General features: G+C 64.3%; 49 protein-coding genes (2 of these 49 cut by a window edge). 23 read left to right on the forward strand and 26 right to left on the reverse strand.

Going from position 1 to position 57,533, the window contains the following annotated elements:
- The 4 genes from FHX60_RS07895 to FHX60_RS07910 form a co-directional block, all read left to right on the forward strand.
- Positions 1 to 2,866, forward strand: partial view of a toxin VasX gene (locus tag FHX60_RS07895; protein ID WP_311728176.1) — the 3' portion only. It extends 374 nt beyond the left edge of the window; 2,866 of the gene's 3,240 nt are visible here — the last part of the coding sequence; its start codon lies beyond the left edge, outside the window; the stop codon is at positions 2,864 to 2,866.
- Positions 2,867 to 2,876: 10 nt separating this feature from the next.
- Positions 2,877 to 3,971: a DUF6708 domain-containing protein gene (locus FHX60_RS07900; protein WP_183283001.1), complete on the forward strand. Its 1,095-nt coding sequence runs from the start codon at positions 2,877 to 2,879 to the stop codon at positions 3,969 to 3,971.
- A gap of 868 nt (positions 3,972 to 4,839) precedes the next feature.
- Positions 4,840 to 5,913 carry a DUF6708 domain-containing protein gene (locus FHX60_RS07905; RefSeq protein WP_260163730.1) on the forward strand — a complete coding sequence of 358 codons (1,074 nt, stop codon included), beginning with the start codon at positions 4,840 to 4,842 and terminating at the stop codon, positions 5,911 to 5,913.
- 64 nt (positions 5,914 to 5,977) lie between these two features.
- Entirely contained in the window at positions 5,978 to 6,142 is a 165-nt protein-coding gene (locus FHX60_RS07910) for a hypothetical protein (RefSeq protein WP_183283003.1), read from the forward strand.
- A 33-nt stretch (positions 6,143 to 6,175) separates the two neighbouring features.
- On the opposite strand, the gene FHX60_RS07915 is transcribed toward FHX60_RS07910, so the two are convergent.
- Positions 6,176 to 6,532: a hypothetical protein gene (locus tag FHX60_RS07915; RefSeq protein ID WP_183283004.1), complete on the reverse strand. Its 357-nt coding sequence runs from the start codon at positions 6,530 to 6,532 to the stop codon at positions 6,176 to 6,178.
- A gap of 300 nt (positions 6,533 to 6,832) precedes the next feature.
- On the opposite strand from FHX60_RS07915, the gene tssA reads away from it, so the two are divergent.
- Positions 6,833 to 7,924, forward strand: a complete 1,092-nt coding sequence (gene tssA, locus FHX60_RS07920; protein WP_183283005.1) for a type VI secretion system protein TssA — start codon at positions 6,833 to 6,835, stop codon at positions 7,922 to 7,924.
- Positions 7,925 to 7,979: 55 nt separating this feature from the next.
- On the opposite strand, the gene FHX60_RS07925 is transcribed toward tssA, so the two are convergent.
- The 6 genes from FHX60_RS07925 to FHX60_RS07950 all read right to left on the reverse strand — a co-directional run bounded on the left by FHX60_RS07925 (position 7,980) and on the right by FHX60_RS07950 (position 16,644).
- Entirely contained in the window at positions 7,980 to 8,858 is an 879-nt protein-coding gene (locus FHX60_RS07925) for an OmpA family protein (protein ID WP_183283006.1), read from the reverse strand.
- Positions 8,859 to 8,860: 2 nt separating this feature from the next.
- Positions 8,861 to 9,850 carry a type VI secretion system-associated protein TagF gene (gene tagF, locus FHX60_RS07930; protein WP_112775178.1) on the reverse strand — a complete coding sequence of 330 codons (990 nt, stop codon included), beginning with the start codon at positions 9,848 to 9,850 and terminating at the stop codon, positions 8,861 to 8,863.
- Positions 9,847 to 13,797, reverse strand: a complete 3,951-nt coding sequence (tssM, locus tag FHX60_RS07935) for a type VI secretion system membrane subunit TssM (protein ID WP_183283007.1) — start codon at positions 13,795 to 13,797, stop codon at positions 9,847 to 9,849. The genes tagF and tssM overlap by 4 nt, the downstream gene beginning before the upstream one ends.
- An 81-nt stretch (positions 13,798 to 13,878) precedes the next feature.
- Complete coding sequence (locus FHX60_RS07940) at positions 13,879 to 15,372, reverse strand: hypothetical protein (RefSeq protein WP_183283008.1); 1,494 nt, start codon at positions 15,370 to 15,372, stop codon at positions 13,879 to 13,881.
- 58 nt (positions 15,373 to 15,430) lie between these two features.
- Positions 15,431 to 15,700, reverse strand: coding sequence for a PAAR domain-containing protein (locus tag FHX60_RS07945; RefSeq protein ID WP_116325407.1), 270 nt, complete (start codon positions 15,698 to 15,700; stop codon positions 15,431 to 15,433).
- Between the two features lie 86 nt (positions 15,701 to 15,786).
- Complete coding sequence (locus FHX60_RS07950; protein WP_112775182.1) at positions 15,787 to 16,644, reverse strand: M15 family metallopeptidase; 858 nt, start codon at positions 16,642 to 16,644, stop codon at positions 15,787 to 15,789.
- Positions 16,645 to 16,922: 278 nt separating this feature from the next.
- Here FHX60_RS07950 and FHX60_RS07955 point away from each other — a divergent pair, with 278 nt between their 5' ends.
- From FHX60_RS07955 to FHX60_RS08010, 12 genes are all read left to right on the forward strand, one after another.
- Positions 16,923 to 17,756, forward strand: a complete 834-nt coding sequence (locus tag FHX60_RS07955) for a hypothetical protein (protein ID WP_183283009.1) — start codon at positions 16,923 to 16,925, stop codon at positions 17,754 to 17,756.
- Positions 17,757 to 17,919: 163 nt separating this feature from the next.
- The gene (locus FHX60_RS07960; RefSeq protein ID WP_183283010.1) at positions 17,920 to 21,216 is read left to right on the forward strand and encodes a type VI secretion system Vgr family protein; all 3,297 of its coding nucleotides are present in this window, start codon (positions 17,920 to 17,922) and stop codon (positions 21,214 to 21,216) included.
- A 10-nt stretch (positions 21,217 to 21,226) separates the two neighbouring features.
- Positions 21,227 to 24,220, forward strand: coding sequence for a phospholipase D-like domain-containing protein (locus FHX60_RS07965; RefSeq protein ID WP_183283011.1), 2,994 nt, complete (start codon positions 21,227 to 21,229; stop codon positions 24,218 to 24,220).
- A gap of 259 nt (positions 24,221 to 24,479) precedes the next feature.
- Positions 24,480 to 25,643, forward strand: a complete 1,164-nt coding sequence (locus tag FHX60_RS07970; RefSeq protein ID WP_260163734.1) for a T6SS immunity protein Tli4 family protein — start codon at positions 24,480 to 24,482, stop codon at positions 25,641 to 25,643.
- A gap of 208 nt (positions 25,644 to 25,851) precedes the next feature.
- A complete protein-coding gene (locus FHX60_RS07975) occupies positions 25,852 to 27,072 on the forward strand; it encodes a T6SS immunity protein Tli4 family protein (RefSeq protein ID WP_260163735.1) in 1,221 nt (406 codons plus the stop codon).
- Between the two features lie 570 nt (positions 27,073 to 27,642).
- On the forward strand, positions 27,643 to 28,512 hold the full coding sequence (locus FHX60_RS27685; RefSeq protein WP_260163737.1) for a T6SS immunity protein Tli4 family protein: 870 nt from the start codon (positions 27,643 to 27,645) through the stop codon (positions 28,510 to 28,512).
- Positions 28,513 to 28,661: 149 nt separating this feature from the next.
- Positions 28,662 to 29,951, forward strand: coding sequence for a T6SS immunity protein Tli4 family protein (locus FHX60_RS07985; RefSeq protein ID WP_260163740.1), 1,290 nt, complete (start codon positions 28,662 to 28,664; stop codon positions 29,949 to 29,951).
- A gap of 98 nt (positions 29,952 to 30,049) precedes the next feature.
- Positions 30,050 to 30,658 carry a TetR/AcrR family transcriptional regulator gene (locus FHX60_RS07990; protein WP_183283014.1) on the forward strand — a complete coding sequence of 203 codons (609 nt, stop codon included), beginning with the start codon at positions 30,050 to 30,052 and terminating at the stop codon, positions 30,656 to 30,658.
- 156 nt (positions 30,659 to 30,814) lie between these two features.
- Positions 30,815 to 32,083, forward strand: coding sequence for a YbfB/YjiJ family MFS transporter (locus FHX60_RS07995; protein WP_183283421.1), 1,269 nt, complete (start codon positions 30,815 to 30,817; stop codon positions 32,081 to 32,083).
- A gap of 53 nt (positions 32,084 to 32,136) precedes the next feature.
- Complete coding sequence (locus FHX60_RS08000) at positions 32,137 to 33,252, forward strand: NADH:flavin oxidoreductase/NADH oxidase (RefSeq protein ID WP_183283015.1); 1,116 nt, start codon at positions 32,137 to 32,139, stop codon at positions 33,250 to 33,252.
- A gap of 30 nt (positions 33,253 to 33,282) precedes the next feature.
- A complete protein-coding gene (locus FHX60_RS08005) occupies positions 33,283 to 33,705 on the forward strand; it encodes a VOC family protein (protein WP_112775189.1) in 423 nt (140 codons plus the stop codon).
- Positions 33,706 to 33,942: 237 nt separating this feature from the next.
- Positions 33,943 to 34,110 (forward strand): hypothetical protein, encoded by a 168-nt coding sequence (locus tag FHX60_RS08010; RefSeq protein WP_010812488.1) that lies wholly within the window; start codon positions 33,943 to 33,945, stop codon positions 34,108 to 34,110.
- 32 nt (positions 34,111 to 34,142) lie between these two features.
- On the opposite strand, the gene FHX60_RS08015 is transcribed toward FHX60_RS08010, so the two are convergent.
- The 5 genes from FHX60_RS08015 to FHX60_RS08035 form a co-directional block, all read right to left on the reverse strand.
- Positions 34,143 to 35,981: an ATP-binding response regulator gene (locus tag FHX60_RS08015; RefSeq protein WP_183283016.1), complete on the reverse strand. Its 1,839-nt coding sequence runs from the start codon at positions 35,979 to 35,981 to the stop codon at positions 34,143 to 34,145.
- Positions 35,978 to 36,610: a response regulator gene (locus FHX60_RS08020; protein WP_183283017.1), complete on the reverse strand. Its 633-nt coding sequence runs from the start codon at positions 36,608 to 36,610 to the stop codon at positions 35,978 to 35,980. The genes FHX60_RS08015 and FHX60_RS08020 overlap by 4 nt, the downstream gene beginning before the upstream one ends.
- Before the next feature lie 312 nt (positions 36,611 to 36,922).
- Entirely contained in the window at positions 36,923 to 38,287 is a 1,365-nt protein-coding gene (locus tag FHX60_RS08025) for a hypothetical protein (protein ID WP_375790529.1), read from the reverse strand.
- Positions 38,288 to 38,738: 451 nt separating this feature from the next.
- Complete coding sequence (locus tag FHX60_RS08030) at positions 38,739 to 39,383, reverse strand: AraC family transcriptional regulator (RefSeq protein WP_183283019.1); 645 nt, start codon at positions 39,381 to 39,383, stop codon at positions 38,739 to 38,741.
- A 118-nt stretch (positions 39,384 to 39,501) separates the two neighbouring features.
- Positions 39,502 to 40,218, reverse strand: coding sequence for a Crp/Fnr family transcriptional regulator (locus FHX60_RS08035; protein ID WP_092312533.1), 717 nt, complete (start codon positions 40,216 to 40,218; stop codon positions 39,502 to 39,504).
- Positions 40,219 to 40,438: 220 nt separating this feature from the next.
- On the opposite strand from FHX60_RS08035, the gene FHX60_RS08040 reads away from it, so the two are divergent.
- A complete protein-coding gene (locus FHX60_RS08040; protein WP_183283020.1) occupies positions 40,439 to 42,073 on the forward strand; it encodes an acyl-CoA synthetase in 1,635 nt (544 codons plus the stop codon).
- Between the two features lie 33 nt (positions 42,074 to 42,106).
- Here FHX60_RS08040 and FHX60_RS08045 read toward each other — a convergent pair whose 3' ends face one another.
- On the reverse strand, positions 42,107 to 42,385 hold the full coding sequence (locus FHX60_RS08045; RefSeq protein WP_062803237.1) for a hypothetical protein: 279 nt from the start codon (positions 42,383 to 42,385) through the stop codon (positions 42,107 to 42,109).
- Between the two features lie 240 nt (positions 42,386 to 42,625).
- Complete coding sequence (locus FHX60_RS08050; RefSeq protein ID WP_112775195.1) at positions 42,626 to 42,874, reverse strand: hypothetical protein; 249 nt, start codon at positions 42,872 to 42,874, stop codon at positions 42,626 to 42,628.
- A gap of 134 nt (positions 42,875 to 43,008) precedes the next feature.
- Here FHX60_RS08050 and FHX60_RS08055 point away from each other — a divergent pair, with 134 nt between their 5' ends.
- The gene (locus FHX60_RS08055) at positions 43,009 to 44,136 is read left to right on the forward strand and encodes an AGE family epimerase/isomerase (RefSeq protein WP_183283021.1); all 1,128 of its coding nucleotides are present in this window, start codon (positions 43,009 to 43,011) and stop codon (positions 44,134 to 44,136) included.
- 148 nt (positions 44,137 to 44,284) lie between these two features.
- Here the strand turns inward: FHX60_RS08055 and FHX60_RS08060 are convergent, their stop codons facing one another.
- From FHX60_RS08060 to FHX60_RS08080, 5 genes are all read right to left on the reverse strand, one after another.
- Complete coding sequence (locus tag FHX60_RS08060; protein WP_183283022.1) at positions 44,285 to 44,530, reverse strand: hypothetical protein; 246 nt, start codon at positions 44,528 to 44,530, stop codon at positions 44,285 to 44,287.
- Positions 44,531 to 44,640: 110 nt separating this feature from the next.
- Positions 44,641 to 45,009: a hypothetical protein gene (locus FHX60_RS08065; protein ID WP_112775198.1), complete on the reverse strand. Its 369-nt coding sequence runs from the start codon at positions 45,007 to 45,009 to the stop codon at positions 44,641 to 44,643.
- A 57-nt stretch (positions 45,010 to 45,066) separates the two neighbouring features.
- Entirely contained in the window at positions 45,067 to 45,759 is a 693-nt protein-coding gene (locus FHX60_RS08070; protein WP_183283023.1) for an alpha/beta hydrolase, read from the reverse strand.
- Between the two features lie 121 nt (positions 45,760 to 45,880).
- Positions 45,881 to 46,165, reverse strand: coding sequence for a hypothetical protein (locus FHX60_RS08075; RefSeq protein ID WP_010812500.1), 285 nt, complete (start codon positions 46,163 to 46,165; stop codon positions 45,881 to 45,883).
- A gap of 145 nt (positions 46,166 to 46,310) precedes the next feature.
- A complete protein-coding gene (locus FHX60_RS08080) occupies positions 46,311 to 47,255 on the reverse strand; it encodes an alpha/beta hydrolase (RefSeq protein ID WP_183283024.1) in 945 nt (314 codons plus the stop codon).
- A 336-nt stretch (positions 47,256 to 47,591) separates the two neighbouring features.
- On the opposite strand from FHX60_RS08080, the gene FHX60_RS08085 reads away from it, so the two are divergent.
- The 4 genes from FHX60_RS08085 (at position 47,592) to FHX60_RS08100 (ending at position 50,629) form a co-directional block, all read left to right on the forward strand.
- Positions 47,592 to 47,978 carry a hypothetical protein gene (locus tag FHX60_RS08085; RefSeq protein ID WP_183283025.1) on the forward strand — a complete coding sequence of 129 codons (387 nt, stop codon included), beginning with the start codon at positions 47,592 to 47,594 and terminating at the stop codon, positions 47,976 to 47,978.
- 271 nt (positions 47,979 to 48,249) lie between these two features.
- On the forward strand, positions 48,250 to 48,816 hold the full coding sequence (locus tag FHX60_RS08090; protein WP_012355888.1) for a TetR/AcrR family transcriptional regulator: 567 nt from the start codon (positions 48,250 to 48,252) through the stop codon (positions 48,814 to 48,816).
- A 396-nt stretch (positions 48,817 to 49,212) separates the two neighbouring features.
- Complete coding sequence (locus FHX60_RS08095) at positions 49,213 to 49,833, forward strand: copper resistance protein CopQ (RefSeq protein WP_183283026.1); 621 nt, start codon at positions 49,213 to 49,215, stop codon at positions 49,831 to 49,833.
- A gap of 208 nt (positions 49,834 to 50,041) precedes the next feature.
- A complete protein-coding gene (locus tag FHX60_RS08100; protein ID WP_092312497.1) occupies positions 50,042 to 50,629 on the forward strand; it encodes a TetR/AcrR family transcriptional regulator in 588 nt (195 codons plus the stop codon).
- On the opposite strand, the gene FHX60_RS08105 is transcribed toward FHX60_RS08100, so the two are convergent.
- The 7 genes from FHX60_RS08105 to FHX60_RS08135 form a co-directional block, all read right to left on the reverse strand.
- Positions 50,615 to 51,367, reverse strand: a complete 753-nt coding sequence (locus tag FHX60_RS08105; RefSeq protein ID WP_183283027.1) for an alpha/beta fold hydrolase — start codon at positions 51,365 to 51,367, stop codon at positions 50,615 to 50,617. The two genes, FHX60_RS08100 and FHX60_RS08105, sit on opposite strands and share 15 nt — an antisense overlap.
- The gene (locus FHX60_RS08110) at positions 51,364 to 52,383 is read right to left on the reverse strand and encodes a M14 family zinc carboxypeptidase (RefSeq protein ID WP_112775204.1); all 1,020 of its coding nucleotides are present in this window, start codon (positions 52,381 to 52,383) and stop codon (positions 51,364 to 51,366) included. Before FHX60_RS08110 ends, FHX60_RS08105 begins: the two co-directional genes overlap by 4 nt.
- Before the next feature lie 3 nt (positions 52,384 to 52,386).
- Positions 52,387 to 53,088, reverse strand: coding sequence for an HAD family hydrolase (locus FHX60_RS08115; protein ID WP_183283028.1), 702 nt, complete (start codon positions 53,086 to 53,088; stop codon positions 52,387 to 52,389).
- Positions 53,089 to 53,228: 140 nt separating this feature from the next.
- Positions 53,229 to 54,113, reverse strand: a complete 885-nt coding sequence (locus tag FHX60_RS08120) for a LysR substrate-binding domain-containing protein (RefSeq protein ID WP_183283029.1) — start codon at positions 54,111 to 54,113, stop codon at positions 53,229 to 53,231.
- A 155-nt stretch (positions 54,114 to 54,268) separates the two neighbouring features.
- Positions 54,269 to 56,425: a phosphocholine-specific phospholipase C gene (locus tag FHX60_RS08125; RefSeq protein WP_183283030.1), complete on the reverse strand. Its 2,157-nt coding sequence runs from the start codon at positions 56,423 to 56,425 to the stop codon at positions 54,269 to 54,271.
- A gap of 50 nt (positions 56,426 to 56,475) precedes the next feature.
- Positions 56,476 to 56,709: a hypothetical protein gene (locus tag FHX60_RS08130; protein ID WP_092312479.1), complete on the reverse strand. Its 234-nt coding sequence runs from the start codon at positions 56,707 to 56,709 to the stop codon at positions 56,476 to 56,478.
- A gap of 98 nt (positions 56,710 to 56,807) precedes the next feature.
- Positions 56,808 to 57,533 carry the final stretch of a LamG-like jellyroll fold domain-containing protein gene (locus FHX60_RS08135; protein WP_183283031.1) on the reverse strand. The gene runs 1,329 nt beyond the window's last position, so the window shows 726 of its 2,055 coding nt (coding positions 1,330-2,055); its start codon lies beyond the right edge, outside the window; its stop codon occupies positions 56,808 to 56,810.

Consider the following 57,533-nt stretch of genomic DNA (forward strand, 5'->3'; position numbering starts at 1 on the left):
AGAGCCGTTGGATGCACCAACCGCTTGCAAGCGCGGTGAGCATAACCCGGTTGCACTCCAGGTGTTGGTCCTAAATCCCCAAACAACGCCGAAGGTATGGATTGCATATAGCCGTTACCGGTGGGCCGACGATGTGCTGAAGAACTACGCCGAAAATAGGGGAGGATGTCGCGACCGCCGCATGATGGAAATTGACGTAGTCGCGATGGCCGCAGGCAACGTCGGTAAGGGGAGGGCCGTTCCAAGTGCGCTGAATATGCGGCCTGACGTTGGGAATTACGTGGCAGACTACGCCTCTCCTGCTGCCATAAGCAAACTCAATGAAGCTCTATTTGAACCGCTTCATTCGCGTAGCGCGGATGCGCGCCACGCTGTGGCAGGCGGAGCTCCTTGGTATCTGCAAAATGCCAAGCCGATCTCGCCAATCGTTACCTCGCTGGCCCACTCGGGCAGCAAAGGATCTGAACTCGCACGTCAGATGGCGAACATGTCGCAGAAGACGGCGGGCAAGACAGGTGTGATTCTGGCGCTGCCAGATCCAGTAGGTGTGACGAGCCAGCTCAACTGGTACAGGAACCGCCTGACAGCTGAGTTGGCCGCCATGAATGGCGTTGGCAACGAAGAGATTGCTAGGAAGCGGATAATTGCCGAGGTCATTGCCGGAATTGTGCAGAGTGCCAAAGAGGATCCCGGCTGGTTTAACAGCTACGGGCCGGACCGGTATCTGAAGCACATTAATCAGCCTGCGTGGGAAGCAGCAAAGCGTGAGGCGGACGCGGTTAAGGCACTCAACGCGCGGATTGAACGCGCTAGTGATGATTTTGTAAAGTGGAAGGAGTCGCAGCAGTGGGCTCAGATTCAGCGGGAGGATTTTTCACAGACCAATGCTGTAAGTGCGCTTGATTTAGAGCGTATGGTGTCGATCTGCGTGTGCGGATCGGGGCTGACCAAAACCGAGCATGAAAAGGTATGGGAACCGGTGCTAAGGGGCGTTAAGGCGAAGGAAGACAACTGGTTTGAGCGAAGTCTTTCTGGACTGCATACGGACTTTCAACAGTATCTGACGGATCAAAAGAAGGAAGATAAAATTTATGACTCCGTCAAAGGTGCAACGGCGTTGGCCAAGGATTGGTCAGTTGATGGCATAAAAAAGGTAAATGAATTTCGGGCTGCCATTCGTGCCAAGCGTGCAGCGAACGATGCTACTGCTGCGCTGATTGAGACTGTAGCTGGTCGAATGGGGAGACTACTGAGTCGAGACCCGGAAGCTTATCAAAAAATTATGCGACGGGTGGCGATGACGCTCCTCGTACGCGCAGATGTTGTTCCCCAGCCTGTGGTGGTGAAGGGACCATTTGAGCGGATGGCGCAACTAATCATGGCTGTAGGAAGCGGTGAGGCAAGGCTTTCTACAAAAGCTCCGATTCAAATCGCGCCCAAGAATGGGCGAGGGCCCTACTTGTCTACTAAAGGCAATCTTGGACAGCGAGGCTTGGCATTGTCTGAAGCGGTAGAGGGAGCTGTGCTCTTCGAGGCGCCGGGCAGGAACGCGACGGGCGTGACGGCTGCGTGGATCGTGCAGCGGGTTCAAGCGGGGGATGGAAAGCTGAGCGCTGACATGATGCGCAAATTTGGCTTGAGAGAAGTGGAGCTAGCTGCAGCGCGCGCAGCTGGCTCGAGGGTTGGAGCACCGAATCCATGGCTGGAAAATGCTCTTACACTCCGTAGTACAGGGGTAGATGCTGTGCTTTCGGCCGGTGTAGTTTTCTTTCAAATTAATGCGTTTAATAACGCTTTAGCGGACCTGGGTAAAGCACAGGACGGATGGGGGAAAGCGGAGGCGGGAGTGGGCATGACAACAGCAGTTTTGTCATCGGTGGGCGCGGGCTTGGAGATTGCAGGTGCAATTTCCATTCTACGGGGAGTCGCCAAGGAAAGCGTCATGCCAAGGATGATCGTGGCCTCCCGGTTCGGTGCGGTAGCAGGTTTCATAGAGGGCGCATACCTAATAGTTAAGGGAGCCAATAAAGTCTATAAGAAGGACTATGATTCCGGTCTCTGGACGATTGGCACAGGCATCTTTGTAGCGGTCGCTGGCGTTTCGGGAGTTGGCGCTGCGACCGCAGCTGCCACTGGAGGAAGTGTTGCGATTCTTGGCTTGAGTCTCGGACCCGTCGGCTGGGCTTTGCTTACCATCGCATTGATTGGTGTGTCACTGTATTTCGCCTGGCAGGCATTTATAACGGATGATGAAAACTATCTCCCTGTAGAGTATTGGCTGGATAATGGAGTGTTCGGCAAAGGCGAGTTGCGAGCGTTAGGTGAAAAGAACGCGTGTTACGATCTGAAAAGAAGGGGAGTATTTCCGTTCGTCGGATTGGATGAAGAGATTATCGTGCTGAATCGAATGATGCTTGTTGCCAGCGCGAAGTTGAATGTTGCGTCGGATTCAAAAGGGATTGGCATTGTCGCTACCTACGAAGTAGCACTTCCACGCTATGCTGATGGTAGCCGTCTGGCGATCGCATTCACTGCAATTGATGCAGAGGGAAAGCGCAGTTCTGTTGGTGAAATTCTTTGTGAGGATGGTAAGCCGAATGCGACGCGCTCCACAATTAGTGCGCAGTTGACAGGTATGCGAGAGGGTCCGATCCTGAAGATCGAGCCAAAAAGTAGTGTAATGAGGCTGTCTGGCATGTTCGCAACCATGCAGGAAAGTTTTATTACCAAGGCAATCAATAAACTTTCCAATCGATCCAGCGTAATATACGCTGAGCGATTCGAAATGACGGTCGATTATTGGCCGGATCGGAATAATATGAAAATGCTGCAAACTAGTCTGGTGATTGCACGTCCCGAGAAATAGAGGTAGATATATGAATGGGGCAGGAAAATATTTAAAAACCCAGCTTCTGGGGTTGAAGCATCTCCCCGCTGAAAGTGGTGCGTGGGGTTTTTTATTACCCCGTGGGAAAGAGCAAGCAACTCATGATCCGGACGCTCATGAACAAGTCCAGGAAATCAACCCTGCCTACCTGACTTTCGTTGATAGTGAGATGAATGTCGATGGGGGAATGTGGCTGACTATCGGTATCTTCATATCCAGCTATATGCTTCTGGGTGCGATAACTTTTCTCCCTCCTCTTCTTGCGCGTGAGACCCCTTTTGGCGTACTGGCGGTTGTTACAGGTGTTTTTCTGTCATGCATAATTGGCCCCGTTGTTCTGGTGTATAAAGTAGTAACTAACCCTGTAAAGCCACCAGTGATTATTAGTCGTAAGACCCGTAAAGTGTATGTGTGGCAAGGGAAGAAGATCGGTTGGCGTACGCTAAATCTTGACTCGTCATACCCATTTGTATTTCGTTCGAAACTGGTTTCTACAGCAGGCGCGACTACCATCTACACTTTGCAGCTCGCAGAGCTCGACACAGACCGAACAATTGTTGAGTCTGCAGTTCTCGGCCCGTTTTCGCGGTTGCCAGACGAATGCGCGCGACGGTGGGAATTCATTCGTCGCTACATGAATTCTGAGCCGGATAAAGTGCCGCCGGTGCTTGCGCAACCTCCAGTCAATGATAGGCGGGCAACATTAGCGAGGATGGATCGTATCGGATCGAGCGGATTAGTGGGTCAAGATTTCCGATTGAAGAAGGGCTTGTTCGCGTGGAGCTATTTTTGCTTTCACGGAGTTGTGAGTTATTGGTGGTTGCGAGCCGCTGCATGGATGCAGTGCCGTGGAAAGTATCCTGAATATTCAGTCGCAATGCGGAATGCTATGGCATTCGAAGGTTATAATGCATATCCCAGGAGCCCGCTGTCCGCCATTGAGAAAGCGGCCTTTGACGGAAGCCTGCCTCACCTGAGAATCAGATGGGCGGTTATTGGTGTTCTGTCAACGTTGTTGTGGGGGGGGCTCTGGCTAATTATGGCAAGCCCTATGGTGGCAATGTGGGATCTCCCAACGTGGTAAGCGCCTGTGGGCACGGTACAAGAGCGAACCGGTTCAGTCGCTCATTCCTTCAGAGTAAGTGAGCAGAAGGCGTCCGGTTCCGATGCGCGAGACTCAGTTGATGAATTTGTTCGGCGATGTTGGCCTTTATCGATGGTGAAATGAATGTCGATCGAGGAGTGTGGATAGTGTTTGGTGTTTGCTCTTGTTTTTGGCCCGTGGTCCGAAGTTTGCTTCGAACGGGCCTCCATTGCCGTTTGTCGCATTCGCGTTTGCATTCTTGTTGCTGGCGGCGTCCGGCGCTTAACGAGATCACCCATTGCTTGCATACCTGGATAGCGCTGATGACGGCTGCCGCATGCAACGTCCAGTGCAGCGAGCGCTTCGGCCCAGTCCGGACGGGCCTGTCAGTTTTTTGTCTACAGGGCAGGTAAAGGCTTACCGTCGATGGAACGGTGAGGCAGCAATATCGTAACGATAAGGGTGGGTGAAGCGTTCCTCGTAGAGGATCGCAAATTGGTTCATGGCAGCCTTCCAATCATGGCTTGAACTGCCCCACGTCCCCGTGGTGGTAGATCGAATTTCTGGTTGAAGTGGTCGGGTTTCGGTGGGCGATCATTGGGGCCCTTTCTACCTTTCTGTGGGGAGGGCTGTAGTTATTGATTGCTGCACCGTTCCTCTTTATGTAGAAGGCTGACTCAATAGTTTGGACTGACGGCCTTCGCTTGCCCGAGATGGCTTTTGCTTTTTCGCGTCAAGTGGTCTACCAGATCAAGTCAATTTCAACCCGTTGGTACGGGAAAGCCGCCGTTGTGATGAGATCATGTTCGGTCGCGAATACGAGTACGTACGAGCCAAGCGGCGATCTGTCGCCAGGAGCCGAGAACTATTGAACATCGATGGTCAACGCCGTTGGCGCGTCGATGAGACTGGTGCCGCCGAGGGAGTCTTTATCCCCGGCCGTTGCATCTATGCGCAGAACGAAGCCTATTTGGAACTTGCTAACCCTGGTTTCGGCGTGCAAAGCTTGGTGACGTCCTGGGCGCTGCTGGTACTACTTGGTTGTCTGTTCACGATTTGGCTTTGGTACGGCCTGGCGCTTCATCCGCTGTTGTTTGGCAGGGTGTTTTTCCTCAGCTGGAACGAACCCTATGAATCGACAATGCTCACGCTGGTGATTGGCGGGTGGACGGTCATGTTGTTGTTTGTGGCCGGCTTCGTGTTTTTCGTCGTCATGATGTTCATTGGCCTGGGTGCGCGTACAGCATTCTTCAGCCCGTTGCGCGGGCGTGTCCGGTTCAACCGCAAGACTCGCCAGGTCTACGTATTGCGACCTGGCTATTGTGGTGGCGACAAGGTGTTCGCATGGGATCGCCTGGAGGCAGTGCTGAAGCCATTTCCCGCACGCATGGAGCCCAAAGTTATCCGCTACAATCAGGCGCAGCCTCTGGTTCTTTACCACCCTCCATTCAGTGCAGACGATACTTCTGCAGAAGGCGAGGACGTCTTCTTTGTCGAGTCCGCGACAAACACATACTACCCGGAGGGAGTCGCTGGCCTGTGGGAGTACATTCGCCAATATATGGAGGAAGGGCCTTCGGTCGATGTGATTCCACCCAATGCCCCGGCGTCGTTCAAACAAGTGCCGCGCTATCTGCCACCTGCCTACAGCACCTATTGCGGCATGCCAAGCACTGCACAATGCAGATTGGAAATGGATGTGTCATTCTATCTGCCCCTGTATATGGCCCTGGCGCAATCCACTTGCTCGTGGGCGCGCTTTCCGAAGGAGTGGGAGAGCGACTCTGGCATTGGAGAGCCAGAGGAGCGGCCCGTACAGGCTGGCGCTGTGATGACTGCAATGGTGTATCGCGCAGAAGGCAAGCTGGCTAACGCGGATGAGGTGGAGTTCATGCGGCGCTGGGGAACCGCAGAGGGCCTTGATGAGGCCATGGCGCGATAGCCCGGTTGTCTGGATTAGGACGAGGCTGATGTAGGGCCTGTGCAAACTTATTGATGGCCACTGCATGCCCGTCATTCTCGAGGAGCCGAGCTATGCCGGCAAGGCAAAGACTGGCGGCCCTGAAGGAGACGAGCGGCTGCTGGCATACCGCGAACAGGCGGTGAAGCTGGCCCTTGAATACGATGCCGAGCGCAGGGAGCGGCTCGGTCCAGACGGAACCGCCGCTTGAATCGCTAGGCACTAGCATTTAGTGGCAGCGCCGCTATATACCCCCGCGCAAACCGGACAGCGCTGCAGCAACAAAGATGACCCATGACAGGCCGGCGCCGACAGGCAGTGATATGGCGGCACTGCCCAAGCCCGTGATGGCGAGCCACCGGTTGCCGCGCAGCCCGGCAATCGCTGCAACGGGCAGTGCGGCGGCACCGACGAGCGCGGGAATCACCATCCTCGCCATGGTGGGCTGATTTCCGCCGGCGATGAGCGCGATGAATGCGGTCACCAGTACCAGCAGCAGATGATAAAGAATGAACCTGGCCCGGGCACTTCGCAGCTTTCGGATCCACAGTCCAATGTACGCTGGATAGACCAGGGCGCCACCGAATGCCAACAGTTCCACATCCCGAAACCTGGACTGCGAAACTAGTTCGTACGCTGCCACGGGAACGAGTAAAACAGTGAGGACTAGCGTGGCTTGTAGTGACAGGGTTCTAAGCAGACCTTTCATTGGCGGGAAGGCAGCACAAGGGGCAACGGCGATTTTACGGATGTGGAACGCACCAGGCGGAAAATCGCGCCGGCAAACCTGCAGTGTCCGGCAGAGTGTACGTCGCAAATCCGCGCACTGACACCACGCCCATGGCCTTACCGCACCGCCAACGGTACACTTGCTTCTTGTTCCCACGGCTGACCGACCACCATGGCATCCCTCCAGTTCGACCGCCTGCTTGCTCCGCTTCCTGGCGACCAACCCTGTGGCGAAGACCTGCTTTTTTCCGCTGAATTCGACCGCATCCAGGAGGCGCGCCGTGCTGACGATCCGTCGCTGGACCAGGGCGATTGGGTGACCGACATCAAGGAGGCGGACTGGCGCGAGGTGATCGGCATTGCCACCTCGCTGCTGCAGGACCGTACCAAGGATCTTCGCCTGGCGGTCTGGTTGACCGAGGCGCTTTCGAAGGAGCGCGGTTTTGCGGGCCTGGGCGATGGCTATCGCCTCACAGCGGAGCTCTGCAGCCAATATTGGGATCACCTGCACCCGGTGATGGAAGCTGACGATGTCGACTACCGCACCGGCAGTGTGACATGGCTGGCAGGGCGGTCGAGCCAGCTGATCCGCGAGATTCCGCTGGTCGATGCATCGGCCGGCGGATACGCCTACGTCGACTGGGAGGTGGCCACGCATCTCGCGGAAGCGATTCGCCGCGATCCGGAGCAGGCGGACGAGCTGTCGCGGGGCAAGGTCAGCCAGGAGCAATTCGAGGCGGCGCGCAAGAAGACGCCGGCGGCATTCTATACGGCGCTGCATGCGGACCTGGTGTCCTGCGAAGCCGCGTTGAAGTTGCTCGGCGATGTGCTGGACGAGCGGGCCGGCGAGCACGCGCCCAGCTTCCGCCAAGCGCGCGAGGCGCTGGAAGCAGTGCGCATGCTGGTGGAGCGCTTTGTCGGCAAGCCGGTGGAACGGCCCGCCGGTGCAGAGGCGAGCCAGGGACCATCCGCGTCTGCCCAGAGCGGACATGCAGGCGTGCCGGCTGGCGCTGCCGAAGCCACGCACGCCGGCCCCATCCGCACGCGTGCCCAGGCGCTGGCCCAATTGCGCGAGGTCGCCGATTTTTTTCGACGTACGGAACCGCACAGCCCTGTGGCTTATCTGGCGGCGCGCGCTGCCAAATGGGGCGACATGCCGCTGCACGCGTGGCTGCGCACGGTGGTCAAGGACGATGCCACGTTGTCGCAGATCGAGGAGCTGCTGGGCGTGACCACGGATCCGTCGACCGATAACGACGCATGATCCGAAGCCACGCCGGCAGCATCGAAGCGCCGGCGTGGTCCACCGCCATGCGCGGTTACTGCCCCGCCCGGAACTCGATCCTCCGGTTCTTCGCGCGCCCTTCCTCCTTGTCATTCGGCGCCACCGGCTGGTCCGGCCCCACGCCCACTGCCGTCAGCATGCCGGGCTCGCCGCCTTTGCCGATCAGGTAGTTCTTCACGGTCTCCGCGCGTGCCTGGCTTAGCGTCAGGTTCAGCGCGCGGCTGCCGGAGTTGTCGGTGTGGCCGACGATCTCGATCTTGCGGCCGCTCAGGCGCGGCAGCACCGCGGCCATTTCATCGAGGATGGCCCGGCCCTTGGGCGTCAGCGTCGCTGCGCCCGTCTCGAATTCGATGATCCGGTTGGCCAGGGTCTGGTCCAGCAGGTTCTGTTCGGAAGCCGGCACGCGCAGGCCGTTCTTCACTGTATAGGCCTGGCCAAGGCCGGTGGCCATGTCGCTGGCGATCTGCTGGCGCTGGGCTTCGTTGCGCACGTCGCCGTGCACGGATACCTGCGTGCCGTCGATGCTGAGCTGGCCGCGGCTGACCTGCTTGATTTGCGGCGAGAGGATCTTCTGCACATTGGCCGACCAGTTCGGGGGCGAGACCACGTTGCCGACCTCGATCTGATCCACCACGTTGGCGCTGCCATACAACTCGCGCAGGCGCGCCAGCACGCTGGCCTTGGTGGCCTCGTCAGGAACGGCGCCGCCGGCGACGACGCGGCCTGAAGCAGCGGCTGCGGTGGCAGCAGGCGCAGCGATGCCGGTGGTACCAGGATCGCCCGGCGCGGCGTGGCCGGGTAGCATCGTCAGCGCTGCCAGCAATCCAGCTGCCAGCGCTGGCGTGCGCGCTTTTACAGCGATGGAGGCAGTCTTGAAATCAGCTGCCCGGTTGCGTACTGCATCGAAACCCATGCTCATTCCCCGGCAAAGACTTCACGGAAGGTATCCAGCGCGAGGCGCAGCGACAGTTGCGGCTGGTCCATGTAACTGACGAACTTGGCCATGCCGTAGTCTCCGTTGACGTGTTGCTCGACCCATTCGGGGTCATCGATATTGATGTTCTGCTCGGTGTAGGCCAGCGGCGAGATCACGCCGTGCAGCGTGCGCGACGAGGCGCCGTTGAAGCCGATCACCAGCCGCTCGTTGCCGCCAATCTGGCCCAGGAAGATCGACAGTTCGAAATCAGCGCGATGCAGGAAGCGCGACACCAGTTCCAGCCAGAAGCTCGCCACCAGGCTGCGGTAGAGCGGATCGGCGGGCAGTGGCAGGGTCAGGCCTTTTTCCAGGTGCGACGAGCCGGACGACATCAGCGGCTGCAGCAGGATGCCCAGCGCCAGCAGCGTGCGGCGCAGGCGTACCTGCTGGCCCTGGCCGGCCAGCATGTGTTCCAGGCCGGCCACGGTCTGGAAGTCGATAAAGTCGGCAAAGCTTGCGTCGTGCGTCTGGGCGCCGGCACCGGTCTCCACGCCCAGTTGGGCCTGGCCCAGTTGCTGCAGGCCTTCGGTGGCATCGGAGGCCTGTGCCAGCGCATGCATCTGCTGCCCCGCGCGCGTCCACAGGCGGGCCAGTGCCAGTGGGCTGCGGGCGATGAAGTGCAAGGGGCGCTCGACCTCCATTGCCGCGGCCGTCAGGAACGGAAAGCGGCGCGAGGACAGGTCGCTGCTGGCCATCAGCGCACCGGCAATGGCCAGCTTGCTCTGCGAACCGAGGAAAGCGAAGTGCATCGGCTTCCAGGCGTCATAGCTGGCTTTCCAGGCCGGATCCTCGGCCAGCAGTTCCATGCCCTGCGCGAGCCAGCGGTCCAGCGTATCGAGCAGCTGGGTGTTATTGGCACTTTTGACGAAGTCGCCGCGGGACGGGATCTTGCCGAAATAGGACAGCTGGAGTTGGGTCGGCTGGCTCATTGCGCCGTACCTCCTTGGTTGACTTGGGCCGAGGCCTGCGCGCTGCCCGGCGTGCTGGCCTGCGGGTTCGGGGCAGGGGGGGCGGACGGCGGCGCCGCGGGAGAAGTCGACGGCGAAGCGGCCGGCGGCGTCGCGGTATTGAGCGGCGCATTGGCGTCAGCGATCGCGGTCGGCAGGCGCAGTCCGCGCAGGCCCTGGCTCTGCGGCGAGTCGGAAGCACTGGCATTGCCCGCGGTCTGCGGACTGCTGATGATGCGCAGCGCCACGCTGACCGAGATATTGTCGCGGCTCCAGGTCAGGTCGAAGGCGCCATCCGGGCGCCGCTTGCGCGCGGCCGTGGCGATCAGGCGCTCCAGGCCGAAGCGGCCGGGTTCGTTGAGCAGCTCGACCGAGCGGCCGTCGAACGTCGTTGCCGTGATGCGGGCGCCGGGCGAACCCTGCGGGTTGGGCCAGACAAAGTTGGCCCACTGCGCCGGCGTATTGCGATAGCGCAGCTGCTGGCCGTCGATCTCGATGGTGTACTCGGTGGTGCCGGTCGCGGGCGTCGGCAGGATCTGGAACACGGTCTGCTGGGCTGCCGCGGCCGTGGCGCCGCCGCCGCCTCCCGCCGCGCCGCCGGTCAGCGGCGCCACCCAGCGCGTGAAGTTGGTAGTGAATTCCGGCGCCAGCGTCAGGCCCAGGTCGCCCCACGTACGCGCTGCCAGCATGTCGCCGCGGCGCACCGACAGCGGGCCGATGGTGGCGGTGGTGAACTTGGCGATGGCGCCCTCCGGCCCGAAGATCTGGCCGATCTCCGCCGCGCTGGCCTCGATCTTGGCATCCGAGGCAAACGGATACTTGGTGGCCAGGGTCTGGCTGAACGGCTGGTACACCTGTGCGTTCCAGACCTTGTTGATCTCGACGCTGGCGGGGCGGATCACCACGGCGTAAGACTGCAGCAGCGGGCGCACCAGCAGCGGCCGCAGCGCCTGGCGCTGGCTGTCGGTGAGCCCGGTCATCATCTGCTCGTCGACATATTTGAGCGCATCCGACAGCTCCGAACCGTTGCCGTCCAGCGTCTGCTGCATCAGCTGGCGTGCGCCGGGTCCCGGGTCGCCCTGGTTCTTGAGCTGGTTGAAGCGCGTGCGCACCTTGGACAGCGACTCCATATAGCCGCGCAGCATCGAGTTGTTGTCATGCATCACGACGATGCGCGCCAGGCCCGAGAACTCCTTGCCGACCGGGCCCATCGGAATCGTGCCCGCCGCGCTGCCGGCGCCGCTGACATCGACATTGACGCTGACCTGCGAGGGCGTGCCGCGCGAGATCAGCCGCTTGAACCAGTCCAGCATGCCGGACTTGGCTTGCTTCAGGCCGGCATTGAGCAGCGAGGGGTTGTCCCACGAAGTCTGCTCATACGCCGTGTCCAGCACCTTGCGGATCGGCGAGTTGGCCGGGTCTCCCAGCAGGTTCATGCTGGCCACGGCCTGCTCGAAGCTGCCGAAGTCCTGGATGGTCACCCCCTGCATGAAGCGCTGCCATTCCCGCGCGTACTCGGTCTTGTACATGGTGACCAGCGTCTTCTGGATCTGCTCTGGGCTGCCTTCCAGGGTCAGGTCGTCGCGCGCGGCGACATTGAGCACCCAGTCCTTGGTCTGCAGCTCCTTGCTGGCGGCTTCGCGGATGGCGGGCTGCACATAGCCGAGCCACGCTTCGCGGGTGAAGGTGCCGGGCACGGCGTAGCTGCCGGCGACCACCGAAGCACCTGTGTCGCCCACGATGCGGGCCACGGTCATCGGGGCAAAGCGGGTGGAGGCGCGGGCCTTGATCTCGGCATAGGCGCGCTCGCGCGCGGGCATGCCCCGTACCACGCGGCGCAGGTTCTCGCGGGACTGGTCGATCAGCGACAGGTTACCTTCCAGCAGCGGCCAGTTGTCGTCGTTGACGCGCGCCAGGTAGAAGGACAGGCTGCGCTCGGCCGAGCGGATCAACTGCTCGCGCGGCATGTTGCCGCGGTTGTCTTCGAGCCAGCCGCGCCAGAACCGGGTCATCTGGTCAGTCAGGTGCGCGACCTCGACGTGGCGCTTGTCCGCCAGCATCAGGTAGGTCTTGAGCGCGTTGTACGCATCTTCCACGTTGGTGGGCGAGGCGTCGGTGTAGCGTTTGCCTGCGGCGGGCGTGGCGGTGGCCGCGGCGGCCATGGCAGCGGGGGCCGAGGCCGGCGCCGCCAGCGCCTTTGCGGTCACGGCACCGGTTTCAGGCGGTCGCACCATCGGCGCGAGTTGGTCGGGATGGGCGTTGACCTCTGCCAGGAAGGTCTCGATGGCCCCGCCGACGGGTTTCAGCATGACCTGGCGCAGGCCGTTGTAGTACTCGTCGAGCAGCTTGTGCTGCAGCGTATCGCCCTGGTACAGGCCCAGCGACAACGCCAGCGGGTGGTCGGTGCGGAAGCGTTCCAGTTGCTCGATGCGGTCCTGGAGGATGTCAAGCGCCTCCAGCCGCGCCTGCAGGTCGACGCGGTTCTGCTGCATCTTGACGATCTTGTCCAGGTCCGCCTGCACGTTGGCGGTCAGCTGCCGGTTGCCGAGGAACGACCAGGTCCAGCCCCCCAGCAATAGGCCCAGCACCACCACCAGGCCGAAGAACGTGGCAAAGCGCAGCCGAGTCTTGGCGGGGCTGGCAAACTGGCGCACGGTGCGGCGGTCGGCAAAGATCACCTTGGAAAACAGGTCGCGCAGGAAGAAGCCGTTCTTCGAGAACACCTCGCGGTTGCCGGCCACGCCTTCCAGCTTCAGCCCGAAACGGCGCGCGATGCGCTCGGCCGAGACGCTGGTGGTGCTGGCCTCCTGAACCGCGCTGGTGAAGTAGAAGCCGCGGAACACGGGCTTGTACTGGAACGGGTTCTCGTCGAACAGCGTGACCAGGAAGGCGCGCAGCGTAGGCTTGATCGAGGCAAATTCCAGCGGAAAGCTCAGCAGCCCCGGCGACAGCTTGCCGTTGCGGTGCTGCGCGATCTGCGCCACGCTGATCTCCTTCAGGCCGTCGCACAGCTCGTCGAAGCGCTGGTCGAACACGGTTGCCACGTCGCGGCGCTCCTCGAGCGCGAAGGGCAGGGTGGCGCCCCAGACGCGGTCGCGCTCCTGCTTTTCGTTGTCGCCGAAGAATTCGGTAAAGCCGGTGATCAGGTCGGCCTTGGTGAACATCACGTAGACCGGCGCGAAGACTTCCAGCCGCTCGGTCAGTTCCTGAACACGCTGGCGCAAGTTCTTGGCAAGGTTGATGGCGAACTCGGGCCGGTTCTGCGTCAGCTCCGGAATGCTGACCGTCACCACGATGCCGTTGATCGGCGCCTTGGGGCGATAGCGCTTGAGCAGGTCCAGGAAGCCCAGCCATTCACGCCGGTCCTCTTCATGGATGGCATAGCGGCCGGCGGTATCGAGCAGGATCCCTTCGGTAGTGAAAAACCAGTCGCAATTGCGCGTGCCGCCGATGCCATGGATCACGGCGTTGTTCTTGTCTGCAAACGGAAACTGCAGGCCCGAGTTCAGCACGGCAGTGCTCTTGCCCGCTGCCGGGTTGCCGATCACGATGTACCAGGGCAGCTCGTAGAGCGCCTCGCTGCCTGACATCTGGCCCAGCTTCGAGGTCTTGATGGTCTTCACGGCGCTGGCCAGGCGCGTGCGCAGCGCCTCGACCTCGTCGCGCTTGTCGGGCGGCGCGGCCTTGGCGGCCATGTCGGCCTGCTGCTCGAGAATGCCCTCGAGCTTGCCGCTGGCCCGGCGCGCGCGCCAGCGCTTCCACACATAGGTGGCCAGCCATGCCAGCAGCAACACGCCCAGGACAATGGCGACCCAGGCCAGGCCGATCTCGAAGGTCTGCGCCATCAGCAACAGAAAGACGGTCAGCACGACCACGCCGAATACCGACAGCGTGCGTGTGTGGGTCAGGAAGTTAAGGATGCGATGCATGTTGCCTTTGGCTCGGGAGCAATTCGGGATTCGGGGGCGCGGTTCGGGGCAGGCGGTTCAGGCAGGATCTGGCGCCACGGGTCACGCCGGCAGGACGGCGACAGCGCCGCGCTGCTGCGCGTCGCCGGCGCTCAGGGCCAGCACGGGCCGGCCGCCATCCAGCGCCAGCTGGTGGGCCACTACCACCGGCAGCAGCGCGCCGGCGGCGCCGGCGTAGCCGCACGGCAAGCCCAGCGCCAGCAGGTCGGCAACCGGGTCCAGCGTGGGGAAACGCGTACTGACGACCTGGGCGATCTCGACGGTGCGCACGGGGTGGACGCCGGTGTCGGTGACGATGGTTGCCACTGCCGGGGGGGCTTCTTCGGACTGCGGCGCGGTGTCTGCTGCATCCTTGGGCGCGGTTTCGGCCTTGCCGGCAATGGTCTCGATGGCCTGGGTGACGGCCTGGGCAAGCGCCTCGAGTCGTGGCTGGCCACGGTCTGCCGTAGGCGCGTCCAGGCGGGACATCGCCGTGCGCGCAATCAGGATCGGCGCGCTTTGGGCATCTGCGTCCGTATCCCCGTCAGCGTCTGTCTCGGTGGCGCGCGCGGCAGGCTGGTGCGCGCCCAGCAGCACGCCGGCGGCAGCCTCCCCGGGGGTTCGGCCATGCGGGCAGCGCGCACTGAAGAGCTGGTCTTCCAGTTCCAGCGCTTCGACGGCGTTAGCGCCAATCAGCGAATCGGCGGCCACCAGCATGCGCAGCGCCGGCCGGCCGTCGACCGGCCGGTTCACGGCCTGGGTTGCGCGGTCAAGCAACAGCAGGGCGTCGCCATCGCCGCGCGCGGCCGTGGCTTCGAGCGTGAGCCGCGCAGCTGGCCAGTACTGGGACAAGCGCTCGCGTAGCCAGTCACCGGCGGCGGCCTGGCGCGTTTCCGGCCACCCGCGCGGCAGCAGCATAGTCGCCACCAGCGGCGCGGTGCTGTCCGGCACGGCCATGTCGTGGCCGGCAGGCGCGTAGACCGCTGCCTGCATGCCCAGTTCATCCGTCACCTCCGCGGCCAGCGCGAGCGCGCGCAAGGCCTCGTCGTCCCAGGCCAGATCGGGCGTGCGGGACGCGAATTCCGTGCGCAGGCTGTCGATATCGAGCGACTCAACCTGGGCAGCAAAGACAGGTCCGGGCAAACCATCCAGCGCAACCAGGCCAGGCCGGTTGCCGGCCTTGGCGGCCTCCACCAGCGCATCGGGCGCATTGCCCGCGGGCGTGCGCACCGCGCTGGCAAGCAGCGCCGCGCGCCAGGTGCGGGTGGGGTCTTCCGACTGCGGCCGGGTGCCGTCCGTGGCATTGTCGGTAGCCCCGGGCGGGGCGGTGGAGGGCGCCTGGCTGGCGGCCGCAACATTGCTGCGGATGCCGTCCAGGGCGCGCTTGATGACCAGGTAAGCGGCCACCATGCCGGCCGGCATCAGCACCAGGTGCGTGACGATGTCAGTGGTCGTCGGCATCCGGTTGATCGATTGCCACCAGGCAATGGTCGCCACCCACACCACGGCGAGCACCGCGAACAGAATCAGCGTGGACTTGATCAGTCTTGGAAACATGGTTTCGTGTCGGGTAGCGGCGGGAAGGCGTTTGAAACGGCCGTTCGCTGCCAGGACTTCATTCGCTGCCGGTTACGCCCTGGCTGGACAGCAAGGTCGCGCCGCAAGCGGTCTTGTCGCCATGCCGCGCGGCGGCGCGACCGTCGATGATCACGTTGGGGTCGCCGGTGACAATGACGGTAGTGCCGCCGTGGCCGGAGCGCGGACAGGTAACACGATCTCCCACGCACGCAATGCCCTTGCCGTTGGTGCTGGTGTTGCCCGAGGCGGTGATCACCACGCCGCCGTGGTCGGTCTTGTCGCCCAGCAGAATGAAAGGACGTGCCACTACGCTCTCCCCAGATTGCCCGGCCAACCGCTGCCGGTCCTGAATTCATGTTCCTGCCAGCCCCGCCATGCGGAGCCATCGTGCCGTTATTGCTGTGCCGGCCGCTTGCCCAGCACACCCGGGCGCCGCAGCTCGACGTGCCCGAGATCCATCATCTTCCAGCGGCCGCCCCAGACCAGACCGGCGGATTCGGCGGCACGGCCATACAACTCGTATCCGCGCATGGCCCACGGGTCTTTTTCGCTGATCACCAGCTTGCCGTCGCGGTAGAAGGCGCTGTCCGCGGCCAGCCCGAACTGGTGGTAGCTGTGGTAGGCGCCGGCCTGCGTCACATGGCTGCCCATCGCGGCCAGCTTGGCCTGCCGTTCCGGGCTGCGGTAGCCCTCCAGCAGCGCCATTTCATAGCCGTGTTCGTCGCGCATGATCTTGTAGACCAGCAACAACCGCTGCCTGAAATCGGCATCCAGCTGCTCCCAGTCGCGGCTGGCCTCGCGGATGGCCGGGCGGATCAGCTCAACTTCGCGCGTGGTAAAGACCTCTGGTGGCAGCGGCGGCGGTGGCACCAGCCGCTCGCCATTGAGCAGCGCGGCGATCTGCGGATCCGGTTCGCGCACGCCATCGTCGTCCTCGAACTGGAAGACCTGCCGGTGACGCAACGCCAGCGCCACCACCGGCGGCAGCGTTACCACGCCCGCGGCCGCCAGCACCAGGGCGCGGCGCTTTGCCAGGAAGTCCCTGGCTGAAGCCAACGTAGTGGTGGCGTTGCCAACCGACTGGCGGATCGAGCTGGCCGATTGCGAGCCCGCCGAGGCCGCACTGGTGCTCACGCGGCGCCAGTGCGTGCGCGCCACCGCAAAGCAGCGCTGCCGTACCGCGGGAAGAAGCAGCACGGCAGCAGCGGCAACCATCAACACGAAATAGAGGACCAGTGCGACAAAGACCATGCTTTCCTGCTTGACCGGGCTGGCTGCGCCCCTTGCGGCGAAGGCGGGCGCAAGGGTAACTCAGCATATTCAGTATTTTTTACATCTGTATTCGATGAAGTCTCAATCCCGGGGGATGTCCCCCGTATCGGGTTTGTCTTTCGACGAGGCCAGCCGTAGAATCCGGAAGTCTAAGGCCAAATTGATCGAATTTGCCATATATGACACAACGGGCCGGTAATTGTAAATCCGACCGGTAGCGTCCGCCGCGCATTTTATTTCAATTCTCTTGATGACAGATGAGCAATAGCGACGATGTGAAGCCGCCGGGGCCACCCACCCTCTTCGGCAACGAGCCCGATGCCGGCGCCGCCGGGCAGACCCGCATCCTGGCCAGCCTGGAGGGTCGCGTGCCGATGGCTGCCAAGGCTCCGGCCAGCAAGCCGGGTCGCCGATACGTGGCTGGTGGACTGGTCGCTGTTGCCGCTGCCGCGGTGGCCGGCTGGCTATGGCTGGACCCGGGCGCCGACGCGCCGGTGACAATGCAGGCGGACAAGCCGTCGGCTCCGGCCCAGGCCGGGGCTGATGCAAGCGCTCCGGGGACGCAGGCGCTGGCCGGCCATGCGGCGGGGTCGTCTCCGGCAACTGCCGTTGCACCGCCGGAAGGGGTACACGCGGCGGAACCACCCCAGCCCCAGGCCGCTACCATCGTCGATGCCGGCAGCAGTGACCCGGTACTGGATAGCCTGGGCAAGGTGGACGGCGCGACGGCCGCCGCAGGTGCGCTTGCGGGAGCCACGACGCTGGCTGCACTGACCGCTCTGGGCAGCCAGCCCGCAACGGCCAGGCCACAGTCTGCTGAAATCAGCAAATCTAGCAAAAAGGCATCGAGCGCGAAGACAGCGTCCTCAGCGGCAAAGTCCACGACGAATGCGGCGAACAGCAAGGACAAGGCCGCCGCGGCAAAGAGCAGCACAGCGGCAAAGCCAACCCGGACAGCACGTCGCAAGGCGTCGTCCGCAGCGGCTGACCCCGATGCCGAAGTCCTGGCAGCGTTGTTGTCGCAGCCGGAAGGCAAGCCGATCAGCACGGCGGCGGCCAGCACGCGCCCCTCCGCAAAGGCGCGCAACTGACCCCCGGCGGCGCGTCAAGCAACGTACAGCAGGAAGGCGGCGTGGCGGACCGGCATGCGCCACACCGTACTGCAATCCGTATCACCACGGCGGGCACCGGCGACGGCGTCCGCGCGGGCATGCCGGCCCCTGAAGCAGTTGCGGCTGCACGAACGGAAAGCGAATGGATGTAACCACTCTCTACCAACATCTTTTCAGCGCGGCGCACCGGCTCTATGCCCTGGAAGGCGAAGGCGCGCTCGGCGAACTGGCCGTTGAAGCCTGGATCGGCCGCGAAGGCGTTTCGGCGCTGGCAGAGTCGCGCATCGTTGCGGTCAGCGCCAACGCCGATATCGCATTGGAGAGCCTGCTGGGCCAACGCGTCACGCTGCTGACCACGCTCGCGGGTGGTGGCCAGTCGCGCCGCACCGGCCTGATCCGTCAGGCCGAGAAGCTCGGCGCCGACGGCAGTCTGGCACGCTATCGCCTGACGGTGGTGCCCTGGCTGTGGCTGACCACGCAACAGCGCAACAGCCAGGTGTTCCAGAATCGCAAGCTCGACAGCATCATCGAGACCATCCTGCAACCCTATGCGCCGCACGCGCAATGGCGCTACGCGGCGGGCGCGGAAGCGCGCATCGCGGCCTTCGGCGAGCGCGCCCACGTCGCTCAGTTCCGCGAGACCGACTATCAATTCCTCTCGCGCCTGTTGGCCGAGGCCGGGCTGGGTTATACCGTCGTGGAAGACGAGGAAGCGCCGAGCGGGCATGCGGTGGTGATCTTTGCCGACAGCGCGCAATTGCCGGAAGACGAAGAATCCGCAGCAGGTAGCGGCATCCGCTTTCATCGCGCGCACAGTCAGGAATCGGCCGATGCCATCCAGCAACTGGTGTGCGAGAGCCGGGCGACGGTCGGCGGTGTGGCGGTCACCGCATGGGACCCGGAAGCGAAGCGTGCCATCCGCGGCCATGCCCCGGCACGATCCGGCGGCAACATGGGGCGCATCGCAAGTCCGGACCCGTACCTCTCTGTCAGCTTCTCGCTGGCGCCGGACGCGGCCAGCGCGCAACGGGTTGCCGAACAGGTGATCGAAGCCGTTGAAGCCCGTGCGTTGCTGTTCACCGGCCGTGCGTCGGTACGCACGCTGCGCAGCGGTACGCGCCTGACTGTCACCGGCTGTCCGCACCTGCCGCCGCAGGAAGATGCTGCGGCAGGCTATCCGCTGCTGCTCGCTGCGGTGGAGCACTGCGGCATCAACAACCTGGCCGCCGACACGCGCGCCGCGCTGGCCGATCGCATGGGTCCGCTCGAGGCAGCCTTGTGCTTCGACTCACCGCCGCCGGCACCCGACGCCGCGGAGGCAACCCCCGGCCTGCTGGGCGTGTTGCCCGATCACGCGCCAGTGCGCCTGGCTCCCACGCAAGCGTTGCAGAGCGCCGCACGCGAACAGGGCTACGCCGCCATCTTCCGCGCTATCGACGCTCGCCGTCCCTGGCGCGCCTGCGTCCTCGACGTCGATTGTCCACGTCTTTATAGCCGGTCCAGCCCGCTGGGGGTACATAGCGCGATCGTCGTCGGTCCCGACGGCCAGTCCCAGCCCGAGGGCAACGCCGAACACCATGCCAGCCCCGCCGGAGAAATCCGCGTGCGCTTCCATTGGCAGCGCGGCGAGCGCGCCGACGACCGCAGCAGCCGCTGGATACGCGTGGCACAGCGCCAGGCCGGCGCAGGGATGGGCTGGCAGTGGCTGCCGCGCATCGGCCAGGAAGTGCTGATCAAGTTCGCCGACGACGACATCGACCAGCCTTTCGTCATTGGTGCGCTGTACAACGGCCAGGGCGAAGCGGGCCACGCGCCCACGCCCGGCGGCAAGAGCGCCGCGGCTGGCAGCGACAGTCAATCCCTCTACGCTCAGGGCACGGACAGCGCGCCCAGCGCGCAAGGCAATCTCGCCGGTGGCAACAGCCCCGCCTGGCACGGCCTGGGCGCGCAACCCGACGGCCACCGCAATGCCGCGGCGCTGACGGGTTTCAAGAGCCAGGAACACGGCGGCAAGGGCTACAACCAACTGGTGCTGGACGACAGCGACAGCCAGCTGCGCACGCAACTGGCGACCACGTTGCAGTCGACCCAGCTCAACCTTGGCCACCTCATCCACCAGCAAGACAACCGCCGCGGCAGCTTCCGCGGACAGGGCTTCGAGCTGCGCACCGACGGCCACGCCGCCGTGCGCGGCCAGGCCGGCTTGCTGCTGACGACCTACCGCGACGCCGCCACGGGCAAGGCCCTGCCCACCGGAGACAACGCCGCGGGCATCGCCCTGCTGCGCCAGGCGGGCGACCTCGTCAAGACCCTGAGCCAGGGAGCGACCACCCACCAGACCCAGGCGCTGTCTACCGGCAAGGATGACGAAGCGCCATTGCCGAAGCAGACCCGGGCCGCTTCCGGCATGGTCAACGGGCAAGCACTGGAAGCGGCAAAGGATGACGCGTCCAGCGGCAACACCACCACCAGCGGCAAAGTCCCGCACCAGGCCGCCGCAATGGTCCACCTGAACGGCCGTGCCGGGCTGACCATGGTTGCCGGCCAGGACTTGCAACTGGCCAACGGGGAAAGCGTGGCACTGGCCAGCGGCCTGGACAGCAACTTCGCGGTTGCCGGCCAGGCGCGCGTCCATGCGGGTCAGGCAATCGGCGTGGCCGCGGGGTTGTCGGGGGCAGGAGATAACAACATTGGCCTGCAGCTGACGGCGGGCCAGGATGATATCGATATCCAGGCGCAGCATGATCTGCTGAAGCTGGCGGCGCGGGATGATCTGACCGTGGTCTCAGCCAATATGAACGTGGATTTTGCCGCGGCGAAGCGAATCCGTATTGCCACCGCCGGCGGGGCTTCGATCTTGATCGAGGGCGGGAATATTACGGTGGAATGTCCGGGAGCGATTACGTATAAGGCGGCGCAGAGGAAGTTTGAGGGGGCGGTGGATAATGCCTACCCGCTCCCGGAGTTTCCCCAAGCCCCGATGCCGTACAAGCCCATGGAGTTCCGCATGCGCCTGGCAAATACGCCGGGTGAAGGCGGGCACGCCCTGGCACATGCGCCTTGGAAGATTGCTGTCGGGGAGGCGCCGCTGGGTCTCGGCATGGTGGGTGACGACGAGTTGGTGGCACATGGCGTCACCGATGCTGACGGTAACGTGACGCTCAGCCAGGCCCAGCAGGAAGCCCTGGCGCGCGCCTATTGTGCCAGTCCGGCAAACACATGGCTGGTATATCCCGGCCAGACCGTACGCGTTCACGTTGCCGAGCAGGACCCATCGTGGACTGATGCCGAGGCAGCACGCCACGCACTCAATGCCGGTGACTTCAGCGGTGGACTGCCGCAATCCATGTCGGACGACAATACGCAGCAACGGCTACGCTACGCGCGCGATGCGCTCGCCGCCGGGTCGTCCAGTCAAATCTACAAAAAAACTCAGTAAATAAGAAGCTATGGGTGCGCCAGACAAGCAGGTGTATCAGATCCTTGGTGAAGACCAGAAGGCCGCAAAGACGGCGACTTCTGCGCCCGGCTGCTTCGTGCACGGCAAGGATGTCTTCTCCGAGCCCTTGAAGGGCAATGCGGTGCAGTTCTTTGTCACGGGCACCGAGTACTTCGACAACGTTGCGGCGGCGATCGAGGGTGCGCGGTCCAGTGTTTTCATCACCGGCTGGCAGGTGAATTTCGATGTCGTGCTGACCGGCAAGAAGACGCTCTGGACATGCCTGCGTACCGCGGTCAGGAACGGGGCCAGTGTCTATGTCATGCCATGGATGTCTCCCAAGGTTGGTGTAGACACCGGAGATCTGGAAACTGCGCTAACGGTGATCCAGCTCAACGCCGGTCTGCCGGCGCCCCGGGCGTTCGTCCTGCCGGCAGTTTCGCAGTGCGATCAGCCTGGCGCCTTGGGCATTGCCTTCTCGCATCACCAGAAACTGGTGGTCATCGATAACAAGTTTGCTTTCGTGGGCGGCATCGACCTTGCCTACGGCAGGCGGGACGATGGCAAGTATTCGCTCAAGGCAGAGGGGCGGCAGGGCAGCGAGTTCTATAACAGTTGCGTGCCGCCGATCCATAGCCTCAGCAGCGTAGAACAAACGGCATACCTGACACGCGCCGAACTGGTGGCGGCTTGCTTCGACAACAAGGCCGGCCGTGCGGCGCAATTCCTGCTTTCCGCACCAATGAAGCCGCTTGCGGGGGCGATGGACGTGTACTCCGCTGCAAGCGACAAGGTCAAGGACGTCAACAAGCAGATCTCTGACTGGTGGGTAACCAGTGACGTCGTACCGGAATTCGTGCGAAAGGCCCAGGACAAGGTCATCGACGTGGCGCAGGAAACCGCAGCCGATGCAAGCAAATGGGCCTACCAGCAGCTGGGCGCCGCCCTGCAGGCCAAGGTGGAAAAATTGCGGGAATACGGCGGCGCGCAATTGGCCGATGCAACCACCGCCCTCATGGCGTGGCTGAATGGCGCCACGCTCGACAGCTTGCCTCCCAGCCTGCTGCAAGATACAGCCGATACGATCCAGGCCTTTGTCATGCGCCTGGTGCTCGCCCTGCAGGCGGAAGGCAGCCAGCGCAAGCAGTGCTACGCGAACCTGGAAAAGCTCGGCAAGCTCTTGCCAGCCGGCGGAAGATGTCCGGACAGCAGCGTACAGCCCCGCATGCCTTGGCATGACGTACATTGCCGAATCGAAGGGCCATCGGTTTATGACCTGAGCCGCAATTTCGTACGGCGCTGGAATGGCGTGGCCCTGCAGTATGAGCGCAGCGATGGCAGAACGGTTGACGCGCTGCTGCGGCAACTCGGCATCACGGCGCGTCTGAAGGCGCCCCGCATCGGGGCTGCACACCGGCCCGTCCGATCCAAGACCCTTCCAGGGTCATGCTGGGTCCAGGTCCTACGAAGCGCCCCGAAGAAGATGCGGGTGGCCGAAGCAGCCGGAGAGGCGGATAAGACGACGCCCAGCGTTGCGGAAAGCAGCTGCCTGAGCGCAATGCTGAAGAACATTGAAGGCGCATCGCATTTTATCTATATCGAGGGTCAGTTTTTTCAGTCCGATTATGGCAGCACGATGATCGGGGACGCGGAGGCGGACGGCGGTGCGCCAGCGTCAGGACCGATGCATGCGTTGATGGACGTCAAAGGCTCACCGGGATATCGGAAATATGCAGCGCAACTTGGCATACTTGGCGTGCCGCCCGGACAGATCTATAAGTCCCTCAAATGGAGCCAGATCGACGACGTCCAGCGGGACATCAAGGGAGGCGGTGCAGATTTCGTCAATGACCTGAAGCGGGTCATGGCCACGCAAGCCCAAATTGCCGGATTTGCTGCACTGGGACCGTCTCAGAAGTCCCTGAAGAATCCGATTTGCAAGGCGTTGGGTGATCGTATTACGCGTGCCATTTACGATGGCAAGCCGTTCCATGTCTACATGGTGCTGCCTGTGCATCCGGAAGGGACACTGGACACGATCAACATCATGACGCAGCAGCATCTGACGATGCAGTCGCTGGTGTTTGGCAGTCACAGTCTGGTGAATCGGATCCGACGCGCGCTGTTGGCGATGAAGTATGTGCGTGAGCGGAAGATGGAGGTGAAGAGGGCGAGGGATGTGGCAAATGAGGTAAAGACCAATGTGCTCGATGAGAAGATTCGGCAGATTGAATGGGAACAATACCTGACACTGCTCAACTTGCGTAATTGGGACGTCTTGAACAATAGGCCTGTGACCGAACAGATATATGTTCACAGCAAGTTGTTAATTGCCGATGACCGCGTAGTGGTTCTTGGCAGTGCGAATATTAACGACCGAAGCCAGCTCGGAGACCGAGATTCGGAGTTGGCTGTCATCATTCATGACGACGAACCAGCATCAGCCCAACTAGACGGCCGGCATATGCAACCGGTCGGAACGCTCGCCAAAAATCTGCGTAAGGCATTATCGAGGAAGCACTTTGGACTGATGGGTGGTGCTGCGCCAGCCGGAAAGCTCGATACACCAACCATACTTGATACGCCTGCTAATCGAGAAACTTGGCAAGCTATCAAAACTTTGGCCACGGCAAATTCTGAAGCATACGCAAATGCCTTCCCCTATTTGGCCAAACCTCGAAATCAGAGTTCAATATGGGCCACATGGGATAGTGACGAAGGCGTACTCAAAGGCTACATGCCCTTCAATGAGCGGTTCTGGCGGGCAGACCAGCCGCGCGATCAGTGCTTCACTTGGGATGCTAAACAGCGTTTGCCAGAGCAAAGGCCGGCTGGAATTCGAGGATTTATTGTTGCCTTGCCGCTCCTGTGGACGTTTGGCGAGAACAACGATTCAAAGATGAATCTAATTACGTTAGCGAATATGGACCTTGACGAAGGGATGGACCGCGCGCGGCAGACTGCGGTGGTAGCTCTTCCAAAATCGGATAGAGCCAACACGTAAATTTGAGTTAGGATTTTCATTGATGGGTAGAAGAAAAGAAAAGCAGACCTTAAGCCGAATAGCTTGCCTTTGTGCTGTTATAGCATTGTTAGCCTGTGGCCAGAGCGGTCAAGCCGGGGAGCCGAAGACTACATTAGGCATAGACCGCTTCGGTAAACGTGTGGAAATACCGAACCCCAGCCGTGAAGATCGACTAACTGCCTTGGCGCCGACGCATGTCAAGCCCGCTGGCTATAGGTCAGAATGCCTGGGGCGACTGATGTTTGACACCTCAGAGAAGATGTCATTGGAATGGGCGATTCCGTCCAACACCAGTAAAAATGGATCTTTTGAGGGGCTCTTTCAGCATTTCGATAACGGCACAGGTAAAGGGAGAATTCAAATAGAAACCAGGCAACTGAATACTGTATTCGCGGTGTATGGCCCTTTGAATCCGATGTTGCGTGAGGAGTTTTTGAATTATAGGGAGGAAATGAATGGCGCGGCGCTCAGCGGGCTGCGACGTGCGCTAGAGTTGCAGAAGGAAACAGAAGAAATGTATCAAAGGCGACCGGAGCTCCTCGATCCTGAGATCAAGGATCAGGTAGCTGACGAGAGAGCAAGGCTCGAAAAAGAGCTTGCAGATATCAAGTCCGGCCAACATCGAAAAGTGATCGACTTACGCCGCCCCAATAGCGCAGCGTTTCGAGCCAATCTTAAAGCGGCTAAGCCCTACATCCGCGGCGCAATTGTGTTGGGCAACCACATTGTTGCCTTTCAATCGATGTTGAGAGGCTTTGAAAACTATATTGAGCCCACGGAAGATCAATGGCAAATCGCCGAGAATGCTCTGCGCGAGCTGATTAGCCAACTCCAACCCCGTGAGATCTACGAGATCCCCAAGGACCGGGGTTTCTGCCTACCCTATGCGTTCTTGCGTGACGACGGCACCTATGGCAACAAGATCTCCACGTCCTTCCGCTATGCCGACAGCCCGGCAGTCATCTACACGCTCAGTGTTGCTTCGATTCCCGGTGGTGGCGCATCGGAAACTACGATCCTGAATGCAACAGGCCGCTCGGCGACCGGAATCTTGAGCCAACTACCCGAGAACGCAACGGTGAAGCAACGTTTGGGTCCCCGTCCAGCCAAGATCGGTGCCCTGACGTCTGAGCAGGGCGGCATCGTGGTGGAAGCCAAGCGTCCAGGCCAACCGCCGCGGGAGGGCTATCACTTGTATACGGGATATGCCGGTTGGGCGGGGTCGCAGATCTTGCCGACCATCGAGGTGACGATGGAGTCTGCAGCGCGTGGTGCCTACCCCAAGCTGACGATGGATGCACCGCCCTATGAGCAGGCCCGGCCGCGGCTGGATGCATTGCTCAAGAGCATCCGCCTGCGGCCGACGACGCCGCCGATGCCGGAGTTGGTCGGCATCCTGTAGTGCGGTGACTAAGTTGCGAATTCACGAAATGGCAATGGGTCAAGCATTGAAGCCCAAGCGCGCATGGCATTTTAGCCTGGTTTGCCTAGTGGCCATGACAATGACTGCGTGCGGGCAAAGCGAACAGGGGCACGAACCCAAGACCACGATGAGTACTGATCGTTTCGGCAATCGTGTAGAGATACCAAAGCCCAGCCGACAAGATCGCATGCAAGCCACTGCACCAAGCTATTCGACGCCGGACGGTAGCCATACAGAGTGTTTTGGTCGGCAAATTGTTGACATACCAAGTGAGTCGACCTTTTACTGGGCGATCCTTTCGAAGGCCAGCGATGGCGGGTTCGAAAATTTTTCTCAACGTTTCAATGATAGAACAGGTCGGGGACATATTGAGATTGAAACCAAGGAATTGCTAACACAGTTCGCAGTATATGGCCCTATTACAGAGGAGTTGCGCAAGAGTTTTTTTTCATACAGGGCCAATAGTAATGAGGCGCTGCTGCGTAACCTCGGTCGCGCTCTTAAGGTATTGCAAGAAAGGGAGAAACTCTTTCGACAAAATCCTCCTGGCCCTAATACGATGGCTAATCTCGGCGCTGAGATCGCAGCTACAAAAAAAAGCATTTCGGATCTTAAAGCAGATCAATATCGAAAATCGATTGACCTTGGCCACGCCGACAGTCTGGCGTTTCGGGCCGAACTCAAGGCCGCTAAGCCATACTTGCACGGTGCGGTCGTGTTGGGCGAGCACATTGTGGCATTCCAGTCAATGCTGAGAGGTTTTGAGAACTATGTTGAGCCGACCGAAGCGCAATGGGTAGCGGCAGAGAGCGCCATACGTAAACTAATCAATCAACTCGAACCCCGCGGCCTCTACGAGATTCCCAAGGACCGAGGCTTCTGCCTGCCCTATGCCTTCCTGCGCGACGACGGCACCTATGGCAACAAGATCTCCACGTCGTTCCGCTTTGCCGACAGCCCGGCAGTTATCTACACGCTCAGCGTCGCGTCGATTCCCGGCGGTGGGGCATCGGAAACTACGATACTGAATGCGACCGGCCGCTCGTCTACCGGGATCCTGAGCCAACTCCCTGAGAACACCACAGTGAAGCAACGTTTGGGTCCGCGTCCCTCCAAGATCGGTGCATTGACCTCAGAGCAAGGCGGCATCGTGGTGGAAACCAAGCGTCAAGGCCATCCGCCGCTGGAGGGCTATCACGTCTACACGGGATACGCTGGATGGGCGGGATCACAAATCTTGCCGACCATCGAGGTGACGATGGAATCTGCAGCGCGTGCGGCCTACCCCAGGCTGGCGACCGACGCCCCACCCTATGAGCAAGCCCGGCCGCGGCTGGATGCCTTGCTTAAGAGCATTCGGCTGCGGCCGACGACGCCGCCGATGCCGGAGTTGGTCGGCATCCAATAGTGTGGGGATCAAGTTGCGAATTCCAGAAATGGCAACGGCATCGAAGCCGAAGCGCACATGGCATTTCGGCCTCGTGTGCCTGGCGGCCATAACGACGGCTGCGTGCGGGCAAAGCGGACCGGCGCATGAACCCAAGACCACGATGGGCCCTGATCGTTTCGGCAATCGTGTAGAGATACCGAACCCAAGCCGCGAAGATCAGCTGGCGGCTACAGCAAGTACCTATATCAAGCCTACTGATCATAGGTCAGAGTGCCTAGGAAGGCTGATTTTCGACACGTCAGAGCAACTGTTACTGGAATGGGCGATTTCTTATAAGGCAAGTAACCAAGGTACCTTCGATAGCCTGTCCCAGCATTTCGAAAACGGAACGGGAAACGGGCGTATTGAAATAGAGACAGGAGAACTGCTCACCAAGTTGTCAGTTTATGGACCTGCGACTCCGGAGTTGCGTGAGAAATTTCTAGGTTACAGGGCCCCGCATGAATGCGGCGTCATTAAGTGGCTTGTTGAGTGCACTGGAGCAGCAAAAGAAGACCGAGGACATGTACAAGGAGCGGCCGGAACTCCTTGGCCCTGGCATCGGGGATGCATATTGCAGAAGAGCGGGCAAAGCTAGAGAAAGACGTTGCCGATATCAAAGCCGACCGTTATCAGAAAACAATCGACCTTGGAAGGCCGGACAGCATGGCGCTTCGTTACGATCAGCGTCGAGGGGGCGCTTCTTTTATTCGCGGCGCCATCGTACTAGGCCAACATCTGGTCGCCTTTGAGTCCATGTTACGTGGTGACATTCCGCAGTTCGAAGAGCCGACCGAAGCTCAATGGCAAGTTGCCGAGAATGCGCTTCGCAAGCTGATCAGCCAACTCCACCCCCGCAATCTCTACGAAATCCCCAAGGACCGAGGCTTCTGTCTACCCTATGTCTTCCTGCGTGACGACGGCACCTATGGCAACAAGATCTCCACGTCCTTCCGCTATGCCGACAGCCCGGCAGTCATCTACACGCTCAGTGTTGCTTCGATTCCCGGTGGTGGCGCATCGGAAACTACGATCCTGAATGCAACAGGCCGCTCGGCGACCGGAATCTTGAGCCAACTACCCGAGAACGCAACGGTGAAGCAACGTTTGGGTCCCCGTCCAGCCAAGATCGGTGCCCTGACGTCTGAGCAGGGCGGCATCGTGGTGGAAGCCAAGCGTCCAGGCCAGCCGCCGCGGGAGGGCTATCACGTCTACACCGGATATGCCGGTTGGGCAGGTTCGCAGATCCTGCCGACCATCGAGGTAACGATGGAGTCTGCAGCGCGATCTGCCTACCCCAAGCTGACGAAGGACGCACCACCCTATACGCAGGCCCGGCCGCGGCTGGACGCATTGCTCAAGAGCATCCGCCTGCGGCCGACGACGCCGCCGATGCCGGAGTTGGTCGGCATTCAGTAACGTGGAGAATCAAGTTGCGCGTCCCTGAGATGTCAAAGGTTGTAGCTTTGAGGCAGAAGCACGCACGGCATTATGGGTTCACACTGCTCGCGGCCATGACGATGGTCGCTTGCGGGCAAAGCAGTCAAGCGCACGAACCCAAGACCACGATGGGTACCGATCGTTTTGGCAATCGGGTCGAGATACCTAACCCCAGCCGTGAGGCTAGGCTAGCAGCAAGTGCTCCGGGCTACGTTAGCCCTGAAAATAGCCGAATGGAGTGCTTGGGGCGAGTGGTTTTCGATGCGCCCGAGGGCGCATCCTTTGAATGGGCGGTTTCGTCTAAAACTAGTGAATTTGGTACATTTGAGAGTCTTATTCAACATTTTGATAATGGCACCGGGAAGGGTTACCTCCAACTCGAGACCAAAGAACTGCGTACTGTGTTTGGCGTATATGGGCCGGTTTCGCGTAGGTTGAGTGATGAATTCTTGACTTTTAGGGCCATGGAAAATGAAGCTCTATTGCGAAATTCTCTAAGGTCATTAAAGGCACAGAAGGAGAAGGCAGAGCGTTTTCGACCCAATCCTCCGGGGCCCAATACGATGGCGAATATCGCCGCAGAGATTGCCAAAATCGAAAGAAATATTGCCGATCTCAAGTCCGATCGATACCGAAAAGTGGTTGACCTCGGCCGTCCCCATAGCATGGCGTTTCGCCACGATCAGCGTCGCGGTGGAGTTTCATACCTGCGCGGCGCAATTATATTAGGTCAACATCTGGTTGCCTTTGAATCAATGTTGCGTGGTGACATCCCCCAGTTCGAAGAACCTACAGAAGCTCAATGGCAAGTCGCCGAGAACGCCCTGCGCAAACTGATCAGCCAACTTAAACCCCGCAGCCTTTACGAGATTCCCAAGGAGAGGGGCTTCTGCTTGCCCTTTGCGTTTCTCGCGGACGACGGCACGTACGGTAACAAGATCTCCTCTTCCTTCCGGCTCGCTGACAATCCCGCTGTTATCTACACGCTCAGTGTTGCCGCGATTCCAGGCGGTGGTGCATCGGAGACGACGATACTGAATGCGACTGGCCGCTCGGCTGCCGGATTGCTAAGCCAGTTGCCTGAAAACACAACGGTGAAACAGCGCCTCGGTCCTCGTCCGGCCAAGATCGGTGCATTGAGCTCAGAGCAGGGCGGCATCGTGGTGGAAGCCAAGCGTCCAGGCCAGCCACCGCGCGAGGGCTATCACGTCTACACAGGATACGCCGGATGGGCGGGCTCGCAGATCTTGCCGACCATCGAGGTGGTGATGGAGTCGGCAGCCCGCGCCTCCTATCCCAAGCTGACCATGGACGCGCCGCCCTATGAGCAAGCCCGTCCACGGCTGGATACCTTGCTCAAAAGCATCCGCCTGCGACCCACGACTCCGCCAATGCCGGAACTGGTCGGCATTCAATAGTGAAAAGCCAAGCACTTTCACCCTGACGAGGGCCTTGCGTTTTGTATCACTCGCTCTATAATCGGATTTCATACCGATCGATACAAAACGACCACCCCATGCCTCGCCCCCGCAAATTCAACGAACAGGCCGCCCTCACCGCCGCCCTGGACGCTTTCTGGGCCCGCGGTTACGAAGCCACATCCACCCGCGACCTGACCAGCTCAATGGGCATGACCCAGCCCAGCCTGTACAACGCCTTTGGCGACAAGCGGTCGCTGTTCCTGCTGGCGTTGGAGGGCTATCTCGACGGTACAGTGCGGGAGCGCATGGCGCGCCTGGAAGCGACGTTGCCGCCGGCCGCCGCCATCACGGCATATTTCTCTGAAAGTCTCGAGCGATCGCTCGCGGATCCGCTGCACCGTGGCTGCCTGCTGGTGAATACAGCGCTTGAGGTCACGCCGGAGGCTGCGGACCTCCAACAGACCGTGGCGAGTGCCTTCGAGGAAATCCGCGATTTCTTCCGCCGCCAGTTCACCGCTGCCCAGCAGGCCGGCGAGGTGGACGCGGTGCTCTCCGCGGACGAGGTTTCCGCGCAATTGCTTGCCGTCCTGCTTGGCATGCGCGTGCTCGCGCGCGCCGCGCCGGAGCGCGCGCTGCTGGAGGGCGGGGTGCGGCCGACGCTGGCTTTGCTGGGGTTGCCGCCGTTAGGCGCCGGCACCGGCTGATCTCTGCCAGGCTTTTCCTTACTTTTCTTCCGTAGATGCCATGCACGCGGCCCGGGCCGCGTGCGGGTGAGCTGCATCCCTTTTTTCCGGCCTCATGCAGTGGGGCCGGTGGCCCCGTCTTGTCCGCTGCAAGGCAAGCGGTTACTGGAGAACATAATGTCTCGCCCTGTCTCTGCGCCGCAGCCGTGCGCCATATCCGCAGCACCGCTGAGCCTCCGCGACCTCTACGCAGCATTTTCTGGTCTTTGCGCCAGCCTGGTGGCGATCGGTCTTGCGCGATTCGCCTATACCGCGCTGGTGCCTCCGCTGATCCAGGCGCACTGGTTTCCGGCGGCGCAGACGGTGGCGCTGGGTGCGGCGAATTTTGCGGGCTACCTCGCGGGCGCTTTGCTGGGGCGGCCGCTGGTTTCGGTCTGGTCGAGCCGGACCGTATTGCGCGGGTTGATGCTGGCGGCGACGGTGGCGTTCTTTGCCTGTGCGTGGCCGTTGTCGGTGACCTGGTTTTTTGCGTGGCGCTTTATTTCGGGGCTGGCGGGCGGCGGCATCATGGTGCTGGTGGCGATGTCGATCCTGCCGCATATCCCCGCGCCGCGGCGCGGCGTGGTGATGGGCATCATTTTTCTGGGACTGGGGCTGGGTATTGCGGCCTCAGGCACGCTGGTGCCATGCCTGCTGCAATTCGGCTTGCGCGAGACGTGGCAGGGGCTGGGGGCGTTGTCGCTGGTGCTGACGGCGTTGAGCTGGTTCGGCTGGCCAGGCCAGTTGACGCAAGCTACGGCGAGCGCGAGCACGGCGGCAAACGCTTCGACTGCGATCTTGCCGGCAGCCCGCCGCAAGCTGCGGCTGCTTTACGCGCAGTACGCGATCAATGCCTTCGGGCTGGTGCCGACGATGCTGCTGCTGGTGGACCTGGTGGCACGGGGATTGGGCCGCGGCAGCAGCGTGGGCGCGTCTTACTGGGTGCTGTACGGCATCGGTGCGATTGCGGGGCCGCTGGTGTGCGGCCTTGCCGGTGACCGGATCGGCTTTGGGTCAGCTTACCGCGGCGCGCTAATGTTGCAGGGGCTGGCCACGGCGGTGCTGGCGCTTTCCGGACATCCGGTGGCGATCGGCGTGGCGGCGGTGGTGCTCGGCGCCTTTACGCCGGGGATTGCGCCGCTGGGACTTGGCGCCATCCAGGAAACGCTCCCGCATGACCCGGCCGCGCAGCGTGCAGCGTGGAGCCATGCCACCAGTGCCTTTGCGCTGTTCCAGGCGCTGGCGGGCTATGGCTATGCGTGGATGTTTGCGCATTCGCATGAGAACTACGCGCTGGTCTTTGGCTGCGGTGCCGTGGCCGTGGCGCTCGCGCTGGCCGTGGGATGGATTGCGGAGCGCCGCGCGGACGGTGAGCCGCCATCTGCAGCAACGCCGGCATCGGCCTAGAATCGAAATTCCTGTCCAGAAGGACTGCAAGAACCCCGTTAGGAGCACTCCGCATGAGCCAACTGTTCGAGCCGCTCGCCATCGGCGGCCTCACCCTCGCCAACCGCATCACCATTGCGCCGATGTGCCAGTATTCCGCGCAGCACGGCAATGCCGGCGACTGGCACATGATCCATCTGGGTTCGCTGGCGCTGTCGGGTGCGGGCATGCTGATCGTGGAGGCCACGGCGGTCTCCGCGGAAGGGCGCATCACGCCGCATGACCTGGGCTTGTATTCGGACGACAACGAGGCGGCGCTCGGCCGCGTGATCAACGCGATGCGCGCGCATTCGCCGATCGCCATCGCGATCCAGCTGGGGCACGCTGGCCGCAAGGCGTCGAGCCAGGCGCCGTGGGATGGCGGTCAGCAGATCGCGCCGGATGCACCCGGTGGCTGGCATACGGTGGCGCCTTCGGCTGTGCCACATGGCGCAACGGAAGTCGCGCCGGTTGCGCTGGATCGTGCCGGCATGGACAAGGTGCGCGATGACTTTGTCGCGGCGGCAAGGCGTGCGGCGCGGCTGGGACTGGATGGCATCGAAATCCACGCCGCGCACGGCTACCTGCTGCATCAGTTCCTGTCGCCGCTGGCCAACCATCGCGACGACGAATACGGCGGCAGCCTGGAGAACCGCATGCGCTTCCCGATCGAGGTGTTCGATGCGGTGCGCGAGGCGTTCCCGGCGCAGCGGCCGGTGTGGATGCGTATTTCGGCAACGGACTGGGTGCCGGGCGGATGGGATATCGAGGGAACAGTGGCGCTGTCGAAGGTGCTGAAGGCGCGCGGCTGCTCGGCAATTCATGTGACGACCGGCGGGGTCTCGCCGCAACAGGCCATCAAGCTGGGGCCTGGCTACCAGGTGCCCTACGCCCAGCGCGTGAAGGCGGAGGTGGGCCTGCCAACGATTGCAGTGGGCCTGATCACTGAGCCGGAACAGGCCGAAGCCATCATCGCCAACCAGGAGGCCGACGCGGTGTCGCTGGCCCGTGCGATGCTGTATGACCCGCGCTGGCCGTGGCATGCGGCAGCGCGGCTGGGGGCGAGCGTACAGGCACCCAGGCAATACTGGCGCTCGCAACCGCGCGAACTGAAGGACCTGTTCGCCGGTGCGGCGTTCGGGCAGCGCTAGGCTGCCAGCCAACCAATGTGAGGGACTGCCATGAAGCCGCGTATTACCCTGATTACGCTGGGCGTCGACGACTTGCAGCGGGCGCTGCGCTTCTATCGCGACGGCCTGGGCTTGCCTACCGCCGGCATTGTCGGCGAGCAGTTCGAGCACGGCGCGGTCGCTTTCTTTGATCTGCAGGCTGGCCTCAAGCTGGCGCTCTGGCCCCGCGCCAGCCTCGCGCATGACGCCGGACTGCAGGTGACGCCGCGCGCGCAGACAGACTTCTCGCTGGCCCATAACGTCGCCGACAAGGCCGAAGTGGATGTGGTGATGGCGCAAGCGCTGGCAGCGGGTGCCAGCGTGGTCAAGCCGGCGCAGGACACGTTCTGGGGCGGCTACGCCGGCTATTTCCACGATCCCGACGGGCATCTGTGGGAAATTGCATGGAACCCCGAGATCCTGCCCGCGGATTGATCCTTCGCGCGACCTTGTCGCATGGCGCTGCGCGCTGCACCGCGACTGGTGCAGCGCCGCAAAGGGATTTCCATAATTGCCACGCGCCGTCGAAGTGGTGACTATCCTTTGAACAGACAGCCATAGCATGCTGTCGACGGAGCGCCCCCCACGCAGTTCCGCAATACCCCCACGCATCCAGCCCCGTCGGCAGCCCACCGAAGTAAAGCAATAAGAACAATGGCAAGGGAGACGTCCATGCAAGTCTATGACAGCCTGCTGTATGTGACTGCGATGGTGCTGGTGTGTTTGTATGTGTATCTGGGCGTGCTGTCCCGCAGCACGGCGATCCGCCTGGGTTCCCCGGCGATCGTGGCGGGACTGGTGCTGGCCTATTCGCTGTCGCCGCTGCATTCGGGCGGCTGATGGCCCTGACCCCGGCGTGGCCGGGGCGTAGTTCACTTCGTGACCGCCGCCTGGCGGTCCGCGGCGCCGCTGACCTGTGCCGGGAACTCGCGCAGCAGGGTGTCGATGGCCGCCTGCAATTCCTGTGGTACCACCGGTTTGTGCAGCAATGCGGTACCGGTCGCGTGCGCGGTGCGCAGGCGGTCGGCCGCGGTATCCCCCGTGATGATGATGGCCGGGACGTGGCGGCCCAGCTGCTGCCGGATCGCGTCCAGCGCCTGCTGGCCGGTCCGATGTCCGCGCAGGCGGAAATCCGCAAGCACCAGCTTGGGCGTGAATTCCGCCAGCGCTGCCAGGGCCTGTTCTTCCGATTCGACCGTGCGGCACTCGCAGCGCCAAGCCGACAGCAGTTCGGACATCGCGCTGCGGATGGCCTCGTCATCATCGATCACCAGCACACGCAGCCCGTCGAGGGCGCGCGCCGGCGGGCGCGGCCTCTCTTCGGGCGCCTCCCAGGCCTGCGGCATGCCGAAGCGAAACACGGAGCCCCGCCCGGGGCAGGACGCTAGCGTCACGCGCGTCTGCATGGTGCGTGCCAGTCCCTCGACGATGGCCAGTCCCAGCCCGAGCCCCTTGCGCTGATCGCGTTCGGGATTCCCCAACTGGTGGAATTCCCGAAAGATCTCGCGGTGCTGGGCGGCGGGGATGCCGATGCCGGTATCCCAGATTTCGATCGTCGCGCGCGCGCCGCGCTTGCGGCAGGCCACCAGCACGCCGCCGCGTTGCGTATAGCGGATGGCATTGGCAATCAGGTTGCGCAGCACCAGTTCGGCCAGGGTGGGATCGCCATGCAGCGTGACGGTGGTATCGCGGGTGCGATACACCAGCCCGCGCGCCTCCGCCTGCGGCGCGAACTCGTTCTCCAGCTTGTGCAGCAGCGGCTGCAGGCGGAAAGCACGCGCGCGCGCCGTGATCACGCCGGCCTCGAGCTTGGAGAAGTCCAGCAGCGAGTTCAGCATCTCGCGCGCGGCGCCGGAAGAGGCCTCGATATGCGCCAGCAGCTGGCGCTGGCGTTCATCCAGGCGGGTGCGGCCGAGCGAGACCAGGAACAGCCCCATCGCGTGCAGTGGCTGGCGCAGGTCATGGCTGGCGGAGGCCAGGAACACCGATTTGGCGCGGCTGGCTTCTTCGGCCGCGTGCTGCGCGGCCTCGGCGCGCGTGGTCTGCTCGCGCAGCTGCGAGATCAGTTCCACGTTCTCGAAACGCAGCGCGATCGATTGCCGCGCCACGCGCGCGTAGTTGCGCGCAAACACCAGCAGCACACACAGGTACAGCGGCGTGGCGAGGAACATCGGCAGGTATTCGATATCGCCGGTCGCGAGAAACGCGATCCAGACCGGCACGATCGCCGGCACGAAGAAACCGATCGCCACGGGCAGGCATGCCGAGAATACCGCCAGCGCCGCCGCGCTCATGCCGGCGATCAGCGACAGGATGCAGATCACCACCGCCGGCATGCGCACATCCAGGTATAGCCATGCCACCAATCCCCACAGCGCGCCGATCAGCATCAGCATGGCGGTCATGCCGCGCGCATAGCGCGCCGCACCGGCTTCGGTCAGCCGCCCGGGCAGCCGCAGCCGCCCGAAGTACGCCACGGCGCAAACCAGCACCATCGCGCCGGCCCAGGGCAGGGCGCCGGGGCGGTTCCAGTTCAGGGCCAGGCCCGCCGCCAGGAAGATCGCTGCCAGCGAACAGCCTGCCATCGCGCAACCGAAGCTCTGGTCGATCAGGCTCATCTGGGCCGCCAGAATGCGTGGCGCATCGTAGCGGGGCAGCCAGCGCAGCGGCCCGCGCGCGGGGGCGGCCGGGGCTGTGGCCTCTGCTGTCATCGCGCCGCCTGTACCAGGCCGCGCCGCTGGGCTTCGAGGATGGCTTCGACGCGGCTGACCACGCCGAGATGATCCAGGATGGCCGCGACATGGACGCGCACGGTGTTCTCCGACAGGCCCATATGGTAGGCAATGACCTTGTTCGAGCGGCCCAGCGTCAGCTGATGCAGCACCTCGAGCTGGCGCGGTGTGAGGTTGCTCGCCGCGTAGGAGGTCTGGGGCGTTGCGGCGGCATCGGCTTCGCCGGAAAAATGCGTGCCGCCGGCCAGGCAGGACGCGATCGCTTCCTCGATTTCGTTTGCGTCGGCGGACTTGGGCAAGAACCCTGCAATCTCGCGCCGCACTTCGGCCGGGATGGTTTCCAGCCCCGAAGTGCCCGACACGATCAGGATGCGCGCCGCCGGGAAATGCCGGCGCAGTACCTTGACGCCCTCGATGCCGTTCAGGCCGGGCATCTGGATGTCGAGCAGCATGATGTCGACCGTCGCGCCGCCGTGGTCCTGCACCGCCTGCATGACCGAGCCGGCCTCGATGATATGGGCCACGCTCGGGCTGTCGGCCAGCACCAGGCGCAGCCCGGTGCGGAACAAGGTATGGTCGTCGATCAGCAGCAGGCGGGCGTGGGGCATTGAACGGAGGGGGCGCGAGGGGCGATCCATTGAACAAGAATCGCGGGTGCTTGTCCATGCAACCGCTGTGGGGGGCGCAACTAGTCCGGAAAGATTATTGGCGTGCTGGAATGTCGATGCAAAGATGCGAGCCGTGGGCAGTTCCGCGACGTGCCCGCACCACTTTGTTACCCACTACCACCCGGCTGTGGGTATTTTTTTGGTGAACCCTTGTCAGGTGCCGGCGTAAAAGAAAGAAAGCCGGCGCCGCATGGCGGCACCGGCTTGATCCGCCCGGGCGCAAGTCGCCCGGGCCGGCGCCTCGCGCGGCGATTACGGGCGGTTCACCGAGATATCGTAGAACGATCCGTTCACGGCGATCCCCAGGCCCAAGCCAGTATTGCCCGGGATCAGCGAGATCATCTCCGACGCGTTGCTGGCGCGTGCACGGTAGCGCAAGCCGTTGGCCGGGTGGTTAGTCTTCCAGCTGTCCAGGCGGCTGTCTTCCAGGCGCTTGCGAGTGTAGATGCCGTTCTGCGCATCCACTGACGTTACCAGGGTCGACCACGTGCCGGCGTTCTCCAGCGTGGGCACCGGGCCGCCATACATTACCGTGTCCCAGTATGAGTTGGTCGCACCCACCACCGGCAGAGGGCGTACCACCTGCTTGGCGGCGAGCATGAAGCCATCGTCGTGGGTGATGACGACCGTCACCTGGCCGTCGGTGCCCTTGAATGCGTAGGCAAACTGGGAGCCGAAGCTGTCGGTGATCTTGAAGCTGCCGTCGGCGTTGGCGCTGAGCGTAGGCAGTTCTTCAGGCAACCATGCCTCGCAGGTGTTCACGCCGGAGCAGTCGGCACCCTTGGTCAGCTTGCCCGCGGCATCGATGCTGAAGGTCACGCGGCGCGATGCGTAGGGAGTGCCGCTGTTGTCACGCTCCATGCCGAGACCGTTCCAGTCGCCTGCCAGGTCGGCCAGGGCAACGGCCTGTGCGGGCACCAGCAGGGTGGGCAGATCAGTCATCGGGCCCGCGGGCGGCACGGCCAGTGCGATGCCCGACTTGGCGACCATCACGGTGTTGGTGGTCCCGTTCGCGCCCGGCACGGTGAAGCGGCAGTCATCGTTGGCCACGGCGGTGAAGGGGACGGTCTCGTTGCCGATCTGCAGCTTGAGCGCGGCGGCGTCGAGGTCGCCGGCTTCTGCCGCTGCGGTGCCCAGTCCGATCACATGGTACTTGCCCGTCTTCAGCCCCGCGCAACTGGACGCTGCCGGCTGCAGCGCGGTCTGGACCGCCGCCGCGCCGGCATTGGAAGCCACCGCGGAGGACAGTTCGCCCAGCGTGGTCTTCGAGGCTTCCAGGCGATCGCCGAGCTGGTCCAGCAGCTTGTCCTGGGCATTGCCGGCGTTGGCGCCGTTGGCGGCCACCAGCGGATCCTTGAGCGGGTCGACGCTGGTCAGGTCCACCACGCCGGTCAGCACCAGGCGAACCGCCTCTGTGGCGCTGGTCAGGTTGCCGGAAGTGAGCTTGGCCTGCGCGGCGGCGTCGAACTGGTCGAAGAAGGCCGTGGTGCTGCCCTGCGCCAGCGACGCGGTCACCAGTTCCGTCAGCGGGGTGATGTTGGCCACGGCGGTGGTGCCGGTGCCGGCCTCGACCACCGAATGCAGCGTGGTGCCGTCAGTCGTTTTGACGCTGAGCACGCACGGGCGCGTGGCGCCATCGATGCTGAGTGTGAAGCTCCCGTCCGCGGCGGTAGTGGCCGTGCCGCTCCCCACGGCGCATTTGGCCTGGACCGTGGCATTGCCCAACGCAGCGCCAACGGCCGCGGTGCCGCTGATCTTGGTGGCAGCGGGCGCCGTGGTCGGCGCCGAATCTCCGCCGCCGCCGCCGCAGGCCGTCAGTACGGCCGCCGCCAGACCCGTCAAAAACAGATGTTTTGTTTTCATCCCAGTTTGGATTTCTGTGGTTTTCTTGTTATGGCAGGGCGCTGCGTGGTGGAACACTGGCTCATGCAGGACCCCGCCCACGGAGCGGCTGACCCGCCCCGCGGGCGCGATTTTGCGCGCAATGCCTAAGCGTGCCCAACCCGCGTTGAGGTGATTGACAAAACGCATGCGGCGTGGCGGACCCTTGCCGCCACAAGAAGGCGAATCAGGCAGCCGCCCGCACCAGTCCGGGCCAGGCTGGCGTCGGCGCGAGCGTGCGGCCACCGGCGCGGCAATCTTCGAGCAGCCGCACGGCATCGATGCCGAACCAGTCGTGCCAGGCGCGCGCCAGCGCGTTGGCTGAACGCAGGCCCGCATGGGCGGCCAGCTGGTCCAGCGCGGGCACCAGGCCGCCGGCGCTGGCCAGCGCGTGCAGCGCATGGGCGGCGCGTTGCTCGCGCAGCAGCGGATGCAGCGCCTCGCCTTCGGCAAAGAGCCGCGCGCGGACCAGGCGTGCCGGCACTTGCCATTGCGCGGCCAGGCGCTCGGCGTTCCAGTCGGTGTCGGGGCGGGAAAAGACCAGGCCGGCGAACTGCCGTGACCACGGACGATCCGCGGGCTTGCCGGCCAGGCGGGGACAGTCGCTGTCCGGTACGGCGGTCAGGACGACGGCGCAGGGTTGTTGCCAGGTGCCAGGCAGGTCGCAGTCGAAGTGGGCGAAGGCGTGCACCACGAACGGGTCGCCGGGCCGCACTTCGCGCCGCGCGTTGGCGTCGCGCAGGCTGGCCGTGCCGTGCAGGGCTTGCACATGGACGGCAAAGGGAAAGCGCAGGCGGGCAAAGCGGAGGTGGTGACGGCTGACAAGCGGCATGCGGAAAGCGACCCGGAAGCTGGCGGCGGTGCGGCGGGTAACTGTCGCAGGATTCGGCGGGCGGCGCAAGGCCGCGGTGATCCGCTTAAAGCCAGTTCCAGCCCTGGTGGCGGCCGCGTTACAGCTCTGACATCCCGAAGTGGCGCAGCCGTGGCAGGTCGGTGACGCGGATGCTTTGGTACGACAAGTGCACCATGCCCGCATCGGCCAGCCGGCGCAGCGCCTGGTTGACGCGCTGGCGCGAGAGTCCGGTAAGCAGGCCGATCTCTTCCTGCGACAGCTCCAGGACCGGGCTGGTGCGCGGATACAGGTCCGGATGGAACAGCTGCGCGATGGCTTGCGCCACGCGCGCATCGGCGCCCAGCAGGCGGTCGTTCTGCACGGTGGCGATGAACTGGCCCATGCGTTCGTTGAGCTGGCGCACGACAAAGCTGGCGAACGGCAAGCTCTGCGCCAGCAGGGTGTTGAAGACCGGCTCGGGCACCAGCAGCACCTGCGAGTCGCGGATCGCGATCACGTCATAGCGGCGGTGTTCGCGCTTGATCACGCTGCCTTCGCCGCACCAGCCGCCGGCAGGCACGCCCGAGAAGGTACAGCCGCGGCCGTCGGGCGTGTACACCGCCAGCTTGATCAGGCCGCTGTCCACGCCGATCCAGTGGCGCGAGGGCTCGCCGCGACGGGCGATGAAGCTGCCCGCGGCGAAGGACTGCAGCAGCGTTTCGCGCGCGGCCAGGGCCTGGTGCGCCGGGGCGAGTTCGCCGAACCAGGCATGGCCGGCCAGCACCGCGGCGGGCGCCGGGGCAGGGAGGGAAGTGGGGTCTGCGGGTTCGCTCATGGCATGGACGGGCGCACTGCGCCGCATCCCGTAAGTATCGTGTAAGCCTTGCCTGGCGCGGGTTTGCGGCAGGTTTGTCGTCTTGGCGACAGTGCGCCGGCGTGTGCGATGATAGCCTTGTGCCAGAAAAAGTGACAGCGCCGCAAGGCGCCTGAACCAACAGCGCCCGAACGACCCGGAATGACCCCGGAATGACCCCGATAAGGCGGAGACACTAGCAATGCCAACCGATTTCGACAGCGGCCTGGCCCGCAACGCGGCCAATTTCGTGCCGCTTACACCCATTGATTTCCTGGTGCGCGCCGCCGAGGTGTATGGTGATCGCCTGGCCATCGTGCACGGCCCGCTGCGCCAGAACTGGCGCGACACCGATGCGCGCGCGCGGCGCCTGGCCAGCGCGCTGGCACGCGCCGGCGTCGGCAAGGGCGATACCGTCGCCGCGCTGCTGCCCAATACGCCGGCGATGGTGGAAGCGCATTTCGGCGTGCCGATGGCAGGTGCCGTGCTCAATGCGCTGAATATCCGCCTCGATGCCGCCAACCTGCTGTTTATGCTGCGCCATGGCGAGGCGCGCGTGCTGCTGGCCGATACCGAGTTTGCCGACGTGGCGCGGCAGATGGCGCTGGAGCTTCCGGGCCTGAAGGTGATTGCCGTCCACGACGTGCTGGGTCCGCAGGCGACGCCGTTCGGCGATACCGATTACGAATCCTTCCTCGCCGGCGGCGACCCGGCGTACGCCTGGCAACTGCCCGCCGACGAGTGGGACGCGATCGCGCTGAACTATACGTCGGGCACCACCGGCGATCCCAAGGGCGTGGTCTACCATCACCGCGGCGCGGCCATCAATGCCATCTCGAACATCCTGGAGTGGGATCTGCCCAAGCATCCGGTCTACCTGTGGACGCTGCCGATGTTCCACTGCAACGGCTGGTGTTTCCCGTGGACGGTGGCGGCGCGCGCGGGCGTCAACGTGTGCCTGCGCAAGTTCGAGCCCAAGCTGGTGTTCGACCTGATGCGCGACGAGGGCGTGACCCACTACTGCGCCGCGCCGATCGTGCATACCGCGCTGGTCAATGCCCCCGCTGCGTGGCGCGAGGGCGTGCGCGGGCCGGTGCGCGGCATGGTGGCCGGCGCGCCGCCGCCGGCCGCGGTGCTGGCGCAGATGGAGGCGATGGGCTTTGAGTTGACCCATGTCTACGGCCTGACCGAGGTCTATGGCCCGGCCGCGGTCTGCGCCGAGCAGGACGACTGGAGCACGCTGTCCGAGCAGGACCGCGCGGTCAAGAAAGCGCGCCAGGGCGTGCGCTATCACCTGCAGTCGCAGGTGGCCGTGCTCGATCCCGATTCCATGCAGCCGGTGCCGGCCGATGGCGAGACCATCGGCGAGATCATGTTCCGCGGCAACATCTGCATGAAGGGCTACCTGAAGAACGAGAAGGCCACGCGCGAAGCCTTCGGCGGCGGCTGGTTCCATACCGGCGACCTGGGCGTGTGCATGCCCGACGGCTACATCAAGATCAAGGACCGCAGCAAGGACATCATCATTTCCGGCGGCGAGAATATTTCGAGCGTGGAGGTGGAAGACGCGCTCTACCGGCATCCTGCGGTGCTGGCCGCGGCGGTGGTGGCGCAGCCCGATGCCAAGTGGGGCGAGACGCCGTGCGCCTTTGTCGAGCTGAAGGACGGGGCCAGCGTCAGCGCAGAAGAACTGATCGCGCATTGCCGCACGCTGCTGGCGGGCTTCAAGGTGCCCAAGGCGGTTTACTTCGGGCCGTTGCCCAAGACCTCCACCGGCAAGATCCAGAAGTTTGAGCTGCGCCGCAAGGTGAAGTCCGATTCGGCCATCGACGTCTGAAATGCAAGCGGCGCCATACGGCGCCGCGGCCATTCAGCGCGCCCGCACCTCGGGCGGCGTTGCGGTCCTGGGCGGTTGATGCCAGTCCGGGCCGATGTCGGGAAAGACCTCGCATTCTCCGCGCACGATGCTCTCGATGGTGGCGCATACGCATTCGGTGCCGCGCGGTCCCACGCAGACCAGGCTGCGCGGATGATCGCTATGCTGCGGAATGGCGTAGACCCGCATGCCCTCGCGGAACAGCGGGTGCTTGGTGAGGCGTTCGTTCATCAGTTCAACGAAGCGCTGGGGCGTGACGACCGGCTTGTCCATTGCATGCTCCTGCGGCCATGGCCACCGTACCCATTTCTTGGGGCGGCATGGCGACCAGGTCAGTAAAGGCCAGGAAGATGACAGGCAGGTGGCAGAAAAGCGCACCGGGCAGCAGGGTGTGCCCGGGACGTGGCCGGAATGAAGAATCGCGGGCAATGCATCGCCCGCGTTGCCACTGCCACGTTTTCAGACTAGGTCACGCGGCGCGTAGTGCAAGTGGATCGCGAAATTTTGCGGGTGTCAGGTGATGCGCAGTTCGCCTGCGGCGCGCGGGCCGTTCAGGATGCCGTTGCCGGCGGCCCAGCATGCGGCTTCGGCTTCAGCATAGGACCGGTAGGTGTCCGGTGCCGCGACCGTACAGTCCTCGTCGGCGGCGCCGCACCGTTCTTCCATCACGATTCGCCAGGTGAACTGGCCCGGTCCGTCCTCGAGGACATGGAGCACCAGGGTGCGATGATTGTCAGTCAGCGTGAGAGGCAAAGTCGACATGGGTGTCTCCCGTTCGCAGGTAGGCGCATTGATGCTAGCAAGTGAGCGCGGTAAATGCCATGAGGCATTACGGGCGCGCCATGGCAAGATACGGCCTTTGCGGCAGCTGCCGCGCCGGATCTTGTCGCCTGAACATGCCTCTCTCGCCCGAGCTCAACCAACGGATCGCCGCCCTGACGGCGCATTACGACACCGTCGTGCTGCCGCTGTGGACCGCCTCCGGCTGGAATCCCGACCTGTTGCTGCCCTTTGAAGCGCTCGACGGCGGCAGCGCCGCGCCGCTGGCGCCGTCGCGCTATCGCGCCATGGCGTGCGCGCGCCAGCTGTACGTGTTCTCGCTGGCAGGGCAGCAGGCGCACGCCGATACGCTGTTCGGCTCGCTGCAGGCCTATTTCGGCCATGGCGAGGGCGCGTGGATCTACAGCGTCGACCCGGCCGGTGCGCCGCTCGACAGCACCCGCGACCTCTACACCCATGCCTTCGTGATCTTCGCCTGCGCCGCGTATTACGCGCGCTTCGGCAACGAGGATGCGCTGGAGGTGCTCGATGAAACCGTCGATATCGTGGAAGATCGCTTCGCCGACGGGCAGGGCCTGTACCACGCCGCGCTGACCGAGCACTTCCGGCCCAAGGGTGCGGGCGTGCTGCAGAACCCGGTCATGCACCTGACCGAGGCTTACCTGGCCGCGCTGGATGCCACCGGCGACGAGTGGTATGCGGAGCGGCTGCGCGAGATTGCGATGGCGGTGCACGAGCGCTTTGTCGATTCCGCCAGTGGCTGCGTAGCGGAGCTGCCGCAAGGCAGCGCGGACAACCGCATCGAACCGGGGCACCAGTTCGAATGGTTCTCGCTGGTGGCTGGCAGGCCGGCGCTGTTTGGCGATCTGCCGCTAGCGGATACCCTGCGCCGCGCTTTCGCGTTCGCGCAGCGGCACGGCGTGGCGGCGGGCACGCTGGGTGTCTGCGCGGCGCTGGAGGCGGATGGCGCTCAGCTCGACGGCACCGAACGCATCTGGGCACAGACCGAGTTCGCGCGCGCGCTGGCAGTGGAAGGCTCGGCGCAGTCGCTGGCTACGCTGGCTGACTGGGCCGTGCAGTTCCGCAACCGTTTCCTGTCTGCGCAAGGCTGGCATGAGTGCGTGGCACCGACGGGCGACGTGGTGCGCGCCGAGATGCCGTCGACCTCGCCCTATCACCTGGCGACGTCTTACCAGGCGCTGGCTGCGGCGGCAGGGCTGCAATGGCCCGCACGGGATGCATGACCGCACGGACCGGGGCGTTGTCAATTCTTTGCAGTCGCCGGGAGAGCGCGCGTCTACACTCAAGCCCGCGCTCTGGCCTGCATCGCAATCCTTCTTAACTACCTGGTCGTCGTTCTGAAGTTGCGGGCCGGGGCGCGCCTGCCCGGGCTCAGCGCGTGCTGGCCTGCTGCAGCCGCTCGGGATGCCGGGCCGGCTGGGCGCGTTGCGACGAGGGTGAAGGGGCATTGGCCTGCATCAGGCCAGCGCCTGCGGGCTTGACGCGGACAGCCATTTGCTCGCCGCGCTTCTGCGCCCGGGTTTCGGCGTGGTCGTTCAGGATCAGGCACAGCAGCGTCAGCAAGGCTGCTGCGATCATGCTCAGCGCAATCCAGGCCAGGCAGTGCTTGCGTTCCATGGTGGCGGACAGTGGGGCGTCATCGGTGCGCGAAGTTTAAGCGCGCGTACGCCGGGCGATTGTCAACCTTTGCAAACGCTGCGGTCTTGCAGGCTTCGTGGCCGTCGCCTTTATTCCGTAACGCCGTGCTCGTGCAGCAGCCGCTCGCATTCCTCGAGCATGTCGTAGGCGAACGCGGACTGGTAGTTCGGGTCGAGCGCTTCCATCATTTCGTGCGCGGCGTAGAGGCCGGCTTCGCGCGACAGGGTGTCGGCGAGCTGCCGCGCAAACTGGTCGCTCAGTTCGGACAGCAGGCGCCGTTCCGACAGCGGCAGCTGCAGCTTCGAGCGCGACAGCCATTCACCGGCCAGCGTGGCGCCCTGGGCGTCGGTCATCCACTTGCGGTGTTCGTAGTAGGCCGACAGGCGTTCCGCGGCCAGCGCGAACAGCAGCGCCTTGCGGGTATTGAAATCGATCCGGCGGGGTGGGGCGAGGGTCATGCTTGCAGCCTGGTGCGGACCGGCGCAGCGGGCCGGCCGTGGTCATGTCGAAGGCGGTCAGGCGGGCGCGGCGCCGGCCTGGGCAAAGCGCGAGGCCAGCCAGGCGCCAATCTCGGCAATCTCTTCCAGGCAGACCGCATGGCCCATCGGATAGGTGTGCCACGTCACCGGATTCGGCCGCGCCTGCACGAAATCGCGTGCGGCCACGCCCAGCGCCAGCGGCACCACGTCGTCTTGCGTGCCATGGGCAGCGAACACCGGCGTGGCGGCGTTGGCCGGGTTGGCTTCGGCGGCGAGCGTCGAGGGTGCGGGGATGTAGGTGGACAGCGCTACGATGCCGGCCAGCGGCTCCGCGTGGGTCAGTCCGGCGGTGTAGGCGATGGCGCCGCCTTGCGAGAAGCCCGCCAGCACGATGCGCCCGCTCGGGATGCCGCGCGCATTTTCTCGAGCGATCAGCGCGCGAATGGCTTCGCAGGATGCGCGGATGCCGGCCTCGTCGGCGCGGCGGCCGGCCTGATCGAGGGAAACGATGTCATACCATGCCGGCATGACATAGCCACCATTGCAGGTCACCGGTATCGCCGGGGCATGCGGGAAGATAAAGCGCACGCCGGGCGTGGCCGGCAGCCGCAACTCGGGCACCACCGGGGCGAAGTCGCTGCCATCGGCGCCCAGCCCGTGCATCCATATGACGGCGCAGCCGGGATTGGACGCGGTTTCAATTTCGATCGCGGGCAGCAGTTCGCTCATGGGGCCGGTTCCTGTGGGTGGTCTGCCTGCGCCACAGGGGCGTCAGGCAGCGCGAGTATCGCACAGGTCCGGACCTGCCTTGCCGCATGCCCGGGGCACGCGCCGCGGCATGGGGTCCGCTTCAGGCCGCGGACGGAACGATCGGCACCGTGGTCAGGCCGGGCGTGCGCGCCGGCAGCTCGGGCATGGCGGGCGGTGTGGCGCGGCGCTTGTCGACCACGTCTTCCACGCCCTTGGCCGCAACATCTTCCAGGAACGCCACCATGTCGCGATAGTAGGCGACCTGCATCTGTGCCTCGAGCAAGCGCCGTTCGGCCTGGAATAGCGTCAGCCTCATGTCTTGCAGTTCCCTTTCGGCGATTTTTTCCGGGGTCGGCGGACTGAACAAGTTTGCAAGCCAACGCATGGCAGTACCTCCAGTGCTGTCAACAGCGAGTTTGCGGGCTTTCGCCATGAGGACAAATATAGACAAGAATTCGCGAAAGCGTCCCTCGGGCACTTGGCCGTGGCGCCTCGCCCACAAGGATGATTGCCGCTTGCGGGACTCTACGTTAGATTAATCGGCCATGTGATCGGCCATCGATGGGGCCGGCATCGCGCGCTTGCTGCGATGGCGCTTCCGGACCCGTCGCCTGCGCGTGCATGAAGCGCAGGATCGGCGGCCAGAAGGTGTCGATATGCTCCGGCAATATGGCCGCATCGTGTGGCATGGCCTCGTGCATGACCAGCGCATGCAGATGCCTGGCAGCGCTTGCCACGCGTTGCGCGTGGGGCGGCACGATGACCACGTCGTCACGGCTGTGCACCACCAGCAGCGGCCGTTCCAGCTTGCTCGCACGCGCTGCGTTGTTCCACGGATCCGGCAGCAGCCACGCGGCCCATGCGGGGATGCGCCCGGTCTGCACCGCGGCCAGCCGCGCCGAGCTGAAGCCCGCGGCTATCACATAGCCATCCGGCTGCGGCTCGAAACGCCGCGCCACATCGAGCAGGATGCCCGAGCCCAGCGAATGTCCCAGCACCACGCGCCGTTTCGATTGCGGCGTGGCGGCGAGGAACTGCCCATAGGCCATCCGTGCATCCTGCCGCAGCCGACGCACGCTTGGCCGTCCGGTGCTGCGCCCATAGCCGCTGTAATCGAACACGTACGAGGCGATGCCCGCATCGGCCAGCATCGCCTGCACCGGTGCCCAGTCCGGCAGGCATTCGTTGTCGCCATGGCACACCATCAGGGCCGGTGCTTCGGGGTCTGCCACCGGCATGAAGGCCGCGTGCAGGATGCGGTCGCCGCTGGCGAAGGTGGCGTGCCGCACCTTAAGGGCGGAATTGTCGGGTGGTTCCGCGTGGCTTGTCTCATCCGTCGGCGTGACAAAGGCTTTGCGCTCCAGCGCACGAAACAGCAGATGTCGCGCGACCCCGGCCGCCACGGCCATGCCTGCCGCCGCAGCCAGCCAGCGGTGACGCGCGGTTTGAGAAGGAGTGCGGGAGTCAGGATTCATCTTCTTCAGGCTAGCAGGCCGGGCTCTGCAAGTGAAGAATTGTTCATTCCGAAGCGCTTTTCCCTGGCTAGCGCAGGGCGGCTATCGCTTCGATAGAAATCTTTTTCCTTGACTATCTACCTATCAGTAGATAGCATTCAGTCCATGGCACCGCTGCACTGCCAACGAAATCAAGAAGGCACGGAAATGTGGCGATTCCATTGCATGACCTGAACGGTCATTTTTTCAGGCCCGGCACTCTATCTACTAGTAGATGCGAGACTGAAAAGCGACCCGCCGAATGCCACCGACATCGAATTTGACGCGATCCCGAACCATCGCACCCAGGAGCCCATCATGACCAAGACCGCCAAGACCCTGATTACCGCCGCCACCCTTGCCGCCGCGCTCGTCGGCGGTGTGGCGCAGGCCGCCAGCGTGAACGCCAACGCCGGCGACAAGTACGGCTACAGCTATCGCGCCGGCAACGCCGATGCCTTTACCGACGGTGCCCGCACCGGCAAGTTCGACCCGTTCACGGAAGGCGCGCGCAGCGACAAGTTCGACCCGTTCACCGAAGGCGCACGCGTCGGCAAGACCGACCCGTACACCGATGGCTTCCGCACCGTGGCGGGCCTGGACCGCACCGGCGTCTCGTCCGAGCCGGCCCGCAGCTTCGACCCGTACACGGACGGTGCACGCGTCGGCAAGGCTGACCCCTATACCGACGGCGCCCTGGCCTGATTGCTGCCGGCACCGGCCGGCGGCCCACAACTTACGATGGCGGCCCGTGGCCGCCGTCCGATGGAGTCCATCATGAGTTTGCGTGACAGCATCCTGTTAGTTGGCGGATGGCTGGTACTTTGCGTGACGAGTGGCTCGATGATTACCTTCGCCGCGCAGGTCCTGCCTGGCTAACGCCCATGTAGTGCACAGTGCCCCGAGGCTAGGGAATTACCCCAGCCCCGGGGCATTTCAACTTGAGCGTCTATCTTCGCGTAGATAAACTGCTTGCATGAAGACCCAATCCGTACGCGAGCAATTGCTCGAGCACACCCTGATCCTGATCCGCCGGCGCGGCTTCAACGGCTTCAGCTACCGCGACCTCGCGGAGCTGGTGGGCGTGAAGACCTCCAGCATCCACTATTACTTTCCGACCAAGGAAGACCTGGTCCAGGAAGCGGTGAAGGAATACAGCGCCCGCCTGGCCGAACGAATCAACGCCATCGACACCAGCCTGCCGGTCACCGAGCAGGCTGCCATCTACCTGGCGCCATTCCGCGCGAGCTGTGGCTCGGACCAGATCTGCCTGTGCGGCATGCTGTCGACCGAGACGCTGTGCCTGCCAGAATCCGTGCACAAGATGCTGCAGGGCTTCTTCCTGCTGAACGAGCAATGGCTGGCCGGGCTGCTGGAGCGGGCCCAGCCCCATCGCAGCACGCCGTTCCCGGTACCGCCGGCGCGGCTGGCACAGGTGGTATTCGGCTCGCTGCAGAGCGGGCTGATCGCGGCACGCCTGTTCGGCACGTCGGACCGTGTTGAAGCCGCCGCCGACACCCTGATGGCGGCCGTATCCGGTTGAATTTGCGCGCGATATCAGTGGCGCGTCTGAAGCCGCCGTGTGGCGCAAGCCGCATGGCGGTTTTTTTATTTGCCTGCGGCATGGCCACGCCGATCCAGAAAGCTGGTTCAAAAACAAGGACTTAAGGGCTTCATGGCGAATGACTATCGCAGCGATAGAAACGTTTTTCCTTGACTCTCTACCTAGCAGTAGATAGTATCAAGTCCATGGAAGCGCTGCACCGCCACCAACAAGCAAGACCAGGCGGCACACGGCGGTCCCATTGCACGACCGGAAGCGGTCATTTTTTTGAGACCGGTTATCTATCTACTGATAGATGCGGAATCGGAAGAAGACCGCAACAGCCACTGATACCGAATTGACGCGATCTCGAACCATCGCACCCAGGAGCCCATCATGACCAAGACCGCCAAGACCCTGATCACCGCCGCCACCCTTGCCGCCGCGCTCGCAGGCGGTGTCGCGCAGGCCGCCAGCGTGAACGCCAACGCCGGCGACAAGTACGGCTACAGCTATCGCGTCGGCAACGCCGATGCCTTTACCGACGGTGCCCGCACCGGCAAGTTCGACCCGTTCACGGAGGGCGCACGCAGCGGCAAGTTCGACCCGTTCACCGAAGGCGCACGCGTCGGCAAGCCTGACCCGTACACCGACGGCGCGCGGACGCTCGCAGCCACGGTGCCGGCCGACAGCTACGGCTACAACTACCGCAGCGGCAAGGTTGATCCGTTCACCGATGGTGCCCGCGTCGGCAAGGCTGATCCGTACACCGACGGCGCCCGCACGGTAGCCGGCCTGGATCGCGGCGGGGTGTCGGCCGAGCCGGCCCGCAGCTTCGACCCGTACACCGACGGGGCACGCGTCGGCAAGGCTGATCCGTACACCGACGGCGCCCGCACGGTAGCCGGCCTGGATCGCAGCGGCGTGTCGGCCGAACCGGCCCGCAGCTTCGACCCGTACACCGACGGTGCGCGCGTTGGCAAGGTCGATCCCTACACCGACGGCGCCATCGCCTGAGAGCCGGCCGGCCTGGCGCCGGCCACCGAAAACCACAGGGCCGCCACGGTGCGGCCCTGCTTCAGGAGTCGATCATGCGTTGGCGTGACACTGCGCTGATCCTGGGCGGATGGGTTGGACTTTGCCTTGCAAGCGGGTCCCTCATCACGCTGATCGCACAAACGCTGCCGGCCTGAATGGTCCGGCGGCAAGCCGAGGAGGCGATGCCATGAATACCCCAACCGTACGCGAGCAATTGGTCGAACACGCGCTGGTGCTGATCCGCCGCAGGGGCTTCAACGGCTTCAGCTACCGCGACCTGGCCGAACTGGTCGGCGTCAAGACCTCGAGCATCCACTATTACTTCCCGTCCAAGGACGACCTGGTGCTCGAGGCGGTGCGCGAATACAGCGCGCGCAAGCGGGCGCGGCTGCAAGCCATCGATACCAGCCTGCCGTGCGCCGAGCAGGCGCGGCAATACCTGCAACCACTGCGCGACGGCGCTTGCACCGACCAGGCCTGCGTGGTCGGCATGCTGTCGGCCGACGTGCTGGCCATGCCTGACACCGTGCGCGCCGCGATGCAAGACTTCACCCGCCTTAACGAGCAATGGCTGGCGCGCCTGCTCGAGCAGGCCGGCGCCCGGGGCGCGGCGCCGTTTTCGCTGCCGCCGCAACAGTTGGCGCAGGTGATATTCGGCGCGCTGCAGAATGGTCTGATCAGCGCGCGGCTGTTCGGTACGTGGGAACGCGTCGATGCCGCGGCAGCGCTGCTGGTCAGCGCCATGCCGGTAGAAGAGGCGCTAGCCGAAGCGTGATCCGGCGCGTGCGACCGCATCGCATACCCATTGGGGGTCGTCGTGCGGCAGGTCATGGCCGGCCCAGTGGTGCGTCAGCAAGGGCACGTCCCAGGCCTGCGCGATGCGCGCCGAACAGGCCGGATTGACCAGCCGGTCCGCCGCCGAGGCCAGCAGCAATACCGGGCAGCGCGGCGGCTCGGCCGGCGCGCAGTAGCGCGCGGCGGCCAGCAATTGCGCCAGCGCGGCCTGCCGGCTGACCGGTGCGTCCGCCGCGATGGCCTGCCACTGCGCAAGGTCGCTGGCGAGCGTGTCGGTGCGCGCGCAGGTGATGGCGTGGATGGTCCGTTCGCAATACGCGCGATCGCGCCAGCGCTGCGCCACGCGCAGCAGCCTGCCCCAGTTGCGCGGACGCAGGCGTTGCGCCGGCGTGCAGAAGGGCCGCATGCTGGTGTTGACCAGCACCAGGCCGCTCACTTCTTCCGGATGCGTACTGGCCCACTCGGTCGCGGCCATCGCCCCCAGCGACATGGCCAGCACGCGATACGGTCCCGGCACGCCGGCGGCGCTCAGCTGGCGCCGCACCGCCGTCACCATGTCGCGCACGCTCCACGGCGCTGGCTGTGCCGACAGCGCGCCATTGCCGGGCAGGTCAGGCAACAGCGGGCGTCCCAGCCCGGCAGCCTCCCAGCGCGCTGGCAGCGTTCCCCAGTGGCGCGATTCGCGCGTCAGTCCCCGCAAGAACACCCATCGGCTCATGGCGGCTCCGTATGCCAGTGCGCGCGTGCCTGCTGCAGCAGCTCGTCGCGCTGCGCGCCGCGGGGCAGCCAGCGGTCCGACGCAAAGGCGATGCGGCCGAGAAAGTCGAACAGGCTGACGTGCCGGCGCAGCACGCGCGCGGTGCGGTGCGCCTTGATCGGGTTGAAGATGCCCTCGCGCGAGAACAGCTGGCGCGGGTTTTTCTTGATCCACAGCCACGAGCCCAGCTCCAGCGTCATCGGCAGGAACAGGTTGCCGCGCGGGGCCAGGTCATAGGCATGGTCCCACAGGTCGCCGTGCAGCAGGTACTGGTGGCTCTGCGGCTCGAAGGTATAGCCATGGTGCGGGTGAGCCTGCTCGAACAGGGTCTTGAGCAGGTACATCTCGGCCAGGTGCGGCATCGGCCGGCGCGTGCGCGCGTACGGGAACCAGATGCTGTCGCGCCAGCCGTAGCCGGAATGGCAGTCCACCGCAAAGCTGAGCGGACGCGGCAGCAGTTCCTGCCGGACCACGCGCAGCAGGGCGCTGCTTTCGACCTCCATCGGCGCGCCGGCCGCGCCGCGGTACCACGGCAGCCAGGCGCCGAGGCGCTGGCCGCCGGCCAGGAAGGGTACGCGCGCGTCGGCATCCTGCGGGCCGTTGCGCATCAGGTCGACGCCGTTGGGGTTGGCGCGCGTGCCGGCCCACATGCCGCCGGGGTTGACGATGGGCATGAACACCAGCCGCACCGATTGCAGCTCGCGGTGCAGCAGCTCGTCCCAGGCCAGGCGGGACAGCACCGAGCGCAGGTAATCCAGCACCAGTTGCGTGCCGATGCGCTCCAGTCCGTGAATGCCGCCGAAGATGCCGATGGCCGGCGCACCCGGGTCGCGGCTGCCGAGCGTGGCGACATGCACGCCGAAGCGGTGGCCTTGCACAGTGGTCTCGCACACCACCTGGGTATCGAGCACGTGGCTGCCGGCATCCAGCAAGGTCCGCAACTGGTCATATTCCGGGAAGTCGGCGCGCGGGTGCATGGTTCAGGCGGCCGGCGCGCCTGCCGCCGCGAACAGCTGCATGACCGGCCAGCCGCGTGCTCCGGCCGCGTCGCGCAGGGTCGGGTCGGGATTGACGGCGACGGGGTGGCCGACGCTTTCCAGCAGTGGCAGGTCGTTGCGCGAGTCGCTGTAGAACGTGGCGTGCGCCAGTGCCGCATGCGCAAGGCCGAGCGTATCGAGCCAGGCCAGCACGCGCAGCACCTTGCCCGGTCCATAGGCGGGCACCCCGGCCAGCGCGCCGGTGAATTCGCCGTGCACGTCGTGCTCGGCCTCCACCGCCAGCAGGTGCGGCACGCCGAGTTCGCGCGCGATCGGCTCGGTGATGAAGCGGCAGGTGGCGGTCACGATGCAGCACAGGTCGCCGGCGCCGAGATGGCGCGCCAGCAGGTTGCGCGTGACGGGCGGGATCGCCGGCACGATCACGTCGCGCATGAAATCCGCGCGCCATTGCGTCAGGCGCTGGCGCGGATGGCGTGCCAGCAGCCCCAGCGCAAAGCGCGCATGGGCGGCGAAGTCGAGGCGCCCGGCCTGGTAAGCGGCCAGCCAGCGCGCGTTGTGCGCGTCGATCTCGGCCGCGTCGGCGCCGCCGACGGCGACCAGGTAGCGCGCCCATTCGTACTCGCTGTCCAGCGGCAGCAGGGTGTGGTCCAGGTCGAACAGGGCGAGGCGGGGTGCGGCAGGCATGCGGGTGGGCTCCGTAGGCGAAACCGCCAAGCTTGGCGCGGCGCGGTGACCGCGCGGTGATGAAGGACCGAAGTTTTCCGATGCCGGCATCGGCGCCCGCATCGCGGCATACGCCGTCGTTTTCACCAGCATACGTCGGGTCAGGCGGCCTGGGCCGCGGCTGGCTCGTCCAGCGCCACGCAGTCCAGGAAGGCGCCGACCAGCCGGGTCTGCCGCCGGCTCTGCAGGCAATACAGGTATTCGTGCAGCACCGGCGCCCCCGACGCAAACGGCACCACGCGCAGCAGCGGGTCGCGCGGCACCTCGCCCAGCGGCACCACGCTGGCGCCCAGGCCCTGGCGGATCGCCTCGTAGATGGCCTCGCGGCTGCCGATTACGGTATGCGGCGGCAGCTCTAGCCCGCATGCGGCCAGCGCGGTTTCGATCGTCTTGCGTGTCATCGAGCCGTGCTCGCGCACCAGCAGGTGATAGCCGTGCAACTGCGGCAGGTCGATCTGCGCAAGCCGTGCCAGCGCATGGTCGGGATGGACCACCAGCACCATCGGGTCGCTCGCCAGCCGGATGCAGGCCAGGCGGTCATCGTCCACCGGATGCGAGGACACCGCCGCGTCGATGCGGTATTCGAACAGCGCTTCGAGCATCTGCTGCGAGTTGCCGATATCCAGGCTCACGTCGATCGCCGGATAGCGCTGCCGGAACGCCGCCACCGCGCGCAGGATGTAGTACGGGCCGGTCGCGCCGATGCGCAGGTTGCCAAAGCGCAGGTTGCCGGCGTTGCGCAGCAGGTAGTCGGCATTGCCTTCCTGCTGCATCAGTTGCTCGACCACCGGCATCAGGGCCACGCCCACATCGCTCAGGTCCACGCGGCTGGCGCGGCGATGGAACAGCTCCACGCCGTAGGTTTCCTCCAGCTGGCGGATGCGTCCCGTGACCGTGGGCTGGCTCACGCGCAACTGCCGCGCTGCCATGGTGATGCTGCCCTGGCGCGCCACTTCGAAAAAGGTCATCAGCAGGTCGCCTAGCATGGTCATCCGCGCGGAGTTGGGGGAAGGGTCCGGACCGGGCCGGACGACCGCGCAGTCTAGCGGCCCAATATGACAAAACGGCTACGCCCGCCCGGGCCGGTCCGCTTGGGACCGGCCCGGGCGGGACTGGCGTGGCGCCGGGTCGACGGGTTGCGTCAGCCGGCCGCGCCCATCGCCGGGTCGGACACGCCGTCCTTGCCGGTTTCGATGCGCCCGGCAAAGCGGCGCGTGAAGCCGCCTTGCGCGGTGGTGACGGTGAAGTCGTACCAGTTGCCCTGGCGCGCCACCGGCCAGTGCTGCTGCAGCTGCATGCCGGCGGGCACTTCGTAGGTCCACGGGCCGTCGGTGCGGTAGGCGTTGGCCTGGACGGTGAAGGTGCAGGGGGCGCTGCCGGTATTGATCATGTCCACGTACACCGCGGCGTTGGCGATGTCATAGCAGACGCGGATCTCCGGCGCGCTGGCTCCGGCCGCGGTCACCGCCGCCACGTCGCCGCGGAAGGCGCGGTGGAAGCCGTTCGGGCCCAGCACCCACAGGTCGTACTTGCCGCCGTCGCTGGCAAAGACGTCCCAGCTGCCATGCAGCTCCTTGCCCGGCTCGACCATATAGCGGCGCGGCACGCGGTCCAGGTGCAGGCGGTCGTAGACGTGGAACACCGCCGCCGCCGTGCCGGTGTTGCTGAACAGCAGCCACACCGCGCGCTGGTCGCGGGCGTCTTCGCGCGCGCTGACGTGCAGTTCATAGGGCAGGGCGCGCGACGGGCGCGTGCCGGGGTCCTGCTGCGGCATCTGCTGGCTGCCGGCCGGAGGCAGCGGCACCTGCGGCAGCACGCCCTGCGCGGTGCGGATGGCGTCGGCGCTGGCCTTGTCGCGGCTGGGCAGTTGCGGCAGGGGGTTGGTGTTGGGGCTGACGAAGTTGAAGGCAGAGATCAGGTCGCCCGCCACCGCGCGGCGGAAGCTGCTGATGTTGGGCTCGGCCACGCCGAAGCGCGCTTCCAGGAAGCGCAGCACGGAGGTGTGGTCGAACACCTGCGAGTTGACCCAGCCGCCGCGGCTCCAGGGCGAGACCACGTACATCGGCACGCGCGGGCCGGGGCCGTAGGGACGCTTGTCGACGTGGTATTCCGGCTTGAGCTGTTCCGGCTCGAGCGTGGTGGCGCCAGCCAGCGTGTCGCCGTCATAGGCCGGCGCGCACGGCGGCGGCAGGTGGTCGAAATAGCCGTCGTTCTCGTCGAAGTTGATCAGCAGCACGGTCTTGCTCCAGACCGCGGGATTGGCGGTCAGCGCATCGAGCACCTCCTGCGTGTACCAGGCGCCCTGCACCGGGCTGGACGGCCCGGGGTGCTCCGAGTACGTGGCCGGCGCCACGATCCACGACACCTGCGGCAGCTTGCCCGCGGCGATATCGTCGCGCAGCGCCTGCAGGAAGCCGCCGTCGGGCATGGTGTTGGCCACGCCCTTGAGCAGCGGGCTGACCGCGTCGTCGGCGCTGGTGTACGGCGGATACGGGCTGCCGTTGGCCTGGTTGCCGCGGGCGGCATTGGCGTCGCGGTATTGCTTGAAACCCGCGAGCGGGTTGTCGGTGAAGTTGTCCGGCATGTTCTGGTAGACCTTCCAGCTCACGCCGGCAGTTTCCAGGCGCTCCGGGTAGGTCTTCCAGGTATAGGGCGTGTTAGAGCCCGTGAACGAGTCGCCGCTGTTGTCGATCACCGGACCGCCGAATTCGCCGGCCGGATCGTTGGTGCCGGTCCAGTGGAACAGGCGGTTGGGATTGGTGCCGCCATGGAAGCTGCAGTGATAGGCGTCGCACAGCGTGAAGGCATTGGCCAGCGCCACCTGGAAATCCAGTTCGGCCTCGGTGTAGAAGCCCATCGACTGGGTCTGCTTGTAGGTGGGCCACTTGTTCATGCGGCCCAGGTCCCAGGCGTTCTGCGCGTCGGGATACGAGTGCGGGGTGCCGCTGACGCGCTGCGCATTGCCGGCGCTGCTGTCGAGGTGGTAGGGCAGCACGGTGCGGGTCGTGCTGCCGTTGGTATAGGTCTGCTGCCAGACGTTCAGGCCGCCTGCCAGCGGGATCGGGAAGCGGTCGCCAAAGCCGCGCACGCCGCGCAGGGTGCCGAAGTAGTTGTCGAACGAGCGGTTCTCCTGCATCAGGATGACCACGTGCTCGACATCGCGGATGGTGCCGGTGGCGTTGTTGGCCGGGATCGCCAGCGCGCGGCGGATCGACGGCGGAAAGGCCGCCAGCGCGGCGGTGGCGGCGGCGCTGCCGCCGGCGAGCTTGAGGAAGTTGCGTCTGCTTTGGGGGTTCATGGGATTCGGTGCCGGATGGTTGCGGGGAGGGTAGACAGGCCGGGCCGGGTTCAGGGCGCGCAGCGCAGCTGCGGCTTGACCGCCGGGGTCTCGCCAGGCCGGTCGCTGCCGTTCCCCTGGCCGGGGTTGCCGCCGGTGCCGGGCGCGCCGGGCGTGGTCGGCGCCGCGGACGGAGTGCCGCTGGCGCCCTCGCCAGAGTCGCCGCCGCAGCCGGCGAGCGCCGCGCTCAGCAGCAAGGCGGCCAGCCAGTGCGGCCGGGCCAGGGTGGAAGGTCGAAAGGTCATGGTGTCAATCTCCTGCAGGGGGATCGGGGTGCGGGGAGGGTGAAGGCCGGCCGGCACCCGTTCCCTCGGGGAACGGGTGCGCCGCCGGATGCTCGGGTTCAGGGATTCAGCGTCGACAGGGGCTGGCGTGCGCCGGTGATGGCCTTCAGCTCGTCGAGCGTCAGCACGCGCGTCCACATCGCCAGGTCGTTCAGGCCCATCACGCCCTTGAGCGCGCCGGGGTTGTTGCCGACGTAGTTGTGGGTGGCGTCGTCGTTGACGCCCCAGCCGGTGCCGAGGCCGGCGAGCCGGGTCACGTCGGTATTGGCGATCGCCTTGTTCTCGGTCTTCTGCAGGCCGAGCACCGGGTCGATGACGTAGGCGCTGAAGCGCTTCGCCGCCGCGTCGACCGACAGCGCCAGATAGGCCCACTGGTTGGCCGATACCTTCATGCCATTGATGTCGTCGCGCTTGCCGCTGCCGCTGCCCAGGTTGAAACGGATCTCGCAGCTGCCGAACAGGGCGATGGCAATGCCGGCATTGCCGCCCGAGATGTAGTTCTTGTTCGACAGGATCGGCTCGCCGGTGCTGTTGCCCTGGGTGCAGTCGGTGCGGAACCAGAGGCCGATGGTGAACTGCGGGCTTTGCGCGATATCGGCCGCGTTGTGCTTGAGCTGGTAGCTGTCGATGCGCGAGTCCAGCTGCAGCGACTGGCCGCCGAAGTTGTCGGCGCCGAGCGTGCCGCCGTCCAGGCTTGCCACCCACGGGCCCAGCGTGGCCGCGTTCTTCGCGTCGGCGAACGGCTTGCTGTCCAGGCTGAAATACGACGCCAGGCCAGTGAGCAG

This window comes from Cupriavidus alkaliphilus (assembly GCF_014191175.1).
Classification (GTDB): Bacteria; Pseudomonadota; Gammaproteobacteria; order Burkholderiales; family Burkholderiaceae; genus Cupriavidus; species Cupriavidus alkaliphilus.

Excerpts from the sequence above, each read along its gene's own strand:
- FHX60_RS07900 (WP_183283001.1), top strand. The coding sequence starts at position 2,877 with ATGAATGGGGCAGGAAAATATTTAAAAACCCAGCTTCTGGGGTTGAAG.
- FHX60_RS07910 (WP_183283003.1), top strand. The coding sequence starts at position 5,978 with ATGCCCGTCATTCTCGAGGAGCCGAGCTATGCCGGCAAGGCAAAGACT.
- tssA (WP_183283005.1), top strand. The coding sequence starts at position 6,833 with ATGGCATCCCTCCAGTTCGACCGCCTGCTTGCTCCGCTTCCTGGCGAC.
- FHX60_RS07925 (WP_183283006.1), bottom strand. The coding sequence starts at position 8,858 with ATGGGTTTCGATGCAGTACGCAACCGGGCAGCTGATTTCAAGACTGCC.
- tagF (WP_112775178.1), bottom strand. The coding sequence starts at position 9,850 with ATGAGCCAGCCGACCCAACTCCAGCTGTCCTATTTCGGCAAGATCCCG.
- tssM (WP_183283007.1), bottom strand. The coding sequence starts at position 13,797 with ATGCATCGCATCCTTAACTTCCTGACCCACACACGCACGCTGTCGGTA.
- FHX60_RS07940 (WP_183283008.1), bottom strand. The coding sequence starts at position 15,372 with ATGTTTCCAAGACTGATCAAGTCCACGCTGATTCTGTTCGCGGTGCTC.
- FHX60_RS07950 (WP_112775182.1), bottom strand. The coding sequence starts at position 16,644 with ATGGTCTTTGTCGCACTGGTCCTCTATTTCGTGTTGATGGTTGCCGCT.
- FHX60_RS07955 (WP_183283009.1), top strand. The coding sequence starts at position 16,923 with ATGAGCAATAGCGACGATGTGAAGCCGCCGGGGCCACCCACCCTCTTC.
- FHX60_RS07960 (WP_183283010.1), top strand. The coding sequence starts at position 17,920 with ATGGATGTAACCACTCTCTACCAACATCTTTTCAGCGCGGCGCACCGG.
- FHX60_RS07965 (WP_183283011.1), top strand. The coding sequence starts at position 21,227 with ATGGGTGCGCCAGACAAGCAGGTGTATCAGATCCTTGGTGAAGACCAG.
- FHX60_RS07970 (WP_260163734.1), top strand. The coding sequence starts at position 24,480 with ATGTTTGACACCTCAGAGAAGATGTCATTGGAATGGGCGATTCCGTCC.
- FHX60_RS07975 (WP_260163735.1), top strand. The coding sequence starts at position 25,852 with ATGCAAGCCACTGCACCAAGCTATTCGACGCCGGACGGTAGCCATACA.
- FHX60_RS07985 (WP_260163740.1), top strand. The coding sequence starts at position 28,662 with ATGGGTACCGATCGTTTTGGCAATCGGGTCGAGATACCTAACCCCAGC.
- FHX60_RS07990 (WP_183283014.1), top strand. The coding sequence starts at position 30,050 with ATGCCTCGCCCCCGCAAATTCAACGAACAGGCCGCCCTCACCGCCGCC.
- FHX60_RS07995 (WP_183283421.1), top strand. The coding sequence starts at position 30,815 with ATGTCTCGCCCTGTCTCTGCGCCGCAGCCGTGCGCCATATCCGCAGCA.
- FHX60_RS08000 (WP_183283015.1), top strand. The coding sequence starts at position 32,137 with ATGAGCCAACTGTTCGAGCCGCTCGCCATCGGCGGCCTCACCCTCGCC.
- FHX60_RS08005 (WP_112775189.1), top strand. The coding sequence starts at position 33,283 with ATGAAGCCGCGTATTACCCTGATTACGCTGGGCGTCGACGACTTGCAG.
- FHX60_RS08010 (WP_010812488.1), top strand. The coding sequence starts at position 33,943 with ATGCAAGTCTATGACAGCCTGCTGTATGTGACTGCGATGGTGCTGGTG.
- FHX60_RS08015 (WP_183283016.1), bottom strand. The coding sequence starts at position 35,981 with ATGACAGCAGAGGCCACAGCCCCGGCCGCCCCCGCGCGCGGGCCGCTG.
- FHX60_RS08020 (WP_183283017.1), bottom strand. The coding sequence starts at position 36,610 with ATGCCCCACGCCCGCCTGCTGCTGATCGACGACCATACCTTGTTCCGC.
- FHX60_RS08030 (WP_183283019.1), bottom strand. The coding sequence starts at position 39,383 with ATGCCGCTTGTCAGCCGTCACCACCTCCGCTTTGCCCGCCTGCGCTTT.
- FHX60_RS08035 (WP_092312533.1), bottom strand. The coding sequence starts at position 40,218 with ATGAGCGAACCCGCAGACCCCACTTCCCTCCCTGCCCCGGCGCCCGCC.
- FHX60_RS08040 (WP_183283020.1), top strand. The coding sequence starts at position 40,439 with ATGCCAACCGATTTCGACAGCGGCCTGGCCCGCAACGCGGCCAATTTC.
- FHX60_RS08045 (WP_062803237.1), bottom strand. The coding sequence starts at position 42,385 with ATGGACAAGCCGGTCGTCACGCCCCAGCGCTTCGTTGAACTGATGAAC.
- FHX60_RS08050 (WP_112775195.1), bottom strand. The coding sequence starts at position 42,874 with ATGTCGACTTTGCCTCTCACGCTGACTGACAATCATCGCACCCTGGTG.
- FHX60_RS08055 (WP_183283021.1), top strand. The coding sequence starts at position 43,009 with ATGCCTCTCTCGCCCGAGCTCAACCAACGGATCGCCGCCCTGACGGCG.
- FHX60_RS08060 (WP_183283022.1), bottom strand. The coding sequence starts at position 44,530 with ATGGAACGCAAGCACTGCCTGGCCTGGATTGCGCTGAGCATGATCGCA.
- FHX60_RS08065 (WP_112775198.1), bottom strand. The coding sequence starts at position 45,009 with ATGACCCTCGCCCCACCCCGCCGGATCGATTTCAATACCCGCAAGGCG.
- FHX60_RS08070 (WP_183283023.1), bottom strand. The coding sequence starts at position 45,759 with ATGAGCGAACTGCTGCCCGCGATCGAAATTGAAACCGCGTCCAATCCC.
- FHX60_RS08075 (WP_010812500.1), bottom strand. The coding sequence starts at position 46,165 with ATGCGTTGGCTTGCAAACTTGTTCAGTCCGCCGACCCCGGAAAAAATC.
- FHX60_RS08080 (WP_183283024.1), bottom strand. The coding sequence starts at position 47,255 with ATGAATCCTGACTCCCGCACTCCTTCTCAAACCGCGCGTCACCGCTGG.
- FHX60_RS08085 (WP_183283025.1), top strand. The coding sequence starts at position 47,592 with ATGACCAAGACCGCCAAGACCCTGATTACCGCCGCCACCCTTGCCGCC.
- FHX60_RS08090 (WP_012355888.1), top strand. The coding sequence starts at position 48,250 with ATGAAGACCCAATCCGTACGCGAGCAATTGCTCGAGCACACCCTGATC.
- FHX60_RS08095 (WP_183283026.1), top strand. The coding sequence starts at position 49,213 with ATGACCAAGACCGCCAAGACCCTGATCACCGCCGCCACCCTTGCCGCC.
- FHX60_RS08100 (WP_092312497.1), top strand. The coding sequence starts at position 50,042 with ATGAATACCCCAACCGTACGCGAGCAATTGGTCGAACACGCGCTGGTG.
- FHX60_RS08105 (WP_183283027.1), bottom strand. The coding sequence starts at position 51,367 with ATGAGCCGATGGGTGTTCTTGCGGGGACTGACGCGCGAATCGCGCCAC.
- FHX60_RS08110 (WP_112775204.1), bottom strand. The coding sequence starts at position 52,383 with ATGCACCCGCGCGCCGACTTCCCGGAATATGACCAGTTGCGGACCTTG.
- FHX60_RS08115 (WP_183283028.1), bottom strand. The coding sequence starts at position 53,088 with ATGCCTGCCGCACCCCGCCTCGCCCTGTTCGACCTGGACCACACCCTG.
- FHX60_RS08120 (WP_183283029.1), bottom strand. The coding sequence starts at position 54,113 with ATGCTAGGCGACCTGCTGATGACCTTTTTCGAAGTGGCGCGCCAGGGC.
- FHX60_RS08125 (WP_183283030.1), bottom strand. The coding sequence starts at position 56,425 with ATGAACCCCCAAAGCAGACGCAACTTCCTCAAGCTCGCCGGCGGCAGC.
- FHX60_RS08130 (WP_092312479.1), bottom strand. The coding sequence starts at position 56,709 with ATGACCTTTCGACCTTCCACCCTGGCCCGGCCGCACTGGCTGGCCGCC.